52 protein-coding genes and 10 pseudogenes (2 of these 62 cut by a window edge) are annotated in these 57,671 nt (G+C 38.1%); 49 read left to right on the top strand and 13 right to left on the bottom strand.

All coding sequences use genetic code 11. From position 1 onward, the window contains the following. From LZ575_RS01350 to LZ575_RS01335, 4 pseudogenes are all read right to left on the bottom strand, one after another. Positions 1-2,756 (bottom strand): annotated as a pseudogene (locus LZ575_RS01350) (TonB-dependent receptor); it reaches 17 nt to the left of the window's first position. 190 nt (positions 2,757-2,946) lie between these two features. After that, positions 2,947-4,876, bottom strand: a pseudogene (acs, locus tag LZ575_RS01345) (acetate--CoA ligase). 145 nt (positions 4,877-5,021) lie between these two features. Further along, a pseudogene (locus LZ575_RS01340) lies at positions 5,022-5,976 on the bottom strand (phosphoribosylaminoimidazolesuccinocarboxamide synthase). 56 nt (positions 5,977-6,032) lie between these two features. After that, positions 6,033-6,989, bottom strand: a pseudogene (locus LZ575_RS01335) (PhoH family protein). A gap of 209 nt (positions 6,990-7,198) precedes the next feature. Between LZ575_RS01335 and LZ575_RS01330 the strand changes: the two are divergent. From LZ575_RS01330 to dnaN, 7 genes and pseudogenes are all read left to right on the top strand, one after another. Beyond that, positions 7,199-8,030 (top strand): annotated as a pseudogene (locus LZ575_RS01330) (S-adenosyl-l-methionine hydroxide adenosyltransferase family protein). Beyond that, entirely contained in the window at positions 8,031-8,327 is a 297-nt protein-coding gene (locus LZ575_RS01325) for a putative quinol monooxygenase (RefSeq protein WP_235327861.1), read from the top strand. 445 nt (positions 8,328-8,772) lie between these two features. Next, a pseudogene (gene gldF / locus LZ575_RS01320) lies at positions 8,773-9,529 on the top strand (gliding motility-associated ABC transporter permease subunit GldF). After that, positions 9,526-9,699, top strand: a complete 174-nt coding sequence (locus LZ575_RS23070) for a hypothetical protein (protein WP_311195919.1) — start codon at positions 9,526-9,528, stop codon at positions 9,697-9,699. The pseudogene gldF and the gene LZ575_RS23070 overlap by 4 nt, the downstream one beginning before the upstream one ends. After that, positions 9,692-10,963 (top strand): gliding motility-associated ABC transporter substrate-binding protein GldG, encoded by a 1,272-nt coding sequence (gene gldG / locus LZ575_RS01315; RefSeq protein ID WP_311196142.1) that lies wholly within the window; start codon positions 9,692-9,694, stop codon positions 10,961-10,963. The genes LZ575_RS23070 and gldG overlap by 8 nt, the downstream gene beginning before the upstream one ends. Next, positions 10,947-11,198 carry a hypothetical protein gene (locus LZ575_RS23065; RefSeq protein WP_311195918.1) on the top strand — a complete coding sequence of 84 codons (252 nt, stop codon included), beginning with the start codon at positions 10,947-10,949 and terminating at the stop codon, positions 11,196-11,198. The genes gldG and LZ575_RS23065 overlap by 17 nt, the downstream gene beginning before the upstream one ends. Positions 11,199-11,391: 193 nt before the next feature. Then, positions 11,392-12,509, top strand: a pseudogene (gene dnaN / locus LZ575_RS01310) (DNA polymerase III subunit beta). A gap of 214 nt (positions 12,510-12,723) precedes the next feature. Here dnaN and LZ575_RS01305 read toward each other — a convergent pair. Further along, entirely contained in the window at positions 12,724-13,062 is a 339-nt protein-coding gene (locus tag LZ575_RS01305) for a DUF4870 domain-containing protein (RefSeq protein ID WP_235327859.1), read from the bottom strand. Between the two features lie 222 nt (positions 13,063-13,284). On the opposite strand from LZ575_RS01305, the gene mnmE reads away from it, so the two are divergent. Together mnmE and LZ575_RS24165 are read left to right on the top strand one after the other, a co-directional pair. Further along, on the top strand, positions 13,285-14,514 hold the full coding sequence (gene mnmE / locus LZ575_RS01300; protein ID WP_255702726.1) for a tRNA uridine-5-carboxymethylaminomethyl(34) synthesis GTPase MnmE: 1,230 nt from the start codon (positions 13,285-13,287) through the stop codon (positions 14,512-14,514). Continuing rightward, the gene (locus tag LZ575_RS24165; RefSeq protein WP_255702725.1) at positions 14,489-14,734 is read left to right on the top strand and encodes a hypothetical protein; all 246 of its coding nucleotides are present in this window, start codon (positions 14,489-14,491) and stop codon (positions 14,732-14,734) included. Before mnmE ends, LZ575_RS24165 begins: the two co-directional genes overlap by 26 nt. Before the next feature lie 493 nt (positions 14,735-15,227). Here LZ575_RS24165 and LZ575_RS01295 read toward each other — a convergent pair whose 3' ends face one another. After that, a complete protein-coding gene (locus tag LZ575_RS01295) occupies positions 15,228-15,827 on the bottom strand; it encodes a hypothetical protein (protein ID WP_235327857.1) in 600 nt (199 codons plus the stop codon). A gap of 94 nt (positions 15,828-15,921) precedes the next feature. After that, positions 15,922-16,242 (bottom strand): hypothetical protein, encoded by a 321-nt coding sequence (locus LZ575_RS01290; protein WP_235327855.1) that lies wholly within the window; start codon positions 16,240-16,242, stop codon positions 15,922-15,924. 1,076 nt (positions 16,243-17,318) lie between these two features. On the opposite strand from LZ575_RS01290, the gene LZ575_RS01285 reads away from it, so the two are divergent. From LZ575_RS01285 to LZ575_RS01165, 25 genes are all read left to right on the top strand, one after another. Then, positions 17,319-18,176, top strand: coding sequence for an AraC family transcriptional regulator (locus LZ575_RS01285; protein ID WP_235327853.1), 858 nt, complete (start codon positions 17,319-17,321; stop codon positions 18,174-18,176). Positions 18,177-18,616: 440 nt separating this feature from the next. Next, the gene (locus LZ575_RS01280; RefSeq protein WP_235327851.1) at positions 18,617-19,330 is read left to right on the top strand and encodes a TIGR02594 family protein; all 714 of its coding nucleotides are present in this window, start codon (positions 18,617-18,619) and stop codon (positions 19,328-19,330) included. Positions 19,331-19,602: 272 nt separating this feature from the next. Continuing rightward, the gene (locus LZ575_RS01275; protein ID WP_235327849.1) at positions 19,603-20,538 is read left to right on the top strand and encodes a hypothetical protein; all 936 of its coding nucleotides are present in this window, start codon (positions 19,603-19,605) and stop codon (positions 20,536-20,538) included. A gap of 19 nt (positions 20,539-20,557) precedes the next feature. Further along, positions 20,558-21,085 carry a hypothetical protein gene (locus LZ575_RS01270; RefSeq protein WP_235327847.1) on the top strand — a complete coding sequence of 176 codons (528 nt, stop codon included), beginning with the start codon at positions 20,558-20,560 and terminating at the stop codon, positions 21,083-21,085. Beyond that, positions 21,045-23,222 carry a hypothetical protein gene (locus tag LZ575_RS22175; protein WP_255702724.1) on the top strand — a complete coding sequence of 726 codons (2,178 nt, stop codon included), beginning with the start codon at positions 21,045-21,047 and terminating at the stop codon, positions 23,220-23,222. Before LZ575_RS01270 ends, LZ575_RS22175 begins: the two co-directional genes overlap by 41 nt. A 30-nt stretch (positions 23,223-23,252) precedes the next feature. Next, positions 23,253-24,902 carry a hypothetical protein gene (locus LZ575_RS01260; protein ID WP_235327845.1) on the top strand — a complete coding sequence of 550 codons (1,650 nt, stop codon included), beginning with the start codon at positions 23,253-23,255 and terminating at the stop codon, positions 24,900-24,902. Next, positions 24,895-25,404 carry a hypothetical protein gene (locus tag LZ575_RS01255; protein ID WP_235327843.1) on the top strand — a complete coding sequence of 170 codons (510 nt, stop codon included), beginning with the start codon at positions 24,895-24,897 and terminating at the stop codon, positions 25,402-25,404. The genes LZ575_RS01260 and LZ575_RS01255 overlap by 8 nt, the downstream gene beginning before the upstream one ends. Before the next feature lie 70 nt (positions 25,405-25,474). Next, positions 25,475-25,783, top strand: coding sequence for a hypothetical protein (locus LZ575_RS01250; protein WP_235327841.1), 309 nt, complete (start codon positions 25,475-25,477; stop codon positions 25,781-25,783). 11 nt (positions 25,784-25,794) lie between these two features. Further along, on the top strand, positions 25,795-26,196 hold the full coding sequence (locus LZ575_RS01245; RefSeq protein ID WP_235327839.1) for a hypothetical protein: 402 nt from the start codon (positions 25,795-25,797) through the stop codon (positions 26,194-26,196). A 4-nt stretch (positions 26,197-26,200) separates the two neighbouring features. After that, complete coding sequence (locus LZ575_RS01240; RefSeq protein ID WP_235327837.1) at positions 26,201-27,958, top strand: hypothetical protein; 1,758 nt, start codon at positions 26,201-26,203, stop codon at positions 27,956-27,958. A 12-nt stretch (positions 27,959-27,970) separates the two neighbouring features. Further along, a complete protein-coding gene (locus tag LZ575_RS01235; protein ID WP_235327835.1) occupies positions 27,971-29,419 on the top strand; it encodes a hypothetical protein in 1,449 nt (482 codons plus the stop codon). 44 nt (positions 29,420-29,463) lie between these two features. Further along, positions 29,464-29,670: a hypothetical protein gene (locus tag LZ575_RS01230; protein WP_235327833.1), complete on the top strand. Its 207-nt coding sequence runs from the start codon at positions 29,464-29,466 to the stop codon at positions 29,668-29,670. A 62-nt stretch (positions 29,671-29,732) separates the two neighbouring features. Beyond that, complete coding sequence (locus LZ575_RS01225) at positions 29,733-30,236, top strand: hypothetical protein (RefSeq protein ID WP_235327831.1); 504 nt, start codon at positions 29,733-29,735, stop codon at positions 30,234-30,236. A gap of 68 nt (positions 30,237-30,304) precedes the next feature. Further along, positions 30,305-30,868, top strand: coding sequence for a hypothetical protein (locus LZ575_RS01220; RefSeq protein WP_235327829.1), 564 nt, complete (start codon positions 30,305-30,307; stop codon positions 30,866-30,868). Then, a complete protein-coding gene (locus LZ575_RS01215) occupies positions 30,865-31,128 on the top strand; it encodes a hypothetical protein (RefSeq protein WP_235327827.1) in 264 nt (87 codons plus the stop codon). Before LZ575_RS01220 ends, LZ575_RS01215 begins: the two co-directional genes overlap by 4 nt. Before the next feature lie 14 nt (positions 31,129-31,142). After that, positions 31,143-32,543, top strand: a complete 1,401-nt coding sequence (locus tag LZ575_RS01210) for a hypothetical protein (protein ID WP_235327825.1) — start codon at positions 31,143-31,145, stop codon at positions 32,541-32,543. Between the two features lie 13 nt (positions 32,544-32,556). After that, on the top strand, positions 32,557-32,751 hold the full coding sequence (locus LZ575_RS01205) for a hypothetical protein (protein WP_235327823.1): 195 nt from the start codon (positions 32,557-32,559) through the stop codon (positions 32,749-32,751). 21 nt (positions 32,752-32,772) lie between these two features. Continuing rightward, on the top strand, positions 32,773-33,201 hold the full coding sequence (locus LZ575_RS01200) for a hypothetical protein (RefSeq protein WP_235327821.1): 429 nt from the start codon (positions 32,773-32,775) through the stop codon (positions 33,199-33,201). Then, positions 33,147-34,400, top strand: coding sequence for a hypothetical protein (locus tag LZ575_RS01195; protein WP_235327819.1), 1,254 nt, complete (start codon positions 33,147-33,149; stop codon positions 34,398-34,400). Before LZ575_RS01200 ends, LZ575_RS01195 begins: the two co-directional genes overlap by 55 nt. Positions 34,401-34,527: 127 nt before the next feature. Then, positions 34,528-34,854 (top strand): hypothetical protein, encoded by a 327-nt coding sequence (locus LZ575_RS01190; protein WP_235327817.1) that lies wholly within the window; start codon positions 34,528-34,530, stop codon positions 34,852-34,854. 55 nt (positions 34,855-34,909) lie between these two features. Further along, positions 34,910-35,689 (top strand): hypothetical protein, encoded by a 780-nt coding sequence (locus LZ575_RS01185; protein WP_235327815.1) that lies wholly within the window; start codon positions 34,910-34,912, stop codon positions 35,687-35,689. Between the two features lie 23 nt (positions 35,690-35,712). After that, a complete protein-coding gene (locus LZ575_RS01180) occupies positions 35,713-35,994 on the top strand; it encodes a hypothetical protein (RefSeq protein ID WP_235327813.1) in 282 nt (93 codons plus the stop codon). 13 nt (positions 35,995-36,007) lie between these two features. Then, positions 36,008-37,012 (top strand): UDP-N-acetylglucosamine-transferase, encoded by a 1,005-nt coding sequence (locus LZ575_RS01175; protein WP_235327811.1) that lies wholly within the window; start codon positions 36,008-36,010, stop codon positions 37,010-37,012. Positions 37,013-37,022: 10 nt separating this feature from the next. Beyond that, a complete protein-coding gene (locus LZ575_RS01170) occupies positions 37,023-37,301 on the top strand; it encodes a type I restriction-modification system subunit M N-terminal domain-containing protein (protein ID WP_235327808.1) in 279 nt (92 codons plus the stop codon). A gap of 553 nt (positions 37,302-37,854) precedes the next feature. Then, positions 37,855-38,697, top strand: a complete 843-nt coding sequence (locus LZ575_RS01165; RefSeq protein ID WP_235327806.1) for a hypothetical protein — start codon at positions 37,855-37,857, stop codon at positions 38,695-38,697. Between the two features lie 324 nt (positions 38,698-39,021). Here the strand turns inward: LZ575_RS01165 and LZ575_RS01160 are convergent, their stop codons facing one another. The 4 genes and pseudogenes from LZ575_RS01160 to LZ575_RS01145 form a co-directional block, all read right to left on the bottom strand. Then, complete coding sequence (locus tag LZ575_RS01160; RefSeq protein ID WP_235327804.1) at positions 39,022-39,663, bottom strand: redoxin domain-containing protein; 642 nt, start codon at positions 39,661-39,663, stop codon at positions 39,022-39,024. Further along, a complete protein-coding gene (locus tag LZ575_RS01155) occupies positions 39,614-40,447 on the bottom strand; it encodes a hypothetical protein (protein ID WP_235327802.1) in 834 nt (277 codons plus the stop codon). The genes LZ575_RS01160 and LZ575_RS01155 overlap by 50 nt, the downstream gene beginning before the upstream one ends. A 282-nt stretch (positions 40,448-40,729) precedes the next feature. After that, a pseudogene (locus LZ575_RS24160) lies at positions 40,730-41,024 on the bottom strand (GIY-YIG nuclease family protein). Positions 41,025-41,551: 527 nt separating this feature from the next. Next, a pseudogene (locus LZ575_RS01145) lies at positions 41,552-41,846 on the bottom strand (GIY-YIG nuclease family protein). Positions 41,847-42,862: 1,016 nt separating this feature from the next. On the opposite strand from LZ575_RS01145, the gene LZ575_RS01140 reads away from it, so the two are divergent. From LZ575_RS01140 to LZ575_RS24155, 10 genes and pseudogenes are all read left to right on the top strand, one after another. Continuing rightward, positions 42,863-43,192 (top strand): type I restriction-modification system subunit M N-terminal domain-containing protein, encoded by a 330-nt coding sequence (locus LZ575_RS01140; protein ID WP_235327800.1) that lies wholly within the window; start codon positions 42,863-42,865, stop codon positions 43,190-43,192. Beyond that, positions 43,185-44,219 (top strand): N-6 DNA methylase, encoded by a 1,035-nt coding sequence (locus tag LZ575_RS01135; RefSeq protein WP_235327798.1) that lies wholly within the window; start codon positions 43,185-43,187, stop codon positions 44,217-44,219. The genes LZ575_RS01140 and LZ575_RS01135 overlap by 8 nt, the downstream gene beginning before the upstream one ends. A gap of 884 nt (positions 44,220-45,103) precedes the next feature. Next, positions 45,104-46,216 (top strand): hypothetical protein, encoded by a 1,113-nt coding sequence (locus LZ575_RS01130; protein WP_235327796.1) that lies wholly within the window; start codon positions 45,104-45,106, stop codon positions 46,214-46,216. Further along, positions 46,203-46,679, top strand: coding sequence for a three component ABC system middle component (locus LZ575_RS01125; RefSeq protein WP_235327794.1), 477 nt, complete (start codon positions 46,203-46,205; stop codon positions 46,677-46,679). Before LZ575_RS01130 ends, LZ575_RS01125 begins: the two co-directional genes overlap by 14 nt. Next, entirely contained in the window at positions 46,676-47,371 is a 696-nt protein-coding gene (locus LZ575_RS01120; protein WP_235327792.1) for an AAA family ATPase, read from the top strand. Before LZ575_RS01125 ends, LZ575_RS01120 begins: the two co-directional genes overlap by 4 nt. Beyond that, positions 47,316-48,611, top strand: coding sequence for a DUF3732 domain-containing protein (locus LZ575_RS01115; protein ID WP_235327790.1), 1,296 nt, complete (start codon positions 47,316-47,318; stop codon positions 48,609-48,611). Before LZ575_RS01120 ends, LZ575_RS01115 begins: the two co-directional genes overlap by 56 nt. Before the next feature lie 151 nt (positions 48,612-48,762). After that, a complete protein-coding gene (locus tag LZ575_RS01110) occupies positions 48,763-49,944 on the top strand; it encodes an integrase core domain-containing protein (protein ID WP_235327788.1) in 1,182 nt (393 codons plus the stop codon). 58 nt (positions 49,945-50,002) lie between these two features. Continuing rightward, positions 50,003-50,812: a hypothetical protein gene (locus LZ575_RS01105; RefSeq protein ID WP_235327786.1), complete on the top strand. Its 810-nt coding sequence runs from the start codon at positions 50,003-50,005 to the stop codon at positions 50,810-50,812. 297 nt (positions 50,813-51,109) lie between these two features. Beyond that, entirely contained in the window at positions 51,110-52,375 is a 1,266-nt protein-coding gene (locus LZ575_RS01100) for a type I restriction endonuclease subunit R (RefSeq protein WP_235327784.1), read from the top strand. Next, positions 52,341-53,584 (top strand): annotated as a pseudogene (locus LZ575_RS24155) (type I restriction enzyme endonuclease domain-containing protein). The gene LZ575_RS01100 and the pseudogene LZ575_RS24155 overlap by 35 nt, the downstream one beginning before the upstream one ends. Positions 53,585-53,980: 396 nt before the next feature. Here LZ575_RS24155 and LZ575_RS01085 read toward each other — a convergent pair. Together LZ575_RS01085 and LZ575_RS01080 are read right to left on the bottom strand one after the other, a co-directional pair. Continuing rightward, positions 53,981-54,817, bottom strand: a complete 837-nt coding sequence (locus tag LZ575_RS01085) for a Fic family protein (RefSeq protein ID WP_235327778.1) — start codon at positions 54,815-54,817, stop codon at positions 53,981-53,983. Then, positions 54,775-54,930 carry a Fic/DOC family N-terminal domain-containing protein gene (locus LZ575_RS01080; RefSeq protein ID WP_235327776.1) on the bottom strand — a complete coding sequence of 52 codons (156 nt, stop codon included), beginning with the start codon at positions 54,928-54,930 and terminating at the stop codon, positions 54,775-54,777. Before LZ575_RS01080 ends, LZ575_RS01085 begins: the two co-directional genes overlap by 43 nt. Before the next feature lie 489 nt (positions 54,931-55,419). Between LZ575_RS01080 and LZ575_RS01075 the strand changes: the two genes are divergently transcribed. The 5 genes from LZ575_RS01075 to LZ575_RS01055 form a co-directional block, all read left to right on the top strand. Beyond that, complete coding sequence (locus LZ575_RS01075) at positions 55,420-55,581, top strand: transposase (RefSeq protein WP_235327774.1); 162 nt, start codon at positions 55,420-55,422, stop codon at positions 55,579-55,581. A gap of 169 nt (positions 55,582-55,750) precedes the next feature. Continuing rightward, complete coding sequence (locus tag LZ575_RS01070) at positions 55,751-56,098, top strand: hypothetical protein (protein WP_235327772.1); 348 nt, start codon at positions 55,751-55,753, stop codon at positions 56,096-56,098. A 25-nt stretch (positions 56,099-56,123) separates the two neighbouring features. Further along, positions 56,124-56,492, top strand: coding sequence for a hypothetical protein (locus LZ575_RS01065; protein WP_235327770.1), 369 nt, complete (start codon positions 56,124-56,126; stop codon positions 56,490-56,492). A 410-nt stretch (positions 56,493-56,902) separates the two neighbouring features. After that, complete coding sequence (locus LZ575_RS01060; RefSeq protein ID WP_235327768.1) at positions 56,903-57,487, top strand: DUF6851 domain-containing protein; 585 nt, start codon at positions 56,903-56,905, stop codon at positions 57,485-57,487. A gap of 11 nt (positions 57,488-57,498) precedes the next feature. Then, a protein-coding gene (locus tag LZ575_RS01055) for a vanadium-dependent haloperoxidase (protein ID WP_235327766.1) crosses the window boundary here: on the top strand, positions 57,499-57,671 show its start. It continues 472 nt past the right edge of the window; only the first 173 of its 645 coding nucleotides appear in the window; the start codon lies at positions 57,499-57,501; its stop codon lies beyond the right edge, outside the window.

Below are 57,671 nucleotides of genomic sequence, written 5' to 3'. Positions count from 1 at the left end.
TTAGAGATACGTAATACTGCTGACCTATTAAGCTAGGTTCCAAAAGCGGTAAAATAATCATCTCCTCCTATATTTGTCGCTCCCAATTTTATCATTGATTTCCAGGAGGGAATGGTATAGTTTACCTGCGCATCAACCACCGAGAATGAAGGAACTATTCCATCAGCAAAACTCGCCTGCCATAAATAGGAATCGCTCCACCTGTAGTTAATATTAAAGCCCAGGTTGTTATAAACTGAAGTATTTCCAAAGGAAACTTTCACTTTATGTTTTGGAGTATTGAAATTGGTCCTGAAATCGGGAGCAGAAGCCTGGTTAAAATCTTCTTCAGAATAGGTGTAATTTCCTTCCAGGTCATAATTCCCAAAGATCTTTGAACTAAGTCCAATAGAACCACCAAAGGATTTCACATCGGCCGGAGAATTGGTATAAGCCTGAAAAGCCTGCTAGTCCCCGCGTGCCACAGCCTGCATAGCTTTTGCTCTCTCACCATCATTGCCGTTTACATCTCCATAAAAAGGAACTATAACCGTTTCCTGTGAAATAAAGTCCTCATAAGTATTATAATAAGCATTTAGATCAACAATCACTCTACCTGCCCTTCCTCTGTACCCAACTTCAAAAGCAGTTACTTGTTCAGGCTTTACAATGTCTACGTTTGCCGCCTGGGGAGCTCCGGCAAGAACAGATGCCGCAGAAAAAGAGTTTTCATAAGTAGATCTTCCTGTAATGGTAATGGAATCCCTTTCCATTTCGACAGCTCCGGCTTCACTTAAGGGAAAATTTCTAACATATCGGTCAAGATTAGCTTCAGCCGATCCAATTAAAATTGCTCTCCCTGCATCCAGCCCAATAAAGAGATCCTGAGTGGTAGGGTATCTAAATCCGGTTTGTACCGAAGCTCTTATGTTATGATTCCTGTTAGCGCCTGCCGTATAAGCTGCGGATAGTCTGGGAGAGAAATTACCTTCAAAAAGTTCAGATTTATCATATCTTATGGAACCTAGGTTAATTTTAATCTTTCGTCCAAAAGGTTTTTCTGAATTTGAGTGTAGATACCATACTCCTCATATGTGATTGGCTCATTATAGTCTGTAAAAATGGTACCATTTGAATTTAACCTATACTGCCGGAAAGATCCCCCTACCTGTATATCGGCAATGTCTCCCGTTAAATGTGTAAAATTATAATTAGCATCGGCATGTCTTAACTGGGATTGATCCTGGAACTGAGAACCCGAACTTAAACTGGGATCTGTAGTTACTTTGTTGAAGGCCTCTTCGAATTCCGGGGTTCCGGGAATTAGTCTTCCGGTATCTGCAGTTTGCCTTGCAATACTATGAGCCTGCTCAGCACTAACTTGCTAAGGTGCTTTGAATAAATGCGCCCGCATATTGACCAAACCATTGCTGGTCAGACTTCCATAACCTATTTACATTGATGGCTGTAAAACGCATATCATAGGAATCTCCCGCATCTTCATCTGTTATGTAACCTCTAAGGAAAAAATTAGAATTTTGAAATTCCAGTTTATGTTGTTGCAGAAAGAAATTCTTGAGAGCATACCTGTTTGCTCCCTGATAAATAGTAGAACCCCAACCTGCTTTTCCCACATAACTTATTTCAAAATCATCAGCAAATGGCCTGTAATGAAGAGCTCCATCAAATTTTATACTTTCGGCCTCATAATCTGTTAAAGAAGATTCAAGATAACCAGTACGGGTTACTAATGAAGTAGGAAGAAGATTTTCTGCGCCGGAAGGAATGAGACCATTAGCAGCTAATTGTTCTCCTACCCCTCTAAGATTTACAGAAAAGTCATCTCCATACACATTAAGCCCATCGTAATTAGGATTAGACCTGTTACTTCCGGAATTCAAAATATCTTCTTCGCTTACAGCCCACCAGTCGGTTCCTGTTAAATAGGAGAAGTTTACTTTTGCAGCAAATTTTTCTGAAAATTTATGGGCTGCCCTAAGCCCGAGGTCTGTAAAAGAATTCGTTCCCGCTGCGTCCTGAACAGTAACTCCTTGTTTTACGTACGCACTAACTCCCGGAAAATCAAATGGATTCTTACTGGTCATAAATAGAATTCCATTGAAGGCATTGGCACCATAAAGAGCAGAAGATGCACCTGGAAGTAATTCAATACTGTTTACATCCAACTCTGTCATCCCTAAAAGATTACCCAATACAAAATTAAGTGCGGGTGAAGCATTATCCATTCCATCTACCAACTGAACAAATCGGGTATTAGCAAATGTGGCAAACCCTCTTGTGTTTACAGATTGAAAAGTTAAACTATTGGTATTAACATCTACTCCTTTTAAATTTTCAAGACCTCCATAAAAAGAAGCTGCTGTTGTATTTCGAATCTCTCTTATGCCATAGCGCTCAATAGTTACGGGTGACTCAAAAATCCTTTCGGGAGTACGGGAAGCAGATACAACGATTTCGTCAAGAGATGTACCTTCAACTAAGGTGATGTCTACTACCTGGTTATTTCCAGTAATCCGCACGGTTTGGGTTTCATATCCCACGCTGCTTATGGTTATATTGAAGGGAGGTTCCTTATCAATTATAAGACGAAAATTCCCGTCAAAATCTGTAACCGTCCCCTCAGTCGTCCCGGTTACCAGAACATTGGCTCCTAACAAGGGTACATTGTTATTATCTACAACAGTTCCCGTAACAGTAGTTTGTGCAGAAACAGAGAAGCAGAAAGTCATAAGGAAAAAAGTGAAAATCGATTTCATACTTTATTATTGGATTGTTAAAATAGCTAATCCAATATAGTAAAATAAGTAATAATTAACTCTTTTTAACAATTGTTCCTGATGATTTTTTTGTTTCGGAAAAAAATCACCTTTTTTAACCACTTTCATTCAGGAAAACAAAAAAAGAGCCCTAAACAGGCTCTTTTTCAGATAATTATTCAAGAATATTTTACAGAGTTTTTGCCTCCCGGATTATCTCTTCAACAATTTCAGGATTAAGAAGGGTCGAAGTGTCTCCAAGATTCTCTGTATCGCGTGAAGCAATCTTTCTTAAAATTCTTCGCATAATCTTACCACTTCTGGTTTTGGGAAGCCCGCTCACAAATTGTATTTTATCTGGTTTTGCAATTGGTCCAATAATTTTGGAAACTTCAGCTTTTATTTCCTCTTTAAGGGTATCACTGGGTTCTACATCATCATAAAGGATCACATATGCATAAAGAGCATTTCCTTTGATATCATGAGGGAAGCCTACAACTGCACTTTCGGCAACTTTCATGTGTTCATTGATCGCATTTTCTATAGGTGCAGTTCCCAGGTTGTGCCCAGAAACAATTACCACGTCATCCACCCGGCTAGGTTATCCTGTAGTTTCCTGTGGCATCCCGGTAAGCGCCGTCGCTTAGTGAAATACATATTTTCGTAAGCTGAAAAGTAGACTTCTTTATACCGCTGATGATCTCCATAAATTGTCCTTGCCATAGAGGGCCAGGGAAATTTTATTGCAAGACGTCCCTCTGCCTTTTCGTGAACATTTTCAATTTCCTTCCCGTTCTCATCCATAAGTGCAGGTTGAACTCCCGGGAGAGGTTGAGTAGCAAAAGCTGGCCGGGTAGGTGTTATACCAAGCAATTGGAGAAATCATTATAGCTCCTGTTTCCGTTTGCCACCAGGTGTCTACAATAGGACAGTTTAGTTTTCCAATATTGTCATTATACCAGTGCCAGGCTTCTTCATTTATGGGTTCCCCAACAGTACCAAGAACTTTTAGAGAAGAAAGATCATGTTTTTCAACAAAAGATAAAGGATGTTTTGCCAATGCCCGAATTGCAGTTGGAGCCGTATAAAAATGGGTGACCTTTAATTTTTCCACTATTTCCCAAAATCTACCATGGTTAGGGTAACTTGGTACACCTTCGAACATTACTGTAGTAGCTCCTGCAGCTAAGGGACCGTAAATTATATAAGAGTGACCTGTGATCCAGCCTATATCTGCTGTACACCAGTAGACGTCCCGGGACTTTGGATTATCTGCATTATACTGAAAAACATTTGTGAAAGTATATGTGGTATTTATAAGATAACCTGCGGTAGTATGAACCATTCCTTTTGGTTTTCCTGTAGATCCCGAAGTATAGAGAATGAATAAAAGATCCTCGGCATCCATAACTTCTGCCGGACACTCTTTCTCCACCTTCTGTAGTTCATTAAACCAAAATTTATCTCTTCCTTCCTGCATTGGAGTAGGTTCGACTGTTCTCCTGTATACAATTACAGTTTCAATGGAAGGAGTATTCTTTAGCGCCTCATCACAAATCTCTTTGAGGTTAACAGGTTTGGAACCCCTGAAAACCTGATTTGCAGTGACAAGTAGTTTACATTGGGAATCATTTATCCTGTTTGCTATTGCGGTACTGGAGAATCCTGCAAAAACAATAGAGTGAACTGCACCTATTCGCGCACAGGCCAACATTGCAATTGCAAGCTCCGGGATCATAGGCATATAAAGACATACCCTATCCCCTTTTTTTATTCCGTTGTTCTTAAGAACATTGGCAAATTGAGATACTTTTACAAATAATTGCCTGTAAGAAATATAACGGGATTCCTCATCTGGATCATTAGGTTCCCAGATAATTGCTGTTTTGTTACCCAGCTTTTCCAGGTGCCTGTCGAGACAGTTTTCAGTCACGTTCATTTTACCTCCCTGAAACCACTTTACTTCAGGTTTTGCAAAATTCCATTCCAGGGTTTTATCCCATTTTTTTTGCCACTGAAATTCACTAAGCAATTTTATCCCAAAATGCTTCCGGATTTTCTACACTTTCCTGGTAAGCTTTTTTGTATTCAGCAAAAGATTTGATCTGTATATTTTTCATTGTCTAAAAATAAAGAAACCACAGAAGAAAAACAAAATAGAAAGTTAAAAGAAATAAAAGAGAAAATAAAAAATAAGTAAATGCCGAAAATAAGTAAAGAGGCATAAATAAAAGAGATAAAATAATTTCTCTTCTCTCCTGCTTTTTACCGACTCCTTAAGTAAGACAGCACGTTTTCTTCAATACGCTCTTCTATGTTAGAAACATCAGCTTTAACAAATTCAGTTCCCGTGATCTTTTCAAAGAGTTCAATATATCTTTCAGAAACCGATTCTACATACTCATCGCTCATCACCGGAACCTGTTGCCCCGGCAGGCCCTGGAATTCATTTTGTATGAGCCACTGCCTTACAAATTCCTTTGAGAGTTGTTTTTGTTGCTCTCCCTGCTCCTGTCTTTCTTCATATCCCGTCATATAAAAATAACGGGAGGAATCTGGAGTGTGAATTTCATCTATAAGTACAATTTCCCCTTCTCTTGTTTTTCCGAATTCATATTTTGTATCAACGAGTATGAGGCCTCTCTCGGCGGCTATTTCAGTTCCTCTGTCAAAAAGCTTTCTGGTATAATCTTCGAGTACTTTATAATCTTCCTCAGTAACAATGCCCCGGCGAATAATATCTTCTCTTGAAATATCTTCATCGTGATCCCCCATTTCGGCTTTAGTGGCCGGAGTTATAATGGGTTCAGGAAAAGGATCATTTTCTTTCAAGCCATCGGGGAGTAAGACTCCACATAATTCTCTTTTCCCTGCTTTGTATTCCCTTGCGGAATGGCTAAGCCATATATCCCCGAATAACCATTTCCACCTTAAAGGGTTCACATTTTATTCCCACAGCAACATTAGGATCGGGGGTTGCCTCGAGCCAGTTTGGAACTATATCCCTTGTTGCCTCCATCATCCTGGTTGCAATTTGATTCAATATTTGTCCTTTATAAGGTATCCCTTTCGGCATAACCACATCAAAAGCTGAAAGCCTGTCGGTAGCGATCATTACCAGTACATCATTCTCCAGTTCATAAACTTCCCTCACCTTCCCTTTGTATACTGATTTTTGCCCGGGAAAATTGTAATTGGTATTTGTAATAGTATTAGTCATAATAAAGATATTCTGTCCAGACGAGGGACTAAAAATAGGTTTTAAAAAATTTGGAATTAATCTACGTGCTCAATCTCCTTGTAAGCAGCAATCACTTTTTTGACAAGGCGGTGTCTAATCACATCTTTGTCATCCAGGTATACCATGCCAATCCCGTTGATATCTTTTAATACAAGTAGGGCTTCCTTCAATCCTGAGATCACCCTTCGGGGAAGGTCAATTTGTCCTGGATCTCCCGTGATCATAAACTTCGCATTTTTACCCATACGCGTAAGGAACATCTTCATTTGAGCGTGAGTGGTGTTTTGTGCCTCATCCAGGATTACAAATGCATTATCCAGGGTTCGGCCCCGCATAAATGCCAGTGGGGCGATTTGGATCACACCTTTTTCTATAAGGATTTCCAGTTTTTCATGAGGGATCATATCCCTTAACCCGTCATAAAGCGGCTGCATATAAGGATCAAGTTTTTCTTTTAGATCTCCCGGAAGAAATCCAAGATTTTCACCTGCTTCTACCGCTAAGCCTGGTGAGAATAATCCTTTTCACCTGCTTTTCTTTAAGCGCTTTTACGGCCAAAGCCACCCCGGTATAAGTTTTCCCTGTACCTGCAGGCCCAATTGCAAAGACCATATCGTTGGTATTCATAAGCTCCACCAACTTACGTTGATTGGCGGTCTGGGCTTTTATAAGTTTACCTCCAACCCCGTGAACCAGTACCTGTCCACTTTCGGCAGATGTAGCATAGTCTTCTTTGCTGTCGCTCGTAAGAACTCTTTCAATTACATTTTCATCCAGCTTATTAAATTTTCCAAAATGATCCATGAGCATCGTAAAGCGCTTAAGTCAAATTCCTCCAGCATATCTTCATCACCATACACCATAATACGACTGCCTCTGGCAACGATCTTAAGCTTTGGAAAATATTTTTTAAGAAGTTCTATATGTTCATTGTGTTGCCCGAAAAATTCTCTTGGGCTAATTTCTGAAAGTTCAATAACGAGTTCGTTCAAAAGCTGATAGATTTACAATTATTTATAATATTTTTTGCCGGGGCGTATTTCGATTTAACCTGCGCAAATTCTCGTTTTGCACTTCAGGAAATTACAGAATTTTCTTTTAATTTTGACACGAGCTGGAAGAAATAAAATTATCTTCGCTCCTATTACAAACTTACACAAAATTACAAGCTCAACTTCCTAAAAAATATTAACAATCCCCAATGGCTATAATTACTTTAACGACTGATTTTGGAGAAAAAGATCATTTTGCCGGAGCCGTTAAAGGAACTATTTATTCTGAGATGGAAAATATTAGAATTGTTGATATTTCCCATTCAGTTTCTCCTTTTCATATTACCGAGGCGGCTTACATTATTAAAAATGCCTACAAAAGTTTCCCTCCCGGTACTGTTCATATAATAGGAATAGACAGTGAACTTACTCCGGAAAATAAACACCTGGCGGTGCTGCTGGATGATCACTATTTTATTTGTGCGAACAATGGAATTCTTTCCCTGATAGCTTCAGAAATAAATCCTGAAAAGATCGTGGAAATTAATATCCATAACACCGTAGATTCCAATTTCCCGGTACTTGATGTCTTTGTGCGGGTGGCCTGCCATATTGCCCGGGGAGGAACCCTTGAAGTTGTAGGAAAAACCATAGAAAATCTTAAATACTTAAAAGAGGTTGAGCCTTATATTAATGCTGAAAAAAATCAAATTATAGGGCACGTTTTGTATATTGATAACTACGGAAATGTGGTAACTAACATTAGCAAAAAATTATTTGACAATACAGGAAAAGGCAGAACTTTTAATATTTCGGCACGTACTGCAAAGTTTTCTGAAATTTTCAAGACCTACAGTGACGCTATAAACTTCAAACTGGAAAAAGATAAAAGAGAGGAAGACGGTAAAAAGCTCGCGATCTTTAATTCTGCTTAGTTATATAGAACTGGCAATCTATAAAAGCAATCCAAGCACCGTAGGCAGCGCATCTACCCTTTTTGGCCTGGAACTTAGAGATACGATTACAATAAAATTTGAGTAAATGTTTGTAAAAATAGTAAAAATGAGTTTCCAGCCGGAGAATATTGAAACATTTCTTGCCAATTTTGAAGATCAAAAAGAGAAAATAAGGGGATTTGAAGGTTGTGAATTTCTGGAACTTTACAGAGATAAAAACAATACAAACCGTTTTTTTACGTATAGTTACTGGAAAGATGAAGAGTCCCTCGAAAACTACCGACATTCTGAATTGTTCAAAAAAGTATGGGCAGAGACGAAGATCTATTTTAACGAAAAACCGGAAGCCTGGAGTGTTGATAAGATCGTAAGTTTGGAGTGAGAATGGACGGGGGAGGTTAAATGATTATTAGTTATTGGTTATAGGTTATTAGTTATAAGTTATAGGTTATTAGTTGTGAGTTGTGAGTTATTAGTTATACGTTAAAAGTTATACGTTATAGGACTTCGCTGGAAAGTGGAAGTTTAGACGCTGGGGATTGGTGAGGATGTTCGATTTAGGTTATTAGTTATAGGTTAAAGGCTCCTAGGTGAAAAGGTGACCGTGGAGAAAAAATCCCCCACAGAGACTTTGAATCTGAAATTGAAACCAAAAATTTGAAACCTGAAACCTGAAACCTCAAACTTTGAACCTTGAACTTTAAACTTTGAACCTTAAACCTTGAACTTTCAAATTTGGAATTTGGAATATTTATAAGAATTGATAGCAAAATTACAAACAGACCTCACAGGTTTTTTAAAACCTGTGAGGTCTAACAAATGAATAGGTGATTGCAATCTTAAATAAAGAAATCCGCTCATTTTTTTCCTCGACCACCGGGTATTTGGTTGTAGGATTGTTCCTAATAGTTTGCGGACTCTTCCTTTTTGTATTTGATGGAGGTTATAATATTCTCGATAACGGGTTTGCAGATCTAAGCCCTTTTTTTTAACCTGGCGCCCTGGATATTTATTTTTCTTATTCCGGCTATCACAATGAAAAGTTTTGCCGAGGAAAACAAACAGGGTACAATGGAAATCCTGCTCACTCGCCCCATTGGACGTTGGAACCTGGTTTGGGGAAAATTTTTGGGAGCCTTCTTTCTCACAGTTATTGCTATTGTACCCACAGTTGTCTACGTTTATACCGTGTCTCAATTAGGTAATCCTCCGGGAAATTTTGATGTGGGCGCAACCCTGGGTTCTTACTTTGGATTGTTTTTACTTGCTTTCAGCTATACTGCTATCGGGATATTTTCTTCAGCTCTTTCAAATAACCAGATCACAGCTTTTATAGTTGCAGTTTTTCTATGCTTTTTTCTCTTTTTTGCTTTTGAAGGAATGGCGGGTTATAATCTTTTCGGGGATTCGGCTTACGGAATTGAATATCTGGGAATGAGTTTTCACTATAAAAGTATGAGCCGCGGGGTGATAGACAGCAGGGATATTATTTATTTCCTTAGCATCATTACATTTTTTCTTAGCCTCACATTTTTCCGCCTGCGTCCCCAAACTCAGGAAGTAACAAAAAACAGCAAAAGTTGAAGAAGTTCGGACTCTATAAATATCTGTTTATTTTGGTTGTGGGACTGGTGCTTATCAATCTTTTGGCAGCCAACTTCCATCAGCGGTTTGACTTTACCCAGGACCAGCGTTACACCCTTTCCCCTGCGGCAAAAGAAATTGTTGATAAGGTAGAGGCAAGTAATTATTGATGTTTTTCTTAGCGGGATTACTCAGCCGGAATTCCGCAGGTTACAGAATGAAACCCGGCAGATCCTGGAAGAATTTGCAGCCTATAACAGCAATATCCGCTTTAATTTTATTGATCCTTTAGCTGAAGGTGGAGACGCCAATGCAATTGCCGAAGAGTTTTATAAAATGGGAATGACTCCTGCCCGTTTGGGAGTTATGGAAAGCGGAAAAACCAGTGAGACCATTATATTTCCCTGGGCAATGGCAAATTATGGCGAGCAAACGGTGAAGATCCCTTTACTCAAAAATAAGTTGGGAACTACCGATGAGGAACGGGTCAACAATTCAGTCCAGCAATTGGAATACGCTTTTTCCGATGCTTTTAACAGACTCGTGCGACCAAGGCAAAAGAAGATAGCAGTAATGCGCGGCAATGGGGAACTGGCAGATCCTTACCTGGCCGACTTTATTCAAACCATTCGTCAATATTATTTTGTAGCTCCTTTTACTTTAGATTCCGCAGCAGTACATCCTCAAAAGACCTTGCAGGATCTGGAAGAATTTGATCTTATTATAGAAGCCAAACCTACAGAAGCTTTTACTGAACAGGAAAAATTTGTTCTGGACCAGTATCTTATGCAGGGAGGAAAAGCTTTATGGCTTGTAGAAAACGTGGCAATGGAGACCGATAGTTTGCTTAATCCAGGCGGAATGGCCTTTGCACTGCCCCGGGACCTCAACCTGGGCGATATGTTTTTCTCCTATGGCGTGAGGATCAACCCTGCGCTGGTAAACGATATTTATTCTGCACCTATTGTATTAGCCAGCGGCAATGGCAGTGAAACCCGGTTTACTCCTTACCCATGGTTCTACAGCCCTCTAACCTCTTCGCCAAATTCCCACCCCATTATTAATAACCTGGAGGCAGTGAAATTTGATTGGGCAAATCCTATCGACACTCTCCCAAATCCTATTAAAAAAACCGTACTGCTGTCAAGTTCTCCTCAAAGCAAGGTAGAGGGAGTTCCAAGAGAGATTAGCCTGAGTATGATCAACACCCCACCCGATTTTTCCACCTACACTTCAGGAGAACAACCTCTGGCCGTATTGTTACAGGGTGAATTTACATCAGCCTACAGGAACAGGATCAAACTGGCTAAAATTGAAGATCCCGTTGAAACGGGGGATTATACTGAGATGATCATCATTTCAGACGGAGATCTCATTAGAAATCAGCTACAGCGGGGAGAGCCGCTGGAACTCGGTTTTGATCGATACACTTAGCAATACTTACGGTAACAAAGAATTCCTTCTTAATTCAGTTAATTTTCTTCTGGACGATTCGGGGATAATTAATATCCGTACAAAGGAAATTAGCATTCCTTTTCTCAATGCTGAAAAAGTAGCTGCAGAAAAGGAAAAGTGGCAGGTCATTAATCTTGGGATTCCGCTGGTTTTACTGGCGCTCGGTGCAATTCTCTTCAATTTCTTCCGAAAGAAACGCTACATTAAAAAGTAAGCCTCCTTCTGCTCAATACCCGCATCTTAAATAATATTAACAATCCTTCAGATTTTAAAATTGTAACCTACTGATAATCATTTATATATTTAATTCCGAAGCCATTTTGCTGTTAATAAAATATCTGTAGATGTACCCGGGTTTTTCAATGATTAGGATATATTTGTAATGATTAAAACCAATCGATACGTCCATGAAATTTATTGTCTCTAGTACATATTTGCTGAAACAGCTTCAAATTTTAGGAGGGGTTATCAACAACAATAACACCCTGCCTATTTTAGATAATTTTTTATTTGAATTAAAACAGGATGAATTAACTGTTTCTGCTTCTGATTTGGAAACAACAATGTCAGCCAAACTTAAGGTAGAATCAGATTCTGAAGGTGCTATTGCGGTTCCTGCAAAGTTGTTACTCGAAACTCTTAAGACCTTTCCAGAGCAACCGCTTACTTTTGTTGTTGAAGACAATAATACAATTGAACTTAGTTCCAACCACGGTAAATATGCCCTTGCATATGCTAACGGTGAGGAGTTTCCAAATGCTGTGGAATTAAGCGATCCTAGCAGTACTGTGGTACAGGGAGACGTATTGGCCACTGCGATAAGCAAAACCATATTTGCATCGGGGAACGACGATTTAAGGTCAGTTAATGAGCGGGGTTTTCTTTCAGTTTTCTACTGAAGGTTTGACCTTTGTCGCTACAGATGCTCACAAACTTGTGAAGTACAGCCGGGAAGATGTTTCAGCCTCTCAACAGGCAGAATTCATTATGCCTAAAAAACCTTTGAACCTATTAAAAGGAATTCTTGCGGGTAGTGAGACTGATGTGCTTATCGAATACAATGACTCTAATGCTAAATTTACTTTTGAAGATACCACACTTATCTGCCGACTTATAGACGGAAAATATCCCAACTATGAAGCGGTGATCCCAAAAGAAAATCCGAATAAATTGACAATTGACCGAAGCCAGTTCCTGAGTTCTGTAAGAAGGGTTTCAATTTTCTCAAATAAAACCACGCACCAGGTACGCCTGAAGATCGCAGGAGCCGAACTAAATATTTCTGCTGAAGATATTGACTACAGCAATAAAGCTGAAGAACGTTTAACCTGCGCCTACCAGGGCGACGACATGCAAATTGGCTTCAACTCACGTTTCCTCACCGAAATGCTGAACAACCTGAACGCGGGAGAAGTGCAACTGGAAATGAGCCTTCCAAATCGCGCAGGAATTCTAACTCCTATCGACGGACTGGATGAAGGAGAAAAAATTACAATGCTGGTAATGCTTAATGCTTAATAATTAGTATTGAGATGTTAGTATTGAGATATTAGTATTGAGTATTGAGATTTTGTCCAATGTAAATTGTACAATAACCAAAAACACCATTCAGGTATGAATGGTGTTTTTATTTACAATGAAATTCCTTCTGTTTAGATCTGCGTATTCTGCGAGATCTGCGGGAAACATATAGAACACTAATTATTACTTCTTGTCTCTTGTCTCTTGTCTCTTGACTTTTATTTTATAAATTCTATTGTCATAGGATAATTGGGTATTTCGCCATTACTCACTTTTATAGCATTAATGATAGGAAAAAGTAGTCCCATCAACCAGATCCCACCCAGGATGAAAAGTCCAAGTCCAAAGAGAAAAATAAGTGGTATACTTATTATACTATAAATGAACAGGCTTATCTGGAAGTTCAGGATCATTTTTCCATGTGCATCCATTCCTGCCACGTTGTCTTTTTGGGTGAGCCAGATGATTAGCGGAACTATAAATCCGCCAATTCCGGTAACAAAATCCAGTAACTGGCTCAGGTGTGTTATTACTAATAATTGTCTGTCTTCTCTCATGATGATTTAGTTTTTAAATATTTGATTGATGATTATTTTATTTCATTTTCAAAGTTAATAAAAATATTTCAGTTTTTGGTTATAGGCAGTACTATGTTATCCAAAGAAGCGAAGATTTTATTCAGATTACTGGAACTCGTATAATTTTTTTAGCTCCAAGCTCCATTTTCCCCGGTTCCGGAAAGGTTTGGATGCAGGGAAGGACTGGCTTATATTTGCATAATGAGAAACAACGATACCATTGTAGCTTTAGCCACAGCTTCAGGAGCAGGAGCAATTGCCGTAATAAGGATTTCAGGTCCCGAAGCTATTGAGATCGTCTCCTCCCTTTTTTCAGCAAAGAGTAAAAAATCCCTGGAGGAACAGCCCAGTCACACTTTACACCTTGGAAATATTGAAGATGGAGAGCGGGTGATAGACGAGGTACTGGTTTCTGTTTTTCATGGTCCCCGCTCCTATACCGGGGAAAATACTATTGAAATTTCCTGTCACGGCAGCTCTTATATTCAACAGGAAATTATCCAACTACTTGTACGGAAAGGTTGCCGCTCTGCTGAAGCTGGCGAATTCACCTTGCGTGCTTTCCTAAACGGAAAAATGGACCTGAGCCAGGCCGAAGCTGTTGCCGATCTTATTTCTTCGGAAAATCAGGCGTCGCATCAAATGGCGATGCAGCAAATGCGTGGCGGCTTCTCTAATGAGATCCAGCGCCTTCGCCAGGAACTGCTCAATTTTGCTTCCCTTATAGAACTCGAGCTGGACTTTGCCGAAGAAGATGTGGAATTTGCCAACCGCGATGAATTCCGGGAGCTGGTTGCCAGAATTCAGAAAGTACTCTCCCGGCTAATCGATTCCTTTGCAGTAGGAAATGTTCTCAAAAACGGAATTCCGGTTGCAATCGTAGGAGAGCCAAATGTGGGAAAATCTACTTTACTTAATGCCCTGCTTAATGAAGAAAGAGCAATAGTTTCAGATATCGCGGGTACTACAAGAGATACTATAGAAGACGAAATTTCCATAGGAGGTGTCGGATTCCGATTTATTGATACAGCAGGGATCCGTGAAACTGTAGACGTCATTGAAGGACTGGGGATCAAAAAAACATTTGAAAAAATAAGACAGGCGCAGGTAATTATATACCTGCTGGACAGCGCCCGCTCACGTCATCCTGAACTTGTTTCAGGATCTAACGTAAATAAAGATGGATTTGGCAATCTGGCTGAAATTAAGGTTGAAATAGAGAAAATCAAGAATCAGTTTCCGCAAAAGCCGCTTATTATAGTGGCCAATAAAATTGACAAACTATCATCTGAAGATATAGAAGAATTGAGCGTCACCCTGAGCGCAGTCGAAGGGTCTCATTTTGTGCCATTATCTGCAAAAGAAAATAAAGGTATCGACGAACTTCAGGCGAAGCTACTGGCCTTTGTCAACACTAAGCGAACTCCGTAACAACAATACAATAGTTACCAATTCCAGGCATTACAACGCTCTACTTAAAGCACTCGAAGAAATCAACAAAGTTCAGGATGGATTAAATGCCAATCTTTCGGGAGACCTGCTCGCTATAGACATCCGCCAGGCGTTGTATCATTTTGGTGAGATTACCGGGGAAGTTACAAACGATGAGCTGCTGGGGAATATCTTTGCTAATTTCTGTATTGGCAAATAACAAGAAGATTAATAATTTCAATTGACATTAATAAAAATCGAAACGTAGTAACTTAGCGGTTCATAGCCTCTCTTATTTTTTATCTTTTCCTATAAAAAAGGTACCCCATTTTATATCTTTGGTATACCGTTGTTAAAGTTTATTCAAAGGGTAAAATATAAAAATCAAGATAAAAAAGACGGCTACAGGTAAGTACAGCCTTTATTTATATTGAATACTTTAAAGAAATATTTCCAGATGCAGGCTTGCTAATTCGCATTCCTTGTCAACCACCATTTGGTCTCATAAAAAACGTCTTCATAAGGGAAGTGGTGTACGAAACTTCATTGATCTTAGAAGTATTCTGGTTTCCCCTAATAAAGCCTCTGTTAGTAGATCAAGTTAGACACCCTTACTAGCAAAACAGGGTGTCGGAGAATTGGACTGATCTCAAATTATCCCATTTTCAAGTTGCCAAAGTTTTGTTATGTTATTAGTTATCTATCAATATTATTTACTCTTTCTTCCAGACAATATAATCAATCTCAATCGAGCGATTATTTCCTGAATAATTCTCTTTTATCAGTGAAAACCTAGCCAGCCGTCCCTCCGTAGTTCGCATACAAATACAAGATCCTTTTTTAATATTTGAGGTAGGTATATGTTGAGATATTTTATCTAAACTCCCCGCTTCTTTGCACTCTTGATAGTCAATTGACCGATCAGCCATTTTCAGGAATTGAGCATCGAAGGTAATGCCGTCACCTTTTGATACCCCTGGTTGAATAATTATATCATGAACTGAGTGATAAGCAAAAATATCAGCGTCCCTTGGTGAGATAGATGTTCCTAGAGGTATTAAATTACCTTCATCTAAATCGGCCACTCTTCCACTATTACTACTACTAATAGGAATTTCAAGCCTTCCCTTCCTCCAAATATTATTGGTTTCCTCCTGCTCCGTAAGATTAACTACTTCCTCTGTATCATCATTGTCTTTAGCAGGGAAAACTTCGCCCCACCACCACGGCGCAGTACCACCAGCTAACAATGCGACTACTACAGCTAAAATTATCTGGGATACCGTATTAGAATTTCTTTTCTTTTCAGTCATATTTTAGGTCTTAATAATTTATTATTACTTTGAAAATTATTTATAATCGGAATTTTAATCCCCAAATGTTGCTTTAAGACCTAAGATTTTATAGTCATGAATGACTTAAAACCTCATATCGGGTAAACTTCGTTTTAGCACCAAATTCCGCCAAAACACCTTCAGGGTCATCAGGTGCATTTGCAGCTCCAAAAGGAGAACCTCCCTGATTGTTCCAATGGATTATCCAACAATAACGGTGTTTCCCTTCGGGTGAATCTTCCTTTACCAGAAATTGGGCGGTGATGAGACCGCCACGGGTCTGTTGCCCTATATTGATAGTATTAAATACATCATTCTTCATATATTTCTCAAATACCAAAAGGTTTGCTTCTGCATTGAGTTTGATTTGATACATACCGATTTGTTGAGTCATTTTTTTATTTTTTAGTTCATAATAGTTTGATCATTTAACCGGGAAATAAACTTGAAGACCGGATTTGTTAAGCTTATATCACTTTCTGATCATCTTGATATTTGTGTGGTTAGGGATACCTAGTAAAGAATACTAAATCCAGCAATCCCATTGGCAGAGTTAACTTCCAATTTTTCATCACTACTTTTGAAGCACTACCATCTTTCTGTAAGGGAATCTGAAGGATCTGAATATCAGGTTTCTACATAATATAACTATGATATGCGTTTTTTATCTGCTCCTTTGCAGCTTTAAATTTATTCCTCAAGACCAATGACAAGTGAGAGCTTTGAATAGCATTGATTACGAGGCTGGCTCATCTAACTGTATGTCTTTTAATAAATTTGATTTCAGCCATTTTGTAATATATTTTGCTTGAAGAATAAGTTTGGGCAATGGGAGATAAGTCAGAAATGGATTAAAGAATATTTACGAGTACTGTGAGTAAAGAAATATTTACTTCTCCCTTAATACCTATACTTTATTTTAATCTATAATACTACCTAGGTTTTTTAAAAAATTAAATAGCATTGTCTAATGGCAGGGAAGATGGTAATGAGTTTTTTCATCTCATTTTTGCCACTCCTCATTTCAAATGAGGATCTAATAAATAATACATCTTTTGCATTCTATTCATTTTCAATAATTTGCAACTGTATTAAAGTTAATTAATATTGTGAAATTAACCTAACAAATTTAAACATTCCCCTGATCCTTCCGAATAAAATTCTTTGGTCCAGCTTACATAAAGCAAATCTTATGAAAAATTATTTAGCAAAGTTTCGTCTGATATTTCTTTTCTTTAGTTATTCCAAAATTCGTAACCCTCAAATAGAAATTTGGTCGTCTATCCAATTAAATCCTTTGCCCCTACTCTCGACGTCATTTCCTGCTTTAACCGCTGCTAGGATTAAATTGTAATGCCTGGCAAAATTTAAAAAAAATTAAATTTCAAAATATCAGAGTGCTGACATCTCTCTTACAAATTACTGTAGGTTCGATTTGCTGTTGTAATTCAGAGGCTTGCTAGCTCTAAAATGTTTATATTAGTAAGATATTTTTCTAAAAAGATGTTGTGCGTCGATTTAAACCCTCACCCGGATCTGCTGGAGTTTATTGAAAGCCTCAAAATTGTTCATGTCAATTTTGCTACTGAAAAACATTTGTCACATTTATACACTTATGTTCCTAACTATTCTCAATTCCTTTGCATACATCTTGCTGACAGGATTCGAATTAAAAATATAAATACTAAATATGAAATTTGTCCCGGGATATTATTAATTGGTCCACAATTACTCACCTCCAAACTGGATTTGGGAAGACTCTATAAATGTGTGGTGGTAGCGTTTAAGCCTTCTGGATTATATCGCATGACAAACATACCTCATTGCAAAATTATAAATAAATGGTTGAATGCCCGGGATATTTTAGGAACGGAAATAGAAACTCTTTTTGCGCGTATTGTTGAAGCTAAGGGAGACGAAGAGATCAATACAATTATTCAAAAATATCTACTTTTAAAATTAATAAACTTACAACCCTCCAAACCTTTTGATATTGCAATATTACAATTAATACGCGCTAGTGGAAATGTTTCTATAGAAGATGTTGCGTCACAATCTTGCGTAAGCATAAGACAATTGGAGCGCATTGCCCTAAGCAGAATTGGTGTGTCTCCAAAACATTATTCAAAGCTTGTGAGATTCTCACAAGCTTATAAATATAAAGAAGCTCATCCATCAACTCCCTGGGTTAATATTGCATATCGATTTGGATATTACGATCATATGCACTTTATCCATGATTTTAAATCTTTTGTAGGATGTACACCCGGATACATTGAAGAAGAAGAATTTAAAATGTCAATTAAACTTCAAAGACTAATGGAATAAATTCATAACTCCATTTTTTATTTTGTAAGAATTTTATTCTTTAAATGTTTAAATGTCGCTTTTATACTATGTTGTAAATTTTTTTTTCTAATACATTTGAAATATAAGTATTATTTGTTCCTTCATTTAGCTGCATAAGTATTACGCAATAAGCCGTTATTTCAAAGATTTGTTATTTTTTCCATTCTGAAAATAATGCTTACGAAATTGTAAGACAAAAAATATTTAAGAAGTTACCCTACTTTCTTCGCACCGTATATAATTTTTCTTTTTTCGACCTTCTCATTTTATTAGCAGTGGGGCTCAAACTTTTTTGGCTGTGCTAGATAAAGTGAACAAAGCAGTTTTACTCTCCCTGTAAGACCCGCTGTTTTACATTTACTGAATTTTTTTTCATCAGTTCCTTTAGATTCTAACTATAAACCTTTATTTATTTCCATATGAATGCTTTAATAGAAAAAGCCTTTCGTGAAATAGGAACTAAAGAAATTTCCGGTTCTAAGCATAATCCTAAGATTGTTAATTATGCTAAAGAAGCGGGTTTTTCATACATAAAAGATGATGAAACACCCTGGTGTAGCATTTTTTTAAACTACCTGGCCAAAAAAGTGGGTTTGGAGCATAGTGGAAAGGCAAATGCAAGATCCTGGCTACACGTAGGATTACCAGTTTTGGATCCGGAACCAGGAGACATTGTTATCTATTGGAGAGAAAGCCCAAATTCGTATATGGGCCACGTTGGAATTTATATGGGTTACTCCCAGGATAAAAGTCGTATTTATACCCTGGGCGGAAATCAGGGAAATATGGTGAGCGAAACTGCTTATTCTGCATCTCAATTACTTGGATTTCGTCGGTTACGTCCAGTGGAGGACATGCAGTTCTCCCATAAGAACCTACAACGTGGAGATGTAGGTGAGAAAATCATATTGCTTCAGGATGCTCTAAAATTAGTAGGATGTAATCCAGGAACTTCAGATGGCATATTCGGTATAAAAACAGAAAATGCACTTAAGTTATTTCAGGCAAATCACTTACACCTGAAGATATCGGGAGTTTTTGATGAGGCTACAAAACAACAACTTACGTATGAGATAAAGGCTGCTCGAAAACCGTTGGAACCGGGAATACTTCAAAATCATAAAACATCCTGATTGCTAAAGCCTCAAAAATTATTGATGAAATCCGAAAAATTATAAAAAGAATGATATAAAAATACCCTCATGTTTACACCCATAAAGGCTATAACCCTAACTAGAGAACTACTTTACAAAAGGATTTCAGGCCAAACAAGTAAACCTATCCACAGATTGGATATATTAAATAGTATTCCAATTCTAAAAATTTATAACTGATGTAATCCAGATTTATTATGGAATTAAATAATGACTTAGTAAGGGAAGTTTGTAATAAATTTCACTTTAAATTGGACGGTCAAGTTCATTATTTATTCGGAATTAGAGGCTCTTTGCCTGTTGTAGCACTTGTTGGAAAACCCGAAGAAGGATATGAATTTTCATCTTCACACGAACTAAGTGCCACCCCAATTAATTATAGCTCCCCCTGTTGCACTATAGGCATTTGGAATGAACAAACCAACAAACTTGCAGTTTATCCGGGAAGTTCACTTCCTTCTACTGAATACCTAACACGAATGCCTCAAAAAAGGGCAGAGTTCAACATTCTATGCCCCGGTAATTATACACTTAGCAAAGGTTTGCATCCACGCAATTCGGATTTTATACAGTACCCCGCTTTTCTAATGAACGGTCAGGCTTTGGTGTACAAACCTAAATTGGTACGAGTTACTTCCGGTTTGGATTTTTCTTTTGAAGACGCCAATCACCAGGTGGTTTTTGCAGGTGATAATTTACATGCCACAGGTTATGAACCCGGAGTAAAGGAAAATGAAATGTCATTATTGAACCTGCCTGTGGATAGTTCGGGCTGCATCACAGTGTGCGGATGCCCCAAATTATATCAACGTAATCAATATTCATCCAGCCACTGGAATAGCTGGGAATATTTTTACAATTTCCTTGATAAACAAAAAAGTAGGGATTATTCCTTTATGCTTTTCAATTATGAAGATTTTACGTATTCCAAACAACCAAAGGGAAGCATAGAACTGAGGTACGGCAGTGAAGGGGAATCAGTTCAGGAGCTGCAAACCATCCTTTCCCAATCCTTGGATGCACGAACCGGAAAGCCTTATTATAAGGGGGAAATCGATGGGAAATTAGTAAATGAGTCCGCCAGTTCTGCTTTCGAATTCTTTCAGAATATTTGTTCTCCTAAAATAGGGTCTACCATTCCTTTGGAAAAGATAAAGACAAAAATAAAACATTTTGGCATTACTTAATAACCATAAAACCTGAATTATGTTAGCGTTAGAGCATAAACAAATCATCAACGGTATCACTGTTCACCGCGATTCGCATAACAGCCAACAGTTTTATTACTTACCGTCTGAAAAAGCAAAGATTGCTGACAACGGAAAGAAAATCCATTTCGTTGCATATGTTGACGGTGAGGTAATTGAAGGAACAGATCCTGATTTTTCCAAAGATATTGAAAGGACAGGCGGTTTTCTTTCGCTTGAAGTTGAACTCGGGCCAAATGCTCGTGAAGTGGAAGCTATTTTAGAAGAATTAAAGGGTACTGAAGGTGATAATATTCGTTTATCACAAGCCGATTTTTTTGATGGTTCGGTCAAGCTTGTGATGTTTGGTAGTGATGATTCTAACCCCAGTGATCCATTAAAAATGACCATTGCCGGGTCAACCAAACCATCTTTGTACGGAGTGCAGACTGCCGTCTTTTCTGTTCGGGTTGGAGGTTTGCTTAGCCCAGGTCTTATGGGATATTATGAAGAAAGGAAAGCAGACACAGGCTGTGGTCAATTATGAACTGCAATACAAAGGCTTAGCACCTGCTTACAATTTAGAAATTACCGTTGACTTTAAAGCCACAGAAGAATTTTGGCACCACCACATAGATGCTGATTTCAGCCTGGGTTCACCATCACTCAAAATTGTATCAAACAACGATATTGATCTTATTATGCGCGACCTGGTAAACACAGGCGTTATCACCATTAAGGAAACCGATTTTTCCGGTGAAAGTTCGGGCGACGGGGCTCCAACAATAGAAGATCACATGAAGATTGTGAAAGAACTAATGTTGCCTATCATGTTTAATCCCACGGCCATACCCAATGAAGATTATAATGTTTTGGGTAGTACCTTGCCCTCCGAGAGAGATGGCACCCCTGGTCCGTCGGCTACACCACAGCCATCGACCACACCAGAACCATCGGCCACACCAACACCATCAGCCACACCCTCTACCCCTACAGCCACTCCTGTTCCTGAACCTTCTGAAGGACCCGAAACTCCCACTCCGCCGGACAATGGCGGCGGCGAAACAACTGTGCCCCCGCCAGGCTCCAGCATACCACCTCCACGCACTTCCGCACCACCACCTATAAGCAGCAGCCCCCCTCCTGAAACCACAACACCTCCGGGTAGTACCTTGCCTCCGGGAAGTACCCTGCCTCCTACCCAAAGCACTACCCCTCCACCCAGTTTAGGAACTCCGCCAACTACAACAGGTACACCTCCGGATGTTCCTAATGGAAACAATAACCAAAGAATAGATACCAGCATTTCCATTAATGCCGGGTATCAATTGCAGCACCGATCTATTAGCCAACAGGTTAAACGGACCTTCACCTATTCAAAGGCTATGGCCCTCACCAATAAAATTTATCCTTCAGGTATGCTTTCCCTTGACGGAACAGATTTTAAAGCAGAGGATCAGGTATTGTTGGTCCGGCTTGGAGAAGGTCCTTTCAAAAAAATTGCTATCGAAATTAGATCAGCACTTGATTTTGAAGAATTTCAGATTGAAGAAGCCATTGTGCATTTATCCTACGGTTTTAAAGGGGCTGAAGGTGACAAAACCAGGAGATTGCACCAGGAAAGTTATGTAGTCAGTCCTTCCAAGCCCAGAACAAATTTGGAATTTTTTACAGATCAATATGGAACTCTTACTTATGATTATTATGTGGAATTTATTCATAAGGCAGGATCACTTATAGGTTCGCATGAAACAAAGGTGAGAAGCCGCGATTTTACAGATGTTACAGAAAGGGATATTGCCGTGAACATTTCTGACCATTCGCCTCTCATTCCGGTGGAACTCCAGCCCGGGACAATAGATTTTGAAGAAGATGGTGTCCAATCTGTACAGGTTTTTGTTTCACCAGAAGAAGAAGGAAGTGGGAAAACAGTCATTTTTAATAAAGACAACACCCTCCTAAAAAAATTCCTCATTTTCCCAAAAACTCCAGGCGTATTCAGGTATTTCCGTAGAGACATATTTTTCTTCAGACAAGAAAAAATTGAACAGGAATTTGCCAACCAGGTGAGTTCACAGGTTATTGTTAACAGACCCGAAGCCAGAATATTGGTAATCAGTCCAATTTTGGTAAATCCTGGGCAGCTCATTTCCAAAGCAATTGTAAAAGTGGTTTATAGCAATGGCATTGGTGAGCAGTTTAGTAAGGCTCTGGTCCTGAATGGAGGAGGGCAGGATTTGGTTCAGCAAAACTTTACCATTGTTGTAGAAGAAGATGACCCCCGAACCTGGAGAGCTCAAACAGATTTTATTCTATTAAACGGCGATATAGTTCAGGGACTGGAACGAAACTATACTATCGAACAGCCACCAATAAGTCTAGAAAATTGTGGAATTAAAATTCTAAAAATTTCCACTCTGTTGGGAGCCGATACCTTCTCCGGCACAATTGCCGCCATACAAGTGCAGGTTTTTGATATCGATGCGGCAGGCGCCAACCCATTGGAAACCGTGATGCTTAAAAAAGACAAAATGGAAGAAACAATTGTTTTGCCCAATGTAGATGTAAATGACCCTCTCACAGCCGTAGTCTTGATTTTAAAACGCGATGGTACCGATGAAGCACAAAACATCGTTGTCCCTTCTGGCCTTAACGAATTGCTATTAAGAATAACCAATATTTAATAATTAGTAAGAACCATAAAATTAATTATCATGTTAATGTTATTTCCAACCATAAAAGTTCCTGGTTTAGACGATTTAGAAATCTTTCGTGACCATGAAAAAGAAGATACTTTTTATGTCCTCAGAGGTAGGCCTCGCATTGCTGAAGATAACGAAGGCAACCCTCAATTAAGTTTTAACTTTTTTTCCAGAAATGCCGACATAGCCTATGCCAGTAGTTCCAACAAAGAATTGGTTGAAACCCAATTAGGACAATTGTTGTTCACTACAGATCTTTCCATTTCTGCTGAAGAGCATAAAAAAATTACGGATTACCTCGAGTCAATTCTTGATAAACCGAATTTAAATTTCACCAAACTTTATTCGAAGCTGAGGGCAGGAAGGCCTGCTTTTATAAAAATTGCCGGAAGCAATAAACCCAAAATCAAATTAGGCACTCCTAATACCTGGAAAGATGGCGTAGCAAGACTCGAAATTCTGGAAGGCCTTGGAGAGACTTTCAAAAAACAATCGAGCTCAGAAGTTAAGCCTGCTTTGGTAGGCTCCAACGCAGCTGCATTCTATGCCACATTTGGCATTGAAGGCAGCCAGCTAATGTTTGATGCCTTAACCAAAGGTTACCAGGGCGATAAAGACAAAGGAAACTTAACGCCTTTGCAAGCTATTGTTCGATACGAATTGAAAGGCTTTGCTTTTATACCAAATCTTGAAATTAAAGTATCAGCAAACAGTTCTCAGATTTTCTCTGCAATGGAATCGTATAAGGAAGACTACAGCAAATTTAGACGCGGAGGAATCAAAACTGAAATCGGGTTCTTTACTTACAAAAGAACCGATAGCAGAAGCGTAACCGCCAGCAAAACCGATATCAGCAAAATGGTGGAAGAATTAATTGATCGCAAAGTCATCAACATTGAAATAACAGATTTTGGTGATGTCGCTGCCAACAGTGAAGAATTGAAAGAAATTGAAACCAGTTTACGTACATCCCTTATGGAAGTTATTATGCAAACCATAATTCCTAACTTTTTTCAAACGGCTTTTATTGGTGATGAAAAACAACCAGAAGAGGAAGAAGATGAGCAACCAAAATCTGGACCCAATCCAGACGTGGGCGTATCAGCTGCTGAAAGAAACAGGCCTAATGTAGAAACTCATTATTACTTTCAAAGCAATGTCGACAAAACTAAAATCACATCATTAAATTTCAACTTTAAGAAAAACGGCACTGTTGAATTTAGAAGATATCCAAATGGTAGCCTGACCACCAAACTGAGCCAGGAACAATTAAAATCGCTTGTTAAAGAAATCGATATCAGCAGTCCGAGGGTGCAGATTTTAGAGGTGCAAGTAGGCGTAAATGCTGATTTTGGCACAGACAATATCCATAGCATTATTGTAAATATAAGCTATAGCCAAAGGGACGCAGCGAGCAATATGGTTCGCGAAAATTCAAAATCTTTTCTATTTAAAACGGGTCAGGAAATCTACACTTTCCGCGTAACCATGGCTCGAAATGCCAAAGGAGAATTGATTGATTTTTACAATGCAGAGGCAAAAATTTCTTATATAGGAACAGCTGAAGCGCCACCTCCCATCACATTAGAAAACATCAGCGATCGTGCCCTTATTATTTCTTATGATAAGCTGGGATTTGTTACAGTAAACTGCATTGCTTAGTGACATTGACTGGAATCTGATTAAAGAAGCCATTGTAAATCTTGAATATACTGCTGAGCCTAATAAACCAGACACTCGAAAAGAGATAAGATTGAATAAGGAAAACCTCACCGACAATTGGAGGTGTTATATGTATGGTAAAAAAGACAAGCAGTACAGCTATAAAGTGAAATACATATATCACGATGGCAAGGAAATTTTAGGTGAAACAAAAACAGACACCAGGGATACCTTAATGATTGATGATTTGCTCACCAGCCGGGCCAAGGCGTCATTCGATTTGATTCTCGATCCCGCAACAGTTCAAACTGCAAAAATCGAAATTCTTTATGAAGATACATCCAAAGGCGTCAAAGAGGAATTTTCCAAATGGTTTACCGCATCAGAAACCTGGGATTGGAGTATGCGATTGCAGGAAGGATCCGGAAAATCCTTTAAATACAGACATTTTGTGCAATACAAAGATGGAATTGTAGCCACTCAGTCCCTGGATAGATGCTGAGAGTGATGATGACATTCCGCCTATCACTCTGGGTCGAAAACTTAAAGTCTTAACTATTGATGGCGGACTTTTGGATTGGAGTCAATGGCAGGTCGTTTACGTAAGTGTTGATTATAACGAACCTGAAAACAATTATAAGGTTTCAAAAAACATTCGGCTTGATAGCGCCAATCCAATGCAATCTTTTGAAGTGATGCCCTTTTCGAACAACAGTCAGCCATTTAAATATACACTGAAATTTGCAAAAGCAGGCTCTTCGCCAATTGATGTACCCTTACAGGAAAACACCTCCGGATTGTTATTGATTGAAGATCCTCAGGCAATTGACAATCCTCCTGTGGAGCCCCAACCTACTGTTACACCGCCTGTTAATCCATAAAATTTAAAGCCATGCCAGACGATATTAAGGGTAAAAAATTATTTACAGCACAAAAAATGGTTCTGGATCTTAAACCTTTGCTCCGGTTCAATTTAGTGATGTATAATACGCTGAATGAAGAGCCTAAAAATCCGGATGCCGTATATGTTTATAACGGCAAAAAATATGGTCAACCCAAATTCAGACTTAAAAACAATCCTGCAACAGATTTAAATCCAGTATCCGATGCGTTTAATTTTGAAAGAGATGAAAAAACAGAGGAGATTACCTTAAAATGTATTATAGAAGTATATAGAGATGAACCCGATGTTATACCATTAAGTATTATAAAACCATCCATTTTACTTTCATTTGAATCGGCGGGAAGGAAAGTGGAAAAACCTCTAACTATTACCCAGTCGCTTAGCTGTTAATGCAGTGAATATTTCTCAAAATTTACATGCCCAAACCAGCATTGCCAAAACTGAAATACAACCCTTACTTATTCAATTGAGGAGCCCTAGCGGTATTGCAGCCTTTCAATTAACAGTTCAGGCAGAGTTGTGGTGGCAAATGCCAGCTAAACCAACTTCAGGGGGTAAGCCATTTATATCAACGCATATAAGGACCACTCCTCTTTTCAAGGCGTCAATGGCAAAAGTTGTCACTCACCAAACATTGGGCAAAAGGAAATTAAGTATCCAAAACCTGAGACCTCATACCGAACTTCTTAAAGGGCCACAAGCAATCCCACCAAAACCAACTCCTTCTAACAATGAAGTAAAATTTACCGATCCCCAAAAAATAGATTTAAAAGCCCTGATTACGAGAGCCTACACCAGGGATGATGAATTGGTATTTGGACCATTGGCCGAAGAGTTTGGCACCAAAGACAAAGCATGGAAAATAGTAACCATACCAAAAGCAGGTGAGAACTATACCATAGCTTACCAGCCCACCTCACAATTGGATGTTTTTAATTTCCTGCCCCAGGTTTTTAGAATTAAAGCCAAAGAACAAAATGGCGATCCACGCATTTCCATAAGCATGATAGCAGGTGAAGATGATCAGCTGGAAAACTACAAAATCATCATGGCCATTACTTTGGTCCCTTATTACAATGCTTTGGCTAAAAAAGATTTATATCGTGAATTAAATAAAATTACAAAGGGATTAACCAAATACTGCGAATTGCGACTGGGTGGTTACAAATCTGTTCGATTTGAACTGCGTTCGGTTTATTCAGGAGAAAATGCGGTACTTACTGGCAAAATTCCTGAAACTATTGCAGAAATCGACCCGGTCAATGGTTTTGTACTCAATGTGGAATGCAAGTTTGATTCCTTTGATAATTTTCGACGTGAAATAGGTGAGAATGAAGGCATTATTATTGGCGATATAGCATTCGAACTTTTAAGTGCGGAGGAGGGTGATGTCACCAAAATACATAAAGTTCCTGTTGAGCTTAATATAAGCAAATTGGCTGGAGTGAATCTGGCTATAAATGCAGATGTTGCAACACAGGATGAAATTCATGTAATCAAGGGTGTAAATGTAAACAACACCAACAATTTTGATGTTTTGCTAAAAGGGATTGACCTTACCCTTCTTTCCCAAATTGAAGGAAGTGTTTACGACGCCGAATATGACCCAGTTTTGGAAGCCACTTGGCCTGCCAGTTTGCAAAAAGGTTCTGCTATGCCCGTTGTCATAAAACCCGAAACCGATGAAAATGATGAACCGGAATTATGGACGGACATTGTTTGTGAACCCTACGGAATTTCTATTTTAAATGATCCTGGGAAAGTATTGGAACGCCTTATCGATTTTGCGACTGGAGATCCCCAAGTATGGCGGTTGGAAATTTCTTGTCCTCTATTTGAAAGATGGAACGACTTAGACGATCCCATTAAATCACCTTATACCCAGGTAAGTCATGTTATCACGGAAATAAAAAATGAAAAAGGACAAACTTTTTCTGTAAAGTTAAAAATAGACAGTTCAATTTCGGTCCTTGAAATGTCAAGAAGTATAAGTGAAATATTAAAATCGCAACAATTAAAAGAAAGAAAATATCAATACCGAGTTGGTACCATTTACATCATTAACCCACCTCATTGGACCGATTGGTTAATTCCGGAAAGCACTGCAACGGATTTTTTATCTGTTAACCCGCAACCTTTGTCAAATCCCTAATATTGAAATGCTATGATAACAATACCCAGTGTCTTGAGCCATAAGAATGTAGTTGTTTATCCCGATGATGAAGATTGCAATCTTTTTTATGCCCTAAAAACTTCTCCCGAAATTAAAATGGAAAATGGCGAACCCATTTTTAGTGGTTTGTTTTGGACGGACAGAGCCCAGGGAGAATCAACCAGTGTAGCAGGCCTTGAGGGCGGCTGGGTTAATTTTGATGCCAATCTTGCTGTTAGCGAGGAAGTACTCAACGAGATCTCCGCCAAACTTAAATCATCCGGGGTACAGAATAGCAGAAGAAATGCTTTAATAAAAGCAGAAAAGGAACGCCTGGCACTCATTTCCAAGGCTTCAGGTTCAAGCACCACCCCAGAGCCAAGTATACCCTCAGTAAAGGAACTTCGCTTTGGAGCGGTCAATTTTACCAAAGGCACAGTAACTCTTTTGGAAGAAACCGGAGGAGATATGGTAACCTGGTCCTCTGCCGGAGGTCCTGCAAGTCTCATAGGCGATAATAATGCTGCATTTGCATTAAGGCTAAGCCCAACTGGAGCTGCTGTTTGGTATAAATCGCTTAAAGATGGTGGAAAGGCCATTAGTATTCGTTATGAACTTAAGTTTATGATGCGACTTCCCAGTCTTGAGATAAGGGCCTGGGCGGGATCGAGTCAATCCAGTATGATTGAAAGGGAAGCGGAGCGAAAAATCATTAATATGGATCAGGGATGCGAGGATGCAGATGTGGAACGTATAGATGTAAAATCAATAACCAGCACCTTATTGGAAACAGGATTGGTAAACATTGAAGTCAAAAAAGGATCTACTGAAATTTCAGATGAAAATGTAAGTCAATTGCGCAACCTGGCTATTGGCATAATTGAAGAAAAAATAAAGGAAATCATTAAAAGCAGGATTGTGGGAATGACCCCTGAAGAAAGGAAATCATCCCTGCTTACCCTCGTTAAAGAAGAAGTAAATTCATTTGTTGAACTTCGCTTCAGCCAGCAGGATGTTGTTGAATGGGGTATAAACCCCCAGGGAACCATCATGAATTTCCTTGAAAAAATTCCCGAATCAAGAAAACAGGCGGTAACAAAATTGGTAGATCTTAGCAAATCTGAGGTGGAAACCATTACCATAAACAGTGTGGTAAACGCCCAATGGGATAAAGAGCCCATGGTGAATACAGTAAAACTGGATATCCGCTATCCAAAAGCAGACCAGAAGCATTCGGTTATTTTCAATAAAAATAACTTCACCGATACCTGGCATCTACGCAGACCAAAAAATGATGATGGAGTTGCTGAATACACCTCTGAAATCTTTTTTAATGGCCTTTCCGAACCCCTTGTAATGGAGGGAAAATCAGTTTATCAGGATATCGTAATCAACGTTGGGCAAAAAGGATATTTTGACCTTAATTTTAAGCCCCATCCCATCTTACTATCCCTGACTTAGGCGACAATGAAATTGTTGCCATCCAGGTGGACCTAAGCTATAAAATGCCTGAAGATGCAGACTATTTTGAACAAACGCTGGTCATAAAACCTACTGATCCCGAGGGTGCAAATTTTAAACGTTTGGTAGGTAAAAACCTTGATGCACCTTTGGTCTACAAAACAAAATATTTTTCTAAAGACGGTACAACCGTGGACATGCCCGAAAAAAATATTACGCAACTGAAAATGGGACAACAACCATTATTGTAGAATCTCCCTACCAGGACACACTGGATATCCCCGTAGAATTAGGGCAGGTACCTGACGGTTCAATGAAGAAAATCATTGTAGAATTTAAATACAATGATGAAGAGAATAATTTCCATAGTAATGCTAAAATTGAACTTTCAGCCGAAGATGAATGGGATTCGGCAATGGCTAAAATACTTTTGGTAGATCGGGAAAAAAATGACTTTCAGTACCAATATAAGATGATTTCAAAATCCGCCATCACAAAATCGCCCTGGATCAATGGAAAGTCGGAAGAAACTGTGATCCTACCCTTTAAGGTAGTGAGGATTGATCATTCCATGCTACAACTGGGTACAAAGTACGCAAGTGCATTATTAAGTCTACAGGCTGATGTCAATGGTTCTGCCATATTGCAAGAATGGATGCTAAACAAAGATACTGAGCCTATTCAATGGTATATTCCAAGGGCCGATAATAACTCGGTTGCCTACAACTATAATTTAAAACTGATTGATGTCAATGGGATCGAAAAGGATGTTTCGGGAAATGGAAACAGTTCGATTTTATTATTAAGGGATGCATAAATTAAACCTGGCGTGCAATTCATAGTTCACTATTTGGCTTATGCCTAAATAAAATAAGAGAAATAACCATGTTAAGTTACAAACCGCCATTTATACAATCGGGAAATCTCACAATTTTTAGCGATGACCTCAATCCCGATGTTTTTTACTATGTGTGTGTAGAACCCAATATCATCATCAACACTGATGGTGCGCCGCAAATTGAAGCCTATGCCATTATACCCGAATCAGGCGTGGGCGAAAGAGAAAGTATTTTGGAAGCAGGTATTATGATAGACATTAGCCTTGCACCAGGAGAAGAGGCCTTACAAGATGCCCGAAAAGCCATCAGCAAAATCCATGGTCAACCCCCAAAACAATTGGTTCCTGCGCCTATTCATGATGGAAAGGTGAAAATGATGTTGGCACAGGCTGGCGAAGAATCAGATCCTAAAAAATGGTATATAAGTCCCGAAATCAATTCCTCCGTTATGGGCGACAACAACGCAGCATTGGTAGCCAAAACCACAGGCGACCAGGCGAAGTTGTTGATAGCTGCACTTAATTCCGATGTGGTCGCGGCAAGCATTCACTACAGTTTAAATATGTTAGGCATAGCCCCTGTATTTAAAGCTACCATGAAAGTAGATTGAAAAAAGTATATCATCATTTTGAAAAATTCGATAAAGAGAATTTCATTTTCTACACCGATGAGATTACTGAAACGATAGATGAACTTAAGGAAACCAGTGCTATTGATATACAGATAGAAGAGCTTGATCCTGACATAAAAGCGGAGGCATTAAAAAGTATGCTGAACGAGCTTAAAACCGAAGTTCTCAAAAAAATATTTGATCCGGCCCCATCCCCGCTCAGTGCTGGTGAAAAAACTGAAGACAGAATTGCTGCTTAAGTGTAAGTCGGGTTTTGGCTTCGGTGGCCATTGGGGGCCATCATATTTTAAGAAACATTGATGAGGAACAACTTATAAGTTCTGAAATAAATTTAAATCAGAAAAATGCTAAACTTTACCCCTATTATCCACAGTCTTTACTCATATCAATGCTGCGACGTATAGGCGGAATAAAGGACAAAATAAAATGGATAAAACTTGATGAGATTCCTTTTATCAACCAATCAGTCGAGGTGAATTTACCTGCCGACAGTTTTACTGATACCAACATAAAATCGGTGCTACTCAATTGCAGGGTCTTAAATAAGGATTCCAATGTGGCAGTCGCAACTCAAAGTCTTGTTTTTGATTCTCCCGAAAAAACAAAAGCTGTTTTCAATTTTAACCGCGAAAAAAATGTGGAATATATATATAGTTATAAAGCTACCGTTTTTACCAAAACAGAAGGAAGCAATTTACCAGACAAATTGGAACTCGACTGGAAACAGGAAGTGTCGTCATTTATATACTTTAATCCAGAACAATACTTCAAAACTTACACCTTATCCCTTAACCTTGATGATACTGCAATTCTTGATACCGCGCATTTGATTGAAATATTTGTGGAATGCCTGGATAAGGTAAATGGTCTGCCCGTACTACAAAAGACTTTTTTACTTAATAATTTTGATTTTACCCAGAAGACAGTTTCCATTGTAGCAGGAAAAAACATTGAACTTAAATTTAAGTTAACGATCACCTATTTCCTTAAAGAATTGAATGAACACAAGGCTGGTTTTGAGGACGTGCCAGAAGGATTCTTTTTTATACCCAATCCATTTGAAAATAAATGGTCGGTTGAAATATTTTGTCATGGCGACTGGACGGCCACTCATAAACTAATTTTGGAAACACGAATTGAGGATGCCGAAAGGAAAGATTTAATTTTAAACAAATTCGATTTTTCCGCAGAAACAGGTAATACTAAATTATCTGTAGTTACCAGCTTAAAAACGCCCAAAGAAAAATTTGAATACCGCATAACCAGGATCAGTATTGATGGCAACATCATTCAGGGGCCCTGGAAAAGCCATGAGGGTCCGGCCCTGGCCATTACAGATAAAATTGCTGCTGAACGAATTCTCCGGGCAACCCTTGCAAGCTGTCCCCATTTTGAAAGATTCGATATAAAATCGGTTACCATTGAATTTGTGTATGAAGATTTAGAAAACAACATACTTGTTGAAAGCGGAAGGTTGCCATTTGAAAAAATTGGTGATACTGTTACCTTCAAGCATCCCATGCCCAATTTTAACCATAAGGAATTTAAGCACATGGAAAGGGTGAGAAGTAAATCAGGAAACAATTACAAAACAAATTGGGAAACGAATGTAATTGATAAAATTGAAATCCATATACCAGAAAACATTTGGTAATAAAGACAGAACCATGCTCGATTTATCTAAACCATTAGGACAACACGAAGGATTAATCTTTTATGGCGACCATGAACAGGTTGATTTAGTTTATTATTTTCCCGACGAGGTGAAACTGGCACCCCAGGAAGAAGTGCCTGGCTTTTATGAAATGAACCTTTCTGTTTTTAGCGAAGGTGATGTGGAAACGGGGGGCTCGATGCTTTAAGAAATTCAGCTTAGCTCCATTTTGCAGCTTGGGGTAGAATGCACAGTACAACCGGAAAGACTTCAAAAAGCTATAACTGCTGTAAAAGAATTGATTGCCATCAATACAGATCTTAAAACTTCCGTCCCATTTTGGAAGGATGGCTCAGTAAACCTTATTGTTCTCGATTCTGATACCACTAATCCGGAGAGCATCAATGAAGACAGTTTTGTCAAAAGTGTAGTAGGTTCCAAAAAACCATCTCTTGTGTCGTCAACTCTTGATTCTGTTTTCAATATAAGGCTTGATAGAAGAGGCACTTCCATTATACTGAGTGCTCTAAACGGCGACGCAGGCTCTCTTGCCGGAATAATGTACGATCTAAAGTTTAACGCTATGAGACTTAAGCATTGGACATGCGCATTTGGGCCAATCTGGATCGGTGCTTTGAAAGCATTTCACACCAGTTAGGCGTTAAAGTTGAGATACCAATTTATGCCGTAAAAGTATCATTGGGCGCAGAATTTGGATGGCTCACAAGGAAGTTGGAAGAAGATGGTGATCTAAAAATCGAAGTGATCAGTCAGGCAGAAAATGAAGAAACAAAAAAAATGATGGATGAGATGATTGAAGATTTCAAAACCAGCATCCTTCGAGAAATGTTTCAGCCTTATGTAAACCCCTTTACCCCTACAATTCCTCTCAATGCTGGAGGAGGATCTGCACCTTCCATTAATATTGGGGTCAGCTATCGTTTCACCAAAGAAAATATAAGTCAAAACAAAATACTGGAAGTTGATTACCGTGAAAGATCCACCATTGTAAGAACCCATAATCCCCAATCCCATTTATGGGTTATGGGAAAACAAATTGCCACCAATAAAGACAAATACATTCAGGTTATCCGGTTTGGTGAACTTTGGCGCGAACAGGAATTGGATGTGTTCCTCGAATATGATTTTGATAAAGAAGAAGCCGATTTGTTGAGTGCGGAATTGTTGATCTGGAGGATGAAAAACGGAGTAAACGAGAATCCAAAGGAAGGTCACTTTTCCATTCCCGATGGTGTACAATCCATTGCAGGATTTACGTTCAGCAAAGGAAATAAAGAAAGTAAAAACCTGGCATGGAATTATGACAAGGACGAACCTTTTGGATACTACTATCAATTAAAATTTCGGTACAAGCCTTCCCACAGGCAAATAAGCAGCCCTTCAGAAATCATGACCGAGCCATTTAAAAGCGGTTTCAATGACCTCATCATCTTTCCGGATTCTTATACTTTCTATAAAAAAATAACCATTGAATCTGGAAATATTGATTTTGCTGAAATGAAATCCATCGACCTGAATTTCCATTTAAAAGATGTAGATGGAACATTAATTGACACGCAATTGATAAGCTTGAAAAATGCCGATCAAAAAGAGACCTGGATCGTGCGCGGAAAAAACAAAAACGGTTTGTTTGTGGCTCTTGAAAAGACTTTTCATTTTAGCGACAATAGGCCTTCTATCACTACTGAATTTATCTATCTGCAGGATGATGAAGTTATTGTAAATAAACCTTTCCTTAAATCGAAATTTGAATTGTTTCCGGTAATTGCAGGTAAAACAGAAAATGTAAGGGAAATTTTGTTGGAGATCATGATCGATTCGCTTAACCATAGATGAACTACAAAAAAAGATCTATCGAATTGCAGGTCCCGATTTTAATATTGGAGATATCACAATCAATTTAAGTTCAGAGAACGACAAAATTTCCTATATAGCTACTGCGATAACGGCGGATGCAAAGTTAGTGGAAATAGGACAAGGTGGAATACAATCCAATGCACTGGTTCTAAATTTGGAAGCCATCAACAAACGCGATGTAGAAATTATTTGGGAGGGAAAATCCCCTGCCGGATTGGATCTTAAGGAATTTAAACTGGAATTCCGTATCAATGACAATAACGAAAATGTAGAGGTCATTCAATTTTCAGGAGACAAAATTCCCGAAAAAATAATCAAATCATTTCCAGTTGAAGACAAAGTGGAATGGCGTATCAATAAAAGATTTAACAGCGGTATCAAGGAAAAAACCAATTTCACCCCATTAAACACGAAATCGATTATTGTGCCTTGAGAAAATGTAAGAATTCCAGATGAAACTTTATTCTAACCATAAAACAAAATGAACCATGAAGCGATATGTTGTTTTGGTGGCAGGTTACGATTATGAGAATAGTGGGGTGGATTTTACAAGTTTGGCCAATAGGAGGAAAAATTACCTTTTGAAGCAAAATCCGACTTGGGTTAATGATTCTGACATGGAGTTCATTCGATTGGACACCAAATCCGGAAAAATTGAGCGCAACAACAGTAATAATCGGGACAATTGGGTACTTGAGTCAACTACTTTTATCCCGATATCCAGAAGTACACACTACCGTCAAAAACATTTTATCCAGCAGGATACCCAGGTACTGTCCATTACAGATTGCTACAGGTTTATTGCCAATTTAGGAGCTTCAGATCCCGGAACCCTGAAAGAATTCAGTATTATTGGGCACGGTTGGTTCGATGGGCCCATTCTGGTTAATTCCTTTCAGCGCGAAGACTATAGAATTGACGGTGCCCATTTTCTTGAAAGGGATCCCTGGGACAAAGACGGACGAGCAAAAGATTTTTTTGCCAATAATCTTGATGTTACAACCTGGACGAATTTTAGAAATGCATTTGCGCCCGATGGGTATTGCTGGGTGTGGGGCTGTCTTTTTCCGCGCGCCTACTACAATGTGCTATATTCGGTTACCCGTAGTTGTGCATACAGATCAAAAACCCTGGGTACCCATACCAATAGCGATTCGTTTGTAATCACTGTATCCTCAAGCTTCGCAAGCGAACATTACGCAACTGACAGTATTTTTTTCCAACTTCCACCTATGAAAGAACATTTACCAGAACTCTTGGAGACTTAAAAGCTTTTGTAAAAAGGGGCATTTTGCGCTGCTACCCGGGCCGTTTCGTTTTGGACAACGGGATTAACTGCAGGGCTGCTTTTTTGGGTGTATATTCCGATTATGAAAGAGCATCGGGAGGTTTGCGCTCATCAGAAACGGTAATGGTAATACCTCGTAATAGAGACACTTACGGCATAGACTTCACGAATATCATAAATTTCTACAAGCATTATCTTGCATTAAATGAAGACCCCGATGGTAAGGGATTTGCGATTTATGATAATGGTAATATAAGACAATTTTGGACTGATCTCCAGCCTTAAAAATTTCGGGAATATGGCCTCTAATAACGGACTAATATTCGTTCAAATTGCTTCATATCGCGATTGGGAATTGCTGCCTACTGTTAAAAATTTGGTAGAAAACTGCAGCAATCCCGACAGACTGAGATTTGGTATTTGCTGGCAACATGATCCTGCCGATGAATGGGATAAGTTTGGAGAATTATACTGTAATGACTACAGGTTCAGAATTGTTGATGTACCACACAAAGATTCCAAAGGCTGCTGCTGGGCCAGAAATCTTTTGCAGCAGCAGTATAAAGGAGAACAATTTACACTTCAATTGGATTCACACCACAGGTTTTTCCCGTTGTGGGATGTTCATCTCGAAAACATGTATCACCAATTGGTGATAAATGGACACCCAAAACCTCTATTAACAGCTTACCTGCCCAGCTATGAACCCGAAAACGATCCAATGGGTCGTTCGCTGGATTTTTGGCAAAACAGTATTTGCGGCTTTTCCGAAGAAGGTATTGTTACATTTCGACCCACCTGGATCGACAAAAATGTGGATTTAAATAAGCCTGTTCCTGCAAGGTTTTACTCGGCCCATTTTGCTTTTACAACAGGTGATTTCTGCTATGAAGTACCGCATGATCCCTTTTACTATTTTATAGGTGAAGAAATAAACATAACGGTTCGTGCTTTTACTAACGGGTATGAACCTTTCCATCCCAACATGGTTGTGGCCTGGCATGAATACACACGAAAACACCGGGTAAAGCAGTGGGATGATGACAAAGAATGGCATATTAAGGACCAGGAAGCCAAAAAACGACATCAAATAATTTTTGGACTATGTGACTCAAATGGCATTTCAATCGGCAATAATTTTCAACTTGGAAACCAGCGAAGCTTAAATGATTATGAAAAATATGCAGGTTTAAAATTCGAAACCCAACAAGTTACTGAAGATGCTTTACTAAGTAAACCGCCTTCTCTTAAAAATTTGGATATTGAACATAATGATTGGACAAAAATGTTGAAGAATTTTTAAAACATCAGTGTTGTTTAGAGATCAAGACAACAGGAACCTGGTTCCCATAACCAACCTATTTTCCCATTTAATGTCAAAAGCAGACATTGATTTTGAAAAAGAACTCTGGGATGCAGTGAACGAATTGCGCGGCGCGGTATCTGAGAATAACTATAAAAACAACATCCTACCCCTTATTTTCGCAAAGCACCTTAGCGAACGCTACGAGGTTGTGCCCGACGAACTGAAGGAGCAGCTGAATGGTTCGGCATCTGATTATTACACTACAGATAAGGAGGAGATCATTTAAGTCCTGGAGGACCGGGATGAATACCGTTCGCGGAATACCTTTAAAATTCCGGAAACCGCTTCCTGGCAGTATTTGAAGGAAAATACGGAGCAGGAAATGACCGCACAAACTTTGATGTTGTGCCTTATGAACCTGAAGCTGCGGGACCTTTCTTTTGATATGAAACCAGTAAATTCTTTCTCAGCTTCGCTAAATTCTAAGGTAAATATGTTTTCATGATTTACTTTACTGGCTGTGGCATCACTTAAATAAATTCAACCTGATTATAAAATGAATATAAATTTTTTCTTCATAAAAAGAATAAGAATCCTATCTCTCATCTTTAATAAACAAGGAGGGTTTTTACCTATATATCTCTAATTATCAAACAAATATCTTTAAGTAATGTAGCAATAAACTTTAAGTCGATAAAAAGATTTTTTGATTGAATGGAGTGTCTACATAAATGCAAAAGTCCTAACCACTAATCTAACCTTAAAAACTTTAGAATTAGGAGAAACTAATTTATTACTGGCAGTTTGCTTACTTAAACTTAATTCGAAATTTAAAAATTATGAAAAAACTTTTTATTATTTGTAACCTGTTTTTAATGGGTGTTTTGACAGTTAGCTGTGAAAAAGAAGCATTTGATCCTACGAATAATTCTGATTTTAATAAGGAGAGTATTTCTATTGATAAAATGGAACTCATTAAAACTTTAATTGAAAATAACGAAGTATCTAAAAATCATAATGTAAGTATCAACTCTACAGAGTTATGTGGTACATCCTGGCACACAACCCATAATTTCCAAAATTCATTTTCAAATTCTGATTATTGGGACTATTATCATTTCAACGGTACTGCCGGAGATGTAATTTCTATTGTTGTTACCAGAATTACTTCTACTATGGATCCAGGCTTTTCATTATTTTTTGGTACTTCAACTGGAACTGAAGGCGTAACAATATATGATGGTGGGGAAAATATGACCTTTCTGGAATGGAGAGATGATGAGATTCCAATGGACTGCTTTGGAGATCCTTTTTTGGAAAATTATGTACTACCTAGTACAGGAACTTACACTGTTGCCGTGATGGATGTTCAAAGTTGTGGGTACCCTCTATTTGATTATGAAATTCGAACATGGGGAATAAATTGTGACATCCAAGGCACTATAGAAATTGATGGGTGTGACACTGGTGTAACAAATGCGGTAACAAACACGGGTTCAACAATGCAGCATATGATTAATCTTCTGGAAGCCGGGACTTACAGAAATCATGGGCAATTTGTAAGAGCGGTCTCCAAATTACTTAATACGTGGAGTTCTGAAGGTTTGCTTACACCTGGGGACAAAGGAAAAATTATGAGATGTGCGGGTCTATCGAGTATTGGAAAAAATAAAAGGATCTAAACTATAAGATAGAGTATAAAGATGCCTCAGGAAATATTTATAGAACAAAATTTTATAACTCCAGTGGAGAACTTTTCTCCAAAGAATAAAAGAAAAAATTATAAACTAAAGACAGCTAGGAGATGAAATAAAAAAAATCAAAAGCACCTGATCATTTCATTTTTTCAAAATAATAGTACTGTCCTGCTATATCTTGTATTTTTCATCCAGAGCGTGAACAGCATTTTTACCCGAAGTTATTGAAAGGACCGCTATAAATCTTAATTAAGAGAGCTCAACTTTCTTATACGTTATAGCATTTAAACTTTAACTTCTGCAAATAATCTAGTTCAATTGACTTATAGCTTTTCCAAAGAAAGCACTATCAGTGGGTCGGGGACTATTCGGTAGCACCAAAAATCCTTCTTTATTAAAAATCAGGTATTTTGGAATTCCTGCATCTGTATCAAAAAATTTTGAAAATTTTGAATAGTCGTTTTCATCCAGTAGGTATTGATTTTTATTTAAACCCAAATCCTTTTTTGTTTCAGAAATATTTTTCCACTTAAGTGAGTCCTTCTGTTTATCAATTGACACATATATCCACTCTACTTTTCCCTGATCTATTAGTTCCTCCTTAAAATCTTTGGCCTCCTCCATATCAAAAAAGCACCAGTAGCACCAAGTGGCCCAGACATCAATTACCACTACCGTGTTACTGGTTAGCAAATCTTTTATCTGAAGGTCATGGTCATCAAGAGAGATGAGATTTAAATTTAAAATGGAATCAGGAAGTTTATTATTTGATAGACTTAACTTTCTTTCTATTTCACCCAATTTATTCCTGTAATTGTCATTGGTGAATTTTGTCTTATACTCAGAAACCTTTAACTTTAATATTTCAATGTTAGAAGGCAGCAGATTGAAAGTATAGGTATTAAGAAGATCCGTTAAAGCAAATTCCTGTGTTTCCAATAAAATTCTCAATGATGAACATTTCTTGATCGCTAAATTTTTCTTCTGAAAAATTGGGGTAAGGCTTTGTGAAATAATGATCCAAATAAAGCTTCATGGCCAATGTACCTTTTCTTGATTTTAGCATTAGATCATTATTAAAAAAATCAATAGTAACATTTTCAAAATAAGTGTCTGGAAGATCCTCTAAGGTTATTTCCTGGCTATATAAAGGTTTTATTAATGAAGAAAAATATTCTGATTCTAATTCTATATTAATAACCTCACGGAAATTTGAAGAACATCTTTTCTCTTTGTAATACTCTTTAAGTAATTTTTTTTGATCCTCATAATTCCTTTGAATTAATTCCTTATATTTTTTAATGTCTCCGGAATATTTTATAGTATCGAATTGCAGCTTTATTAGTTTATCAAGGGAGTTATAGTGGAAAGAATTTTGACCTGTGAATGCTAAGTCTTTTGCCTTTTCTTCATTTATGAAATCCAGAGCTATAGTGTCATTAGAAGTAACGAATATACTTTTATTTACACCCGGCATTTGCAAAACCCCTAATCTGGTGATATCATTTGGGAGAGATAAGATTAGAATACCTGAAGAATCTAATGTCGTGGACCCCTTGGTAAAGGAGGTGGTTCCATCGAAAAAAGAAAAGTTAATTTTCCTGAGAGTTGAGATATCTCCAGTAAATACTACATTTAAATCTTTCTCCTTAATTTCCTGTTCAGTTTGGCAGGAAAAAATAGATGCCAAAATAAGTAAGATTAAAGTAGCCTTTCCTGTGTATCTATTTTTCATAAGAACTCCCCGTTTATAATTATCTCTCCGTAAGCTCGTAAAAATTATTATAACTGAAAAGAAAAATTTATTGCAATTAAAATTACCGATAACAGGAGAAAATAAAATTAATTTTAAGGTAATTTTTTGGCAGTCCTCCCAAGTGTTTTTTTCCTGTAGCGAGAGCGAAAGGAAAAAATGTGTCGAGAACCTTTTGTACTCCCAAACGGTCTCGATACAAATTCCTTCTCCCTGCTTAGTCGAAGAAATTCACTCGACCTGACGATTAAATACAAGAAAAAATTACCTTTTAAAAATCTTTTTGGCAAGATTAGGCTGGTCCTCAAACTTTCCCGATATTAAAGCTTCTTTCTTCGCTCTCGACCACTTTTTAATCTGTTTTTCCCTGGATATAGCAAAGAATATATCGGTGAATTCAGCATAAAACACCAAGTGGACAGGCTTAGCGGCTTGCTGTATAACTGTCGGGGTATTTAGCAGTTGTATGTTCCAGTAGACGCTTTTCAAGATTGGCTGTAACTCCCGTATAATAAGATTTATCGGAACATTCCAGGATGTATACATAGCTGTGTTTCATGTTATTAATATAAAAAATTGAAATGAAACACGCCCGTCAGTTCGAGTGTTTTTTTATCTGAAGCGCAGCTGAAGAGAAAAAAATGTATCGAGAACCTTTTGCACTCCCAAGCGGTCTCGATACAAATTCCTTCTCCCTGCCGGGCGAAGAAATTCACTCGACCTGACGAGTCGTGTGGAAGGAAAAACAGTCAACATAACACTACCGTCAGTTCGAGTGTTTTTTCTCTGAAGCGCAGCGAAAGAGAAAAAAATGTATCGAGAACCTTTTGCACTCCCAAGCGGTCTCGATACAAATTCCTTCTCCCTTCCGGTCGAAGAATTCACTCGACCTTACGAGTCGCATGGAAAGAAAATCTCAACTTAGCACCAACGTCAGTTCGAGTGTTTTTTGATCTGAAGCGATAGCGGAAGAGAAAAAAATGTATCGAGAACCTTTTGTACCCCCAAGAGGTCTCGATACAAATTCCTTCTCCCCGCTTAAGTCAAAGAAATTCACCCGACCTGGCGATTAAATACAAGAAAAAATTATCTTTTAAAAACCTTTTTGGCAAGATTAGGCAGGTCCTCAAACTTTCCCGATATTAAAGCTTCTTTCTTCGCTCTCGACCACTTTTTAATCTGTTTTTCCCTGGATATAGTAAAGAATATATCGGTGAATTCAGCATTAAACACCAGGTGGACAGGCTTAGCGGCTTGCTGTATAACTGTCGGGGTATTTAGCAGTTGTATGTTCCAGGAGACGCTTTTCAAGATTGGCTGTAACTCCCGTATAATAAGATTTATCGGAACATTCCAGGATGTATACATAGCTGTGTTTCATGTTATTAAGATATATAATTGAAATAAAACCGACCGTCAGTTCGAGTGTTTTTTTATCTGAAGCGCAGCGGAAGAGAAAAAAATGTATCGAGAACCTTTTGTACCCCCAAGCGGTCTCGATACAAATTCCTTCTCCCTGCTTAGCCGAAGAAATTCACTCGACCTGACGAGTCGTGTGGAAGGAAAAACAGTCAACATAACACTACCGTCAGTTCGAGTGTTTTTTTTTCTGAAGCGCAGCGAAAGAGGAAAAAATGTATCGAGAACCTCTCGTACACCCAAGCGGTCTCGATACAAATTCCTTCGCCCTGCTTAGTCGAAGAAATTCACTCGACCTGACGAGTCGTGTGCAAGGAAAACTCTCAACTTAGCATCAACGTCAGTTCGAGTGTTTTTTCTCTGAAGCGCAGCGGAAGAGAAAAAAATGTATCGAGAATCTTTTGTACTCCCAAACGGTCTCGATACAAATTCCTTCGCCCTCCCGGGCAAAGAAATTCACTCGACCTGACGAGTCGCATGGAAAGAAACTCTCAACTTAGCACTTCCGTCAGTTCGAGTGTTTTTTTATCTGAAGCGCAGCGGAAGAGAAAAAATGTATCGAGAACCTCTCGTACTCCAAAGCGGTCTCGATACAAATTCCTTCTCCCTCCCGGTCAAAGAAATTCACCCGACCTGACGATTCGTTTTCAGTTTTCTGTTTTGAGTTTGCATTACGGTTATTCGTTTCTTTATCCTTGATTCTTTTTTCTCTGTTCTCTTCTCTCTAGTCTTGCCTCTTGTTTCTTGTTTCTTGTTTCTTGTTTCTTCCCTCGACCTGACGATTTGTTTAATTGAAATAGAAGAATCAGTTTTACTACTCCCCCTTTACGGTTTCCCGTAAAAAGCTTCAATGTTTAAATTTTATCTTTAAAACATAATCTTGAATTAAAAAGGTGTTAAAAATAATAACTAACTTTCCCTTTCAGTTTCTTCCCTACAGGATCCTGGTTTCCATAGACAACCTATTTTCCCCATTCAATGGCAAAAGCAGATATTGATTTTGAAAAAGAACTCTGGGATGCGGCGAACGAATTGCGCGGCGCGGTATCTGAGAATAACTATAAGAATTACATCCTTCCCCTTGTTTTCGTAAAGCACCTTAGCGAACGCTATGAGGTGGTGCGGGAGGAATTGAAGGAGCAGCTTAATGATCCTGAATCTGATTATTACACTACAGATAAGGAGGAGATCAATTACGTCCTGGAAGACCGGGATGAATACCGTTCCCGGAATACCTTTAAAATTCCCGAAAGCGATATCCTGGGCCGTATTTACGAATATTACATTGGCTTAGTTTGCAATGGCTGAAGGTTCGGGTGCGGGGCAGTTCTTTACGCCCGGAAGTATCGTAAGGCTGCTGGTGGAATTGCTGGAACCTTACAAAGGCCGCATCTTTGATCCGGCTTGTGGGAGTGGTGGTATGTTTGTGCAGAGTTTGAAGTTCATCAAAGAACACGGCGGAAACAAAAAAGACATCGCGATCTACGGGCAGGAAATGACTGCACAAACCTTACGGTTGTGCCTGATGAACCTGATGCTGCGGGACCTTTCGTTTGATATCAAACTGGGGAATTCCTTGCTCGATGACAAGTTCCCAAACCTGAAAGCCGACTATATTATTGCCAATCCGCCATTTAATGTGAGCAACTGGCATCCTGAAGATCTGCCCGATGGCGATCCCCGGTTATTTGGACCTAAAGAAGAATTCACTACAGATGGCAGTGCCAACTATATGTGGATGCAAACCTTCTGGCACCATTTAAGTGACACCGGGACTGCCGGGATTGTAATGGCAAATGGCGCGATGACCTCCAACAATAAAGGAGAGAAAAATGTGCGGCAGCATATGGTAGACAATTCTATGATAGATGCCATTGTTCGCCTGCCCGATAAGCTGTTCCTAACCACCGGGATCCCCGCCTGCCTTTTCATCCTGAGCAAAAACCGCGACGGAAAAGACGGCACCCACCGCGAACGCAATAACGAGATCCTGTTCCTGGACGCCTCAAAAATGGGCACTATGGCCAGCCGCAAACTGAGGGTATTTAGTAGTGATGATATTAATAGAATTGCTGAAACCTACCACAAATGGAGAAATCGCGACGGAAATTACGAAGATGTTGATGGATTTGCTAAAGCAGCAGCTATTGCTGATGTACAAAAACAAGATTACAAACTCACCCCGGGCATCTATGTAGGTACAGAAGCCGAAGAAGATGACGGGATCCCTTTTGAAGAAAAGAGGGAGAGCCTTAGGGCGCAATTATTAGAGCAGTTTGTAAAAGAAGAAGTATTACAGGAAAAGATCAAAGCTAATTTTGAGAAAATAGTTTAAAAATGAAAAGTGGCTTTATTAACAGACAAATAAGCCCTTTGTTAAATTTAATACATACAATACCCAAGAGCGAATTGACAGGTTCAGAGGAATTTTCGATGATTATAACCATTACGAGTTTTTCATCTACACATTCTTAATTTTTGGAATTGTAATTCTAAGAAAATATGGTGAAAATTTTGAAATGATTACGAAGATATTGGATTAGCATAATTGCGTTTATAGCATTCTCATCAATCTTTATTGTTTATTTAATCTTCGGCATTGATAAAAGTCTTTTAATTGGTCTTCTTGGCACAACAGCAACGTTATATTTCGGATTATTGAAATTTCATTTTGAAAAAGATAGATTATTTAAAGAATTATTTCAAGAGTTCAACAGCTTAGTATGATAAGAAATTAAATGATTTAATAAATGAACTTAAATACGATGAAAATAAAAGAGTATGTCCTAAAGAAAAAAATCTAATAATTGATTATTTCAACTTAAGTTCAGAAGAATACTTGTGGTACAAAAAAAACAGGATACCCTCCGACGTGTGGAAAGCTTGGAAAGCTGGTATCAAGGATAACTTAAAGATAGAGCAAGTCAGTGAAATTTTTAAGGAAGAAATAGCTACTGAAAACGGAAAGATAAGTTTCTATGGTCTAATTAAGGAATTAGAAAATTAAAACTGGCTACAGATTGAAACCAGTTTTGAATCGAAACATCGTTTTCGCTTGCAGAGGCTGATTTTCCTGCGCTCAATCACGCTCACCAGCTCAAACAAGGAAAGGATTAAAGTCAATTTTGAAAAAATCCTTTAAAAATAAAAAGTCAATAAACCATAGAAGGAATAAAATACGTTTAGGGCATTGTGGTGTGCCATTAAAAAAAAACAAATATGAGTCCCAAATCTGATGCTTCTACTAAAATATTAGGATTTAAATATCAAGAAATGGTTGCTTTAAAGGAGTGCTTTGAAGCAAAAGATGGTACAAAAATCTATTTAGAATGTTTGGGAGATGTTTCAGACGGAAAAACATCGACAGAGGTTAAACATTCAGTTAATGGTGAAAAAAAACTAATTGATACGCATATTGACTTTTGGAAAACTCTTTCTAATATAATAACAGAATATGATACTTATCGTTTTTATAACAAATTCATTCTTCACACAACAGCAGAAGTAAAAAAAGATTCAATATTTGAAAAATGGAATGATTTAAATAAATCTGATAAACAAAAGAAAATAATTGCTGTAAAATCAAATGAGACAATAAAAGCATATTACAATAATGTAAAAGCATTTGACAAAAATAACTTAGAAAACCTTCTTGATAAATTTGAAATAAAAGAAAATCAAAAATCTGCCAAAGAATATTATCAGGATTTATTAATTGGCCATACCGTAGTTATAAATAATATCGAGCCAAAAAACCGAGAAGAATTTATTTGTTCTATGTTTGGATATGTTTCACTGCAATTAGTAAATGCTATAGACTATATATGGGAGATAGATATAGAAGCATTTAGAGAAAATTTTCGGTCTTACGCAAAAAAATATCTAATTGAAGATTTAAATTTTCCAATTTCAAATGCTTCTGCTGACGATTCTGCAAAAGATAATTTTCATTTTGTAAAAAATTTAGAGAACATCCAATATGAAAGAAAAATTGGTAGTTCAATGGCTAATTATTTAAAAGCTTCTGAAAGTCAAATTAAAATGATTGAAGCCAGAAATAGCTTATGTGAAAATCTTGACAACTTTGATGATGACATCAAAGACGTTATTCTGGAGCTTAAAGATAGTCATTTAGATCAACTAACTAAAGACTGTGACACTAACGAGAAATCAAGAAGGTTTTTTGACGATAGTATTAACAAAATTTCTTCACAAACCAAAATAGAAGGTATTACAAATATAAGACCTTATTACCCTAAAGGTCGTCTATTACACAACGTAGAAATTAAAACCATTGATATTAACCTAAAATCAGAAGATGAGAGCAAGTGATATAGAAAGGTTAGTATTTTCACCATTTCATATTAGCAAAATTTTACATCACTTTTTATGTGGTGCTAAATCTGTGAATTCAAAATCTATAAAGTCCGAATTGGTATATCTTGTTTTACCTTTTATCTATAATCAGCAGACTCAAAACAGATTAAAGCATTTAAATAAAAATTCAAAATTCAATCCTTTTATTCAAAACAAGGAATTTGACGTTTTTAGAAGCTCTTTAAATCAAAAGATAAAGGATTATCGAGAAATAACAAATACAGCAATAATTGTTTTATCCAATGAAATTGATTTAGAAATAAATAAATATTTAATAGCAAGTACTGATATTCATTTCAATAATGAAAAAGATATTTACTTAAAAAGTATATATAAATCATCATATAATTTAGGTGTGATTTTGGGAAAGGAGCAATATTTATCGGTTTTTAAAAAACTTAGAATTATAGAAATATGAGCGTAACTATAAAAGAAATTGCTGTTTTTAGCAATACTGGAAGTAAACGATTTATACCATTTAAAGAAGGTCTGAATATCATAACTGGGGATTCTAAGACAGGTAAAAGTGCACTCATCGAAATAGTTGATTATTGTCTATTTGCCTCCAGGTCAAGTGTTCCTGTTGGAAAGATTACCGATTTTGCCGAATTATTTGTAGTCGTTTATAAAGTAAACGATTTTTACATTGTTATTGGCCGTCCTGCTCCAAAAACAGGCAATATGTCAAGTGCATACTTAAAAATAGAAACTGACCATAAAACAATTGAAGATATTAAGTATGATTATTTTAATGACATTTCACTTAAGCCAATCAAAAATGATGTTCAAACTGATTTTGAAGAATTACTAGGTTTGTCATTAAAAAAGTTAGAATCAGATTACGAGAGTTTTGGAAAATTATCAATTAGAGATACAGTTTCTTTTCTATTTCAGCATCAAAATTTAATTGCAAACAAACACGCGTTATTCTATAGATTTGATGATTTGGTAAAACGTAAAAGAGTTATTCAAGCTTTACCTGTTTTACTAGGTGTAGCTGACAGTGAATATTATCAATTGGTAAAATTAATTAAGGAGACTGAAAGAAAAATAGTTGCTGAACAAAAAAGTTTTAGAAGGCATTCAACAAAAAACATTAAACCAAACTGATAACATTAGAGACCAAATAGAAATTTATTATACGATGTTAAACCTAACTCTTGAAGAAGGGCTTTCATTACGCGAATTAAAAAAGATAGGTTTAAATCTTCCTGTTCCACCAAAAATCCTTATTGACCAAACAAAATCATTTACTAAAATAGCACAATTAGAAAACGAAAGAGAAGTTCTCTATGTTGAGAAAAATGAAATTGAAAATGCTATTTCCAGTCTATTATCAAATTCAGATGACAGTTTAGATTACGCAAAACATCTGAGACAAACTAAAGCTAAACAAAATTATAATACTTCAATAGGTGAATTGGCTTGCCCACTTTGCGACAATTCAGTTTCCCACATCAATGAGAAAATTGATAAACTAAATGAATCAAAAAACCAACTAATTGAAGAGCTTACAAAAGTAAACACATTTTCAAAAGACAGTTCACAGATACTTGAGAAATTTAGAATAGATAAAAAAGCTGTAGCAACAAAAATAAAAGCAATTTCTAACAACATTGAAATACTTACAAAAGAGAATGTTGATATAGAAACAATAAAAGGAGAACGAGAATCAATAATACACCAAAAAGGTGTTTTAGAAACAACAATCAAACATCTTTTAGAGTCTAACGATTTATCTAAATTTAATTCCGATTTAGTAAGCTTAAAAGAGCAACTTAAATCTTATAATAAAAAGTTATTGAAGTATAAAGATTTAAAGCAATTCAAATCTGAAACAGAATTATTTATAAAAGAACAAATGGATAGGATTGCAAGCAAATTGGATTTTGAAGAAGAACTCCAACCTATTGATTTTCATTTTAATATTGATAATTTTAATTTTTATCATAAACACAAATCAGATAAGATTAGGTTGGATGAGATGGGAAGTGGAGCAAACTGGTTAGCCTGTCACCTTTCTTTATTTTTATCTTTCTTGCATTTAACTTGTAGTAAATCTAAATCAATAATTCCTTCTTTCTTAATGATCGACCAACCAAGTCAAGTTTACTTCCCGAGAACCGCTAATAAAACTGAATTAAACGATTTAGAAGATGAAGAAAAGTATGATGAGAATATCAAGCAAGTAATAAATATATTCAAAGTTTTAAATGAAGAAATTGAGTTAATACATAAAAACACAAATATTAAACCTCAAATAATAGTGTTGGAACACGCCAAAGAGAAAGATTTTGAAGAATTCATAATTAAAGATTGGATAAAAAGCGAAGGTGGTGGTCTGATATAAAAAAACAAACTATTACACTCGCCAGCTCGTACAGTTTTTATACGGGACGTTGAGTGCAGAATTGGTACGGTAAAGGGACATCCTTTACAGAGTTAAAGGGACATAGTTTACACTTTTAAGATTCATAAATTACTTGAAAAAGTGATTTATCATGGTCTGGAAAGCAAAAACTAAAATGGAACAAAAGGTAGAATTCATTCACGAATGGTTAACTCAAAATTACACCATCACAGAACTTTGTAGGTCATTTAATATATCCCGGCCAACTGCTTACAAGTTGATTTCCCGCTATGAAAAAATGGGATTATCAGGATTAATTGAACAAGAAAGAGCGCCAATTAATCATCCCAACAGGACCAATTCTAAAGTTGAAAGTTCGATACTGAAACTCAAGGACAAACATATGCTCTGGGGTGCTAAAAAGATCCGCATTTTGTTGTTTAAAGAGCATCCGGCAGAACTTATTCCAAGTGTGGTCACTGTCCATAACATCCTCTTTAAAAATGGCCTGGTTAAATCTCAAAAGAGAAGCCGCAGAGTTAAGCCAGTATTCCCCATTTTTGATCCCAAGAAGTGCAATGAAGTTTGGAGCGCAGACTATAAAGGAAAGTTTTTAATGGGCAACAAAATATACTGTCATCCACTTACCATTGCTGATTCTAAGAGCAGGTTTTTGTTTACAGCGAAAGGACATTATAAAGAGAACTTTCAGTCTGTCAAGCAAGAGTTTACAAAGGTTTTCAGAAAGTATGGCATCCCAAAACAAATACATACCGACAATGGAAGTCCCTTTGGATCTGTGTCTGCTATTCAAAGATATACCAGGCTGTCCTACTGGTTTATCGAGTTAGGAATTGACCCGGTTTATTCCGACCCGGCACGACCAGATCAAAATGGGCGTCACGAGCGTATGCACCGTGATTTAAAGGCAGCTTGCGCAAAACCTTCATCATTCGATCTGAAGGCTCAACAACGTAGTTTAAACCGCTTTGTAAAAGAATACAACCACGTTAGGCCTCATGAATCTTTAGGAATGAAAACACCTGCCGATTGCCATGATTTTTCTACCAGGCCGTACCCTGAAAAAGTCCGCAATTATGACTATCCTGCAACCATGAAAGTGATGAAAGTATGTCAAAACGGATCACTAAGGTGGAAGTCGGTGTACTGGGTATTTTTAACCTCAGGACTTAAGGGAAAATACATTGGAGTAGAAGACCAGGGAAACGGAATCTGGAGGGTATTTTACAGAGAAGTATTTTTAGGTTACTTTAACGAAAAGAAAATAAGAGACAAACAAGTATCAATTAGGCTAAGTCAGAATCTAGTGTAAAGGATGTGCCTTTAACTTTGTAAACTATGTGCCTTAACGAACAAATTAAAAAATAAATATGTTATCAAAAGAATTTCTCGAGGAATACTCACTTTTTAGAAAGTATTTAATCAATCCTAACTCTAAATTAGAGTTTGTTGGTAAGTGGGATAAGACCCCAATTAATATGCATTGCCCCCAATGTGGGTCCAATCAAACATTTATAATGACAAATGAATTCTACCATGAGGGATATCAAAAAGACAATTATTCTGCAAGTAACAGGGTTTTAGATTTAAACTATATATGTACTTCTTGCCAGGAATTTGAGAGAAAATTTTATGTATATATATCTAATGATATTGATTATATGTATAAAATTGGACAATATCCTGAATGGGAAATAAAAATGGATTCTAACTTAGAAAAGGTTCTTGGAAATCACGCTAAAATTTTTAGAAAGGGATTAGTTTGTGAGTCACAAGGGTACGGAATTGGGGCATTTGCATATTATCGAAGAATTACCGAGAATATAATTGATGAACTTTTAAATTCGATTTACGACCTCATAGATAACGAGAACCAAGAAGTTTATAGAGTTGCGTTAAATAAAACAAAGGAAACAAGAGTCACACAAGAAAAAATAGATCTAGTAAAAGATTTGATGCCAAGTATTTTAAAACCAAACGGATTAAATCCATTAGGGGTTTTACATAGTGAATTAAGCGCAGGTTTACACGCAGAGTCTGATGAGGACTGTTTAGAAAATGCAAATCACATTAAAAGTATTTTAATTTTTTTAATCAATCAAATTATTCAAAGTAAGGAATCCGCTAAAAATTTTTCATCGAGTATGAAATCTTTACTTGATAAAAAAAGTAAACAGTAACTGCATAAAACAATTGCTATAAGGAATTGCTTGTTCCTGCCTACTTCTAAAAATGCTCCCGGATTTTAAGTTTGGTGTGTACTTGCAAATATAATTACCAACTCACGCAACTAATATATCCGAAAGAGAAGAAATAAACATCAACTAAGGCCAGAAAACTGGAAAACAAGATCTGCTCGTCTTCATCAACGGACTTCCGCTCATTGTTTTCGAATTCAAGAATATGTTTGATCCCGAAGTGGGCGTGGAAAACGCGCACTTAAGCAAATTGGGCATTACTTTCAGGATATTCCGCAGTTGTTTGATTACAATGCCATCACGGTAGTTTCAGATGGACTGGAAACCCTGCACGGGATGTACAACTCTTCCCTGAAGTGGTTTGCTCCGTGGAAAAGTCTGCACGGGGATGACCTTCAGCAGAAACAGGAACTTCAGCTGGAAACCTTGCTGAAGGGATTATTTCCGAAGAAAACCTTATTAAATTACCTGCAAAACTTCATTTTCCACGAAGACCACAACGGGAAAATAGTCAAAAAAGGCGCAAAATATCACCAGTACTGGGGCATCAAAAAAGCGGTGGACTCTGCGGTAGAAAATATAAAACCCGCGGGTGACGGCAGGCTGGGAGTGATCTGGCACACTCAGGGATCGGGTAAAAGCATTTCGATGGCCATCCTTACCGGGATCCTGCGGCAAATGCCCGAAATGAAAAATCCCACCATCCTCATCCAGGTAGACCGCAATGATCTGGACCAGCAACTTTATGAGAATTTTGTGCTGTGCAAAGACCTGGTGGGCCACGTACAACACGCCGATACCACAGATGAGCTGCGGGCCCTGCTGAGCACCGATGGCGGCGGGGTGATCTTTACCACCATTGAGAAATTTCGGTTAAAAGAACTGGCTTCGGAAAAAGAGCTCTCCCACCCTGTACTTTCTGAACGTACCAACCTTATCGTGATGGCAGATGAAGCCCACCGCACCCAGTATGGGTTCCATAGCGGCGGCTTTGCGCAGAACATAAGACGCGCCCTGCCCAATGCCTCCTTTATAGGCTTCACCGGAACTCCCGTAGATGGCAAAGATGCCGATACCCAACAGGTATTTGGCCCCACCATTCACACTTACGATATCAAACAGGCCGTGGAAGACGGTGCCACGGTGCCTATTTATTACGAGCCAAAAATGGTTCCGCTCAACATCAAAGCCAAATACGACAAGGAGCTGGATGAAATGGAAGAAGATGAGGACGAGGAGAACAATGCCGTTTGGGCCGCGATAGAAGATGCCGCCGGGGCTGCAGACCGCGTGGAAAGAGTTGCCAAAGACATCCTCACCCATTTCAAGGCCAGGACCGAAAGCCTGGAAGGCAAAGCGATGATCGTTTGTATGAGCCGCAAGAACTGCGTAAAGATGTACGACGCCCTCACAGACCTGGAAGCTTGCCCTGAAATAGCCGTGATAATGACCGGGAACATCAGCAAGGATCCACCTAGCCTGGAATCCTCACATACGAACCAAAGATGCGATGGAAGCTATAAAAAAGCGTTTCCGCACGCCTGAGGATCCGCTGCAGATTGTGATTGTTCGCGATATGTGGCTCACGGGATTTGATGCCCCCTGCGCCCATACGATGTATGTGGATAAGATAATGAAAGGCCATAACCTGATGCAGGCCATTGCAAGGGTAAACAGGGTTTTTAAAGACAAACCTAACGGACTCGTAGTAGATTTCATAGGCATCTCCGGCTTTCTTGCCGAAGCCACCAAGAAATACACCGCAGGCGGCGGGGAAGGAAAACCCACTTTGGATCTTGAAGCCGCGGTGAAAATTTGCCTGAAACAGTTTGAAAAAGTGAAAGATCTGATAGGTGATTTTTCTGCGGAAGGCCTCAATGCAATGACCGATATGGACAAGATGAAATGGTCCAGCGGAGTGGTGAACAATCTTCTGAAATCTGATCCTGTGACCGATGCCTTTTTGCTCGAAGAGCGTAAACTGGCAGAACTGGTGGCAATGACCAGTTCAGATCCGCGGATTTGGGAGATTCAGGAAGAGCTGGCAATCATTCAGAAGATCAGGCAACTTATCAGAAAGATCAAATTCCCACCCGGTCCGCGCAGGGAGAAGAACGAAAAGATAAAGGACCTGATCAGCAAATCCCTGGAATCCCAGGAAATTGTGGACCTGGCAAAAATGTACAACCTGGATAAGATCGATATTTCCATAGTAGACGATAGGTTCCAGGCCATTGTAAAAAAAAAGGCGACGAGAACATCAAAGTAGAATTGCTGCGCAGGATCATTAATGACGAGATAAGAGTGCGAATGCCCAAGAACATCCGCCGGATGCGCAAGCTGAAAGACGAGCTGGAAAAAGTCTTGAGCAATTACCACCGTAATTCCCTGGATTCCATCGCCGCCATCAAGCACCTGCTGGATATCGCGAATGAATTTCAGCAGGATGACATCAGGACCAAACAACTCGGCTTAACTGAAGACGAACTGGCCTTTTATGATCTATTATCGGCCAACGAAAAGTTACTCAACCAATCCGGTCCCATCCAGGACCTGGTGCATACAGTAGTAGCTTCCGTCAAGAAAAACCTGCAGCTCGACTGGACCAAAAAAGAAGACGCCCGCGCCGCTATTCGGCTGGCAGTGAAGAAAGAATTACGGGGCAAAGTGCCATTTTCGGAACTGGATAATTTGCTGAAGGAGGTTATTGAACAGGCAGAGGGGCAGTACGGGGATTGGCCGATGGAGGCGTGATAATTCAAGGTTCAAGGTTCAAGATTCAAGATTCAAAGTTCAAGATTCAAAGTTCAAAGTTCAAGATTGGGGATTAAAAAGTGGAGAGAGGAAAGTGGAAAGAGGATAGTCAGCACGCGGGAATCCGTTCTTTGCTCGTCAATTTCATGGTTTTTTCCTCTGCACGTCAGTTCGAGTGTCTCCTTTTGGAACGACAGTGAAAAAAGGAGATGTATCGAGAACAGGTTGGAAGTTCTGAACTCCCTCGTGTGTTCTCGATACAATTTCTTACCCGTTGGCGCGGATTTGCAATCCGTGACAACGACCTCATTCATGTTTAGGGAACTGATGGTGGAAACGTCCAAAGTCTCTCGGATAGATCCAATTTCTTAGCGTCTATAGGATTAAGGGCTATATTCAGGATTTCTCCAATATCTCCATCAACCTAAAATTAAGATACAATTTTTCTTTCCCAACCTTTTCGGAGGTTAAGAACCCCGCATCCTCTAATTCCTTCAAATAATTTCCTACAGTTTTTGGGGTTCCTAAACCCGCATCAATTAAAAATTGACGTTTTGTATAAGGCAATCTAAAGAGTATTTCTATTAAATCTTTAGAATAGACTTTTGGTAGCGTCTCCTTTACTTCATCGGTAAAAGTTTGCATCAAACCATTCACTTGATTTAAAAGTTCCAATCCTTTATTTGCAGTAAAAGAGATCATTTCAAGCATATACAATATCCATTCTTCCCAGTTATATTTCTCTGTTACCTGCCGTAATTTCGAATAGTAATCTGCCTTGTTTTTTATGATATATTCACTGAGATATAATGCCGGAATATCTAAAAGTTTTTCAATTTTTAAATAAAGCAATAGCAAAATACGTCCTGTTCGACCATTTCCGTCAGTAAACGGGTGAATCGCTTCAAATTGATAATGCATTATTGCCATTTTGATTAAGGGATCGAGGGCATCTTTTTCGTTTATAAACTTTTCAAGATTGGCTAATTTATCTCGTAACACAGCCTCACCTGTGGGCGGTGTGTAAATAGTTTCGCCTTGTGGATTTTTAAGACTGGTGCCGGGAGTGGTCCTAATTCCTGAGGTATTTTTCTTTATACTTTGTACAATCTCAATGCACAAATTAGTAGTGATAAAAGGTTTTTTGTCAATAGTTTCTAACCCCTGCCATAATGCCTCTTTGTAGCTGATTACTTCTTTGGTTGAGGGGTTGTCAAATGTTTTATCTGCCACAATAGCTTATACAAATCATCATTTGTCGTGATGATGTTTTCAATCTCAGAACTGGCTTTAGCTTCCTGTAAGTTGATAGTGTCCAGAAATAAAGTGGGATTGGGTAAATTCATTAGCATCCCATTTAATTTTGCCAATGCCCTACTGGCTTCTATCGTTTTGCGCAGTACCAATATTGTTTCTAATGAAGCTTTAGGTGGCAACAAGGGCAGATTATTATAAGACTGATTTCTATTAAAATCTTTCATAGATACAGAGGTAAAATTAATGTTTTCAAACAGGGGTAAATATAGTCATTATTTACCTTCGTGCCTGTATCAAGAGTAATATTTACTTCCGTCACCATACCCTAAAGATGTTGCAGTCCATCCTATTAAGTACATCTATAAAAAAGCCCTGAAGGGGGCTATAAACTAACTACTATGGGTCAATCTCTTGTAAAAAAATATCTTCACCTTATTTTCCGCACTAAACTTTTTTGCTCGTCAACTTCATTGTTTTGGACCACTACACGGCAGTTCGAGTGTTTTTTTCTGAAGCGACAGCGGAAGGAAAAAATGTAGCGAGAACAGGTTGATAGTTCCAGACTTTTTCTGGTCTCGATGCAATCCCGAGGACTTAGGATCACTCGACCTGACGGGAAAATTAAAACCAAAGGAGTGGAATATGCAAACTTCTACTGGCAGGATGGATATGGAGCATTTTCGGTAAAACCTTCAGAAGTTGACAGAGTCGTTGCCTACATCGCTAACCAATGGAGGTAACGCAAAGTGGGGAGACTTTGCGCAGCGGATATGTAGAAAAAGGAGGATATGGAAAAGCCTTCTTCATAGTTGGGGCTATCCGAAACCTAAAAATTTAAACCTGGTGTAACAAATAGACCACATCAGTCGTCAAAGCTATGCTATAGATCCTAATTTTTAAATGCTGCTTATGAGCTTTCTCTCAAGATTTGAACAATTTTTTATAAAAGTAAAGCAGAATAGATGGATCTGGCTTTTTTCTATCTTCTGCAGGGTTTCCCTGGCTTTCGGATTTTTGGCGGGAGGATTTGTAAAGATCATAGGCGAACGCTTCGCCAGCGGCTTATCCATTATTCATCCTATGGGTTCCTATTTGAACGCCCTGCACTTTACTAAGTTACTACTACACATTTATTGGCATTGCACAAATACTGGCAGCAGTTTTTTTGCTCATCCCGAGACTGGTGTTCTTAGGAGCACTCCTGTATTTTCCTATAATTCTCAATATTTTTATTCTGTCGTACGCAGTAAGATTTGAGGGTTCTTTGCTCACTTCTCCTTTGATGCTTTTAGCAAACATCTTCCTCCTCTGCTGGCACTATGACAGGCTCAAATTTTTACTTCCAATTAAAGATCCGCAGCCTGTAAATCTTCCAAAGCCAATCAAATACAGCAATAAATTTCCCATAAAATTTGTTCTTGGCTCAGCATCTGCAGTGGCAGTAATAATTGCTGGTGTAATTAGCATGAGCACTTATGCAGTAATGCCCGAGAATTCAAATGGGGACTGTATTAGTAGGTATGAAGGTACTAACAGAACCACTGCAGCTGCGGAGTTTTGTGATTGCGTGCACAATAAAGGATTACCGCTTGACACCTGCCTGGAGATTTATGAAAATACTCCTGATGATGTCGCGACCACTAATAAGTGAACTAACGCACCTTCCCTCTTCCTGCACAATTATTTAAGTTTGGAAAATGGCTTTTAATTATAGAAAGTAAGATTATTCTGAATATTCAGTTTTTTCCAAAGTTTCCGAAGAAAATTTAATTGATTCGGACTTTGCTCTTTAATTAATACAGAGGCTTAATCCCTATTGGACGATGAAATTTCCTGGCGCTTTAATGCACTCCAGTAAAAAAACAATGGTTATAAGTCTCTTCAATTTCTTCGGAAATACTCTGTAAAAGTTTATTGTAATAGATAGAAAGTTTTTAGAAGCTGATGAATTTCAGCTATTTAAATCGGAAGAATTTTATGAAAAAATTATGATTTATCATTACAATTTTATTCATTTACATGATTCAATAATTTTGGTTATCACCTTTTATTTAAAGTTTTATGTTGAAGATCATATTTTCATTTTGCCTGACCTTAGGCTTCCTTTCTTCTGGTTTACAGGCTCAAACTTCGCATGCGCAACGTCCTGAAGTATCTGGAATTGAGGAATCAATGGGCGCAGACAATCTGGCGTACAAATGGGGTCGTATTGCTTTGGATGCTACTGCCAGTGATACCGAAAAATTTAATCCCCGTCCTACTATTTCTTCCCGAATTCTTGGACTTATTTTTACTGCGGTTTTTGATGCCTGGTCCCGATATGATGAAAAAGCCATTCCCGTATACCTGGAAAATGTTGAAAGAAGACCTAATACGGAACAAAACCTAAAGAACAAAGAAATTGCAATTAGTTATGCTGCTTATCGCGCTATGAATGAGTATTATTTTAGCGATGAAGAAATGTTCCGGAAATTTATGGTAGAGCTGGGATTGGATCCGGACGATGAAACCCTTGATCCCACCTCCCCCATTGGTATTGGTAACCTGGCAGCAAAGGCTGTTATAGAAGCAAGACGTAATGATGGCGCCAACCAGTATGGTGAAGCAGAAGGTTCCAGCGGAAAACCTTATTTTGATTATACTTAGGTTATCAACCTGTGAACACTGCCGATGAAAATATAGATATTAACCGATGGCAGTCCAAATATTTCTCCGACGGTAAGGGAGGACAATTTGCTCCAAAATGTCTTACCCCATATTGGGGAAAAGTAAAACCCATTGGATTAAAATCGGGGGATCAATTTCGTCCCGGGCCTCCTCCTTTAGTAGG

Origin of the sequence: Antarcticibacterium sp. 1MA-6-2 (assembly GCF_021535135.1) — a bacterium.
Lineage (GTDB): Bacteria > Bacteroidota > Bacteroidia > Flavobacteriales > Flavobacteriaceae > Gillisia.
The sequence above is the reverse complement of the archived record's forward strand: the minus strand, read 5'-3'. Positions and strand labels throughout refer to the sequence as shown.

What these genes read in the sequence shown, in the direction of transcription:
- LZ575_RS01325 (WP_235327861.1), top strand. Translation starts at nt 8,031, where the DNA reads ATGTTTGTAAAAATAGTAAAAATGAGTTTCCAGCCGGAGAATATTGAA.
- LZ575_RS01305 (WP_235327859.1), bottom strand. Translation starts at nt 13,062, where the DNA reads ATGAGAGAAGACAGACAATTATTAGTAATAACACACCTGAGCCAGTTA.
- mnmE (WP_255702726.1), top strand. Translation starts at nt 13,285, where the DNA reads ATGAGAAACAACGATACCATTGTAGCTTTAGCCACAGCTTCAGGAGCA.
- LZ575_RS01295 (WP_235327857.1), bottom strand. Translation starts at nt 15,827, where the DNA reads ATGACTGAAAAGAAAAGAAATTCTAATACGGTATCCCAGATAATTTTA.
- LZ575_RS01290 (WP_235327855.1), bottom strand. Translation starts at nt 16,242, where the DNA reads ATGACTCAACAAATCGGTATGTATCAAATCAAACTCAATGCAGAAGCA.
- LZ575_RS01285 (WP_235327853.1), top strand. Translation starts at nt 17,319, where the DNA reads ATGTTTATATTAGTAAGATATTTTTCTAAAAAGATGTTGTGCGTCGAT.
- LZ575_RS01280 (WP_235327851.1), top strand. Translation starts at nt 18,617, where the DNA reads ATGAATGCTTTAATAGAAAAAGCCTTTCGTGAAATAGGAACTAAAGAA.
- LZ575_RS01270 (WP_235327847.1), top strand. Translation starts at nt 20,558, where the DNA reads ATGTTAGCGTTAGAGCATAAACAAATCATCAACGGTATCACTGTTCAC.
- LZ575_RS22175 (WP_255702724.1), top strand. Translation starts at nt 21,045, where the DNA reads ATGAAGAAAGGAAAGCAGACACAGGCTGTGGTCAATTATGAACTGCAA.
- LZ575_RS01260 (WP_235327845.1), top strand. Translation starts at nt 23,253, where the DNA reads ATGTTAATGTTATTTCCAACCATAAAAGTTCCTGGTTTAGACGATTTA.
- LZ575_RS01245 (WP_235327839.1), top strand. Translation starts at nt 25,795, where the DNA reads ATGCCAGACGATATTAAGGGTAAAAAATTATTTACAGCACAAAAAATG.
- LZ575_RS01235 (WP_235327835.1), top strand. Translation starts at nt 27,971, where the DNA reads ATGATAACAATACCCAGTGTCTTGAGCCATAAGAATGTAGTTGTTTAT.
- LZ575_RS01230 (WP_235327833.1), top strand. Translation starts at nt 29,464, where the DNA reads ATGCCTGAAGATGCAGACTATTTTGAACAAACGCTGGTCATAAAACCT.
- LZ575_RS01225 (WP_235327831.1), top strand. Translation starts at nt 29,733, where the DNA reads ATGAAGAAAATCATTGTAGAATTTAAATACAATGATGAAGAGAATAAT.
- LZ575_RS01220 (WP_235327829.1), top strand. Translation starts at nt 30,305, where the DNA reads ATGTTAAGTTACAAACCGCCATTTATACAATCGGGAAATCTCACAATT.
- LZ575_RS01205 (WP_235327823.1), top strand. Translation starts at nt 32,557, where the DNA reads ATGCTCGATTTATCTAAACCATTAGGACAACACGAAGGATTAATCTTT.
- LZ575_RS01195 (WP_235327819.1), top strand. Translation starts at nt 33,147, where the DNA reads ATGCGCATTTGGGCCAATCTGGATCGGTGCTTTGAAAGCATTTCACAC.
- LZ575_RS01185 (WP_235327815.1), top strand. Translation starts at nt 34,910, where the DNA reads ATGAAGCGATATGTTGTTTTGGTGGCAGGTTACGATTATGAGAATAGT.
- LZ575_RS01175 (WP_235327811.1), top strand. Translation starts at nt 36,008, where the DNA reads ATGGCCTCTAATAACGGACTAATATTCGTTCAAATTGCTTCATATCGC.
- LZ575_RS01165 (WP_235327806.1), top strand. Translation starts at nt 37,855, where the DNA reads ATGAAAAAACTTTTTATTATTTGTAACCTGTTTTTAATGGGTGTTTTG.
- LZ575_RS01155 (WP_235327802.1), bottom strand. Translation starts at nt 40,447, where the DNA reads ATGAAAAATAGATACACAGGAAAGGCTACTTTAATCTTACTTATTTTG.
- LZ575_RS01140 (WP_235327800.1), top strand. Translation starts at nt 42,863, where the DNA reads ATGGCAAAAGCAGATATTGATTTTGAAAAAGAACTCTGGGATGCGGCG.
- LZ575_RS01135 (WP_235327798.1), top strand. Translation starts at nt 43,185, where the DNA reads ATGGCTGAAGGTTCGGGTGCGGGGCAGTTCTTTACGCCCGGAAGTATC.
- LZ575_RS01130 (WP_235327796.1), top strand. Translation starts at nt 45,104, where the DNA reads ATGAGTCCCAAATCTGATGCTTCTACTAAAATATTAGGATTTAAATAT.
- LZ575_RS01125 (WP_235327794.1), top strand. Translation starts at nt 46,203, where the DNA reads ATGAGAGCAAGTGATATAGAAAGGTTAGTATTTTCACCATTTCATATT.
- LZ575_RS01120 (WP_235327792.1), top strand. Translation starts at nt 46,676, where the DNA reads ATGAGCGTAACTATAAAAGAAATTGCTGTTTTTAGCAATACTGGAAGT.
- LZ575_RS01110 (WP_235327788.1), top strand. Translation starts at nt 48,763, where the DNA reads ATGGTCTGGAAAGCAAAAACTAAAATGGAACAAAAGGTAGAATTCATT.
- LZ575_RS01105 (WP_235327786.1), top strand. Translation starts at nt 50,003, where the DNA reads ATGTTATCAAAAGAATTTCTCGAGGAATACTCACTTTTTAGAAAGTAT.
- LZ575_RS01080 (WP_235327776.1), bottom strand. Translation starts at nt 54,930, where the DNA reads ATGAATTTACCCAATCCCACTTTATTTCTGGACACTATCAACTTACAG.
- LZ575_RS01075 (WP_235327774.1), top strand. Translation starts at nt 55,420, where the DNA reads ATGCAATCCCGAGGACTTAGGATCACTCGACCTGACGGGAAAATTAAA.
- LZ575_RS01070 (WP_235327772.1), top strand. Translation starts at nt 55,751, where the DNA reads ATGAGCTTTCTCTCAAGATTTGAACAATTTTTTATAAAAGTAAAGCAG.
- LZ575_RS01065 (WP_235327770.1), top strand. Translation starts at nt 56,124, where the DNA reads ATGCTTTTAGCAAACATCTTCCTCCTCTGCTGGCACTATGACAGGCTC.
- LZ575_RS01060 (WP_235327768.1), top strand. Translation starts at nt 56,903, where the DNA reads ATGTTGAAGATCATATTTTCATTTTGCCTGACCTTAGGCTTCCTTTCT.